This is a genomic window from Ruegeria sp. HKCCA5426 (genome assembly GCF_013034585.1).
Taxonomy (GTDB): Bacteria; Pseudomonadota; Alphaproteobacteria; order Rhodobacterales; family Rhodobacteraceae; genus Ruegeria.
Genome location: NZ_WQGH01000002.1, coordinates 340,213 through 397,166 on the forward strand (window position 1 = coordinate 340,213; position 56,954 = coordinate 397,166).

57 protein-coding genes (2 of these 57 only partly in view) are annotated in these 56,954 nt (G+C 57.7%); 23 read left to right on the plus strand and 34 right to left on the minus strand.

The window, feature by feature from the left end:
- The 6 genes in view from GOV87_RS04230 to GOV87_RS04255 are tightly spaced (at most 11 nt apart) and all read right to left on the minus strand, a layout consistent with a single transcriptional unit that may run on beyond the window.
- A protein-coding gene (locus tag GOV87_RS04230) for a Tm-1-like ATP-binding domain-containing protein (RefSeq protein ID WP_171210931.1) crosses the window boundary here: on the minus strand, window positions 1–860 show its 5' portion. It extends 349 nt beyond the left edge of the window; only the first 860 of its 1,209 coding nucleotides appear in the window; the start codon lies at window positions 858–860; its stop codon lies beyond the left edge, outside the window.
- 11 nt (window positions 861–871) lie between these two features.
- Complete coding sequence (locus tag GOV87_RS04235) at window positions 872–1,591, minus strand: ABC transporter ATP-binding protein (protein ID WP_171210932.1); 720 nt, start codon at window positions 1,589–1,591, stop codon at window positions 872–874.
- Window positions 1,581–2,354 (minus strand): ABC transporter ATP-binding protein, encoded by a 774-nt coding sequence (locus tag GOV87_RS04240; protein WP_171210933.1) that lies wholly within the window; start codon window positions 2,352–2,354, stop codon window positions 1,581–1,583. Before GOV87_RS04240 ends, GOV87_RS04235 begins: the two co-directional genes overlap by 11 nt.
- Window positions 2,345–3,583: an ABC transporter substrate-binding protein gene (locus tag GOV87_RS04245; protein WP_171210934.1), complete on the minus strand. Its 1,239-nt coding sequence runs from the start codon at window positions 3,581–3,583 to the stop codon at window positions 2,345–2,347. The genes GOV87_RS04240 and GOV87_RS04245 overlap by 10 nt, the downstream gene beginning before the upstream one ends.
- 3 nt (window positions 3,584–3,586) lie before the next feature.
- On the minus strand, window positions 3,587–4,579 hold the full coding sequence (locus tag GOV87_RS04250) for a branched-chain amino acid ABC transporter permease (protein WP_171210935.1): 993 nt from the start codon (window positions 4,577–4,579) through the stop codon (window positions 3,587–3,589).
- Window positions 4,576–5,442, minus strand: a complete 867-nt coding sequence (locus tag GOV87_RS04255; RefSeq protein ID WP_171210936.1) for a branched-chain amino acid ABC transporter permease — start codon at window positions 5,440–5,442, stop codon at window positions 4,576–4,578. The genes GOV87_RS04250 and GOV87_RS04255 overlap by 4 nt, the downstream gene beginning before the upstream one ends.
- Window positions 5,443–5,632: 190 nt before the next feature.
- Between GOV87_RS04255 and GOV87_RS04260 the strand changes: the two genes are divergently transcribed.
- Window positions 5,633–6,274, plus strand: a complete 642-nt coding sequence (locus GOV87_RS04260) for a phosphoenolpyruvate hydrolase family protein (RefSeq protein WP_171210937.1) — start codon at window positions 5,633–5,635, stop codon at window positions 6,272–6,274.
- The gene (locus tag GOV87_RS04265; protein WP_171210938.1) at window positions 6,271–7,995 is read left to right on the plus strand and encodes a phosphoenolpyruvate hydrolase family protein; all 1,725 of its coding nucleotides are present in this window, start codon (window positions 6,271–6,273) and stop codon (window positions 7,993–7,995) included. Before GOV87_RS04260 ends, GOV87_RS04265 begins: the two co-directional genes overlap by 4 nt.
- A gap of 13 nt (window positions 7,996–8,008) precedes the next feature.
- Here GOV87_RS04265 and GOV87_RS04270 read toward each other — a convergent pair whose 3' ends face one another.
- The gene (locus tag GOV87_RS04270; protein ID WP_171210939.1) at window positions 8,009–8,389 is read right to left on the minus strand and encodes a hypothetical protein; all 381 of its coding nucleotides are present in this window, start codon (window positions 8,387–8,389) and stop codon (window positions 8,009–8,011) included.
- A 57-nt stretch (window positions 8,390–8,446) separates the two neighbouring features.
- Window positions 8,447–9,385, minus strand: coding sequence for a haloalkane dehalogenase (locus GOV87_RS04275; protein WP_171210940.1), 939 nt, complete (start codon window positions 9,383–9,385; stop codon window positions 8,447–8,449).
- A gap of 102 nt (window positions 9,386–9,487) precedes the next feature.
- On the opposite strand from GOV87_RS04275, the gene GOV87_RS04280 reads away from it, so the two are divergent.
- Window positions 9,488–10,375: a LysR family transcriptional regulator gene (locus tag GOV87_RS04280; RefSeq protein ID WP_171210941.1), complete on the plus strand. Its 888-nt coding sequence runs from the start codon at window positions 9,488–9,490 to the stop codon at window positions 10,373–10,375.
- Window positions 10,376–10,892: 517 nt separating this feature from the next.
- Here the strand turns inward: GOV87_RS04280 and GOV87_RS04285 are convergent.
- The 9 genes from GOV87_RS04285 to coxB all read right to left on the minus strand — a co-directional run bounded on the left by GOV87_RS04285 (window position 10,893) and on the right by coxB (window position 18,467).
- Entirely contained in the window at window positions 10,893–11,477 is a 585-nt protein-coding gene (locus GOV87_RS04285) for a GNAT family N-acetyltransferase (protein WP_171121872.1), read from the minus strand.
- Entirely contained in the window at window positions 11,477–12,739 is a 1,263-nt protein-coding gene (locus GOV87_RS04290; RefSeq protein ID WP_171210942.1) for a pitrilysin family protein, read from the minus strand. The genes GOV87_RS04285 and GOV87_RS04290 overlap by 1 nt, the downstream gene beginning before the upstream one ends.
- On the minus strand, window positions 12,736–14,124 hold the full coding sequence (gene thrC / locus GOV87_RS04295; protein ID WP_171210943.1) for a threonine synthase: 1,389 nt from the start codon (window positions 14,122–14,124) through the stop codon (window positions 12,736–12,738). Before thrC ends, GOV87_RS04290 begins: the two co-directional genes overlap by 4 nt.
- Complete coding sequence (locus GOV87_RS04300; RefSeq protein ID WP_171210944.1) at window positions 14,121–14,798, minus strand: SURF1 family protein; 678 nt, start codon at window positions 14,796–14,798, stop codon at window positions 14,121–14,123. The genes thrC and GOV87_RS04300 overlap by 4 nt, the downstream gene beginning before the upstream one ends.
- A gap of 156 nt (window positions 14,799–14,954) precedes the next feature.
- Window positions 14,955–15,770, minus strand: coding sequence for a cytochrome c oxidase subunit 3 (locus tag GOV87_RS04305; RefSeq protein ID WP_171121868.1), 816 nt, complete (start codon window positions 15,768–15,770; stop codon window positions 14,955–14,957).
- A 22-nt stretch (window positions 15,771–15,792) separates the two neighbouring features.
- Entirely contained in the window at window positions 15,793–16,368 is a 576-nt protein-coding gene (locus tag GOV87_RS04310; RefSeq protein ID WP_171210945.1) for a cytochrome c oxidase assembly protein, read from the minus strand.
- A complete protein-coding gene (locus GOV87_RS04315) occupies window positions 16,368–16,529 on the minus strand; it encodes a hypothetical protein (RefSeq protein ID WP_162896804.1) in 162 nt (53 codons plus the stop codon). The genes GOV87_RS04310 and GOV87_RS04315 overlap by 1 nt, the downstream gene beginning before the upstream one ends.
- Entirely contained in the window at window positions 16,526–17,482 is a 957-nt protein-coding gene (cyoE, locus tag GOV87_RS04320) for a heme o synthase (RefSeq protein ID WP_171125683.1), read from the minus strand. Before cyoE ends, GOV87_RS04315 begins: the two co-directional genes overlap by 4 nt.
- A gap of 73 nt (window positions 17,483–17,555) precedes the next feature.
- Window positions 17,556–18,467 (minus strand): cytochrome c oxidase subunit II, encoded by a 912-nt coding sequence (gene coxB, locus GOV87_RS04325; protein ID WP_171121865.1) that lies wholly within the window; start codon window positions 18,465–18,467, stop codon window positions 17,556–17,558.
- Window positions 18,468–18,642: 175 nt separating this feature from the next.
- Here coxB and tldD point away from each other — a divergent pair, with 175 nt between their 5' ends.
- The 5 genes from tldD (at window position 18,643) to GOV87_RS04350 (ending at window position 25,627) form a co-directional block, all read left to right on the plus strand.
- Window positions 18,643–20,064, plus strand: a complete 1,422-nt coding sequence (gene tldD / locus GOV87_RS04330) for a metalloprotease TldD (protein ID WP_171210946.1) — start codon at window positions 18,643–18,645, stop codon at window positions 20,062–20,064.
- Window positions 20,065–20,302: 238 nt separating this feature from the next.
- Window positions 20,303–21,433, plus strand: coding sequence for a DNA-processing protein DprA (dprA, locus tag GOV87_RS04335; protein WP_171210947.1), 1,131 nt, complete (start codon window positions 20,303–20,305; stop codon window positions 21,431–21,433).
- A gap of 152 nt (window positions 21,434–21,585) precedes the next feature.
- The gene (gene topA, locus GOV87_RS04340) at window positions 21,586–24,204 is read left to right on the plus strand and encodes a type I DNA topoisomerase (RefSeq protein ID WP_171210948.1); all 2,619 of its coding nucleotides are present in this window, start codon (window positions 21,586–21,588) and stop codon (window positions 24,202–24,204) included.
- Between the two features lie 92 nt (window positions 24,205–24,296).
- Window positions 24,297–25,001 carry a CoA transferase subunit A gene (locus GOV87_RS04345; RefSeq protein ID WP_171121862.1) on the plus strand — a complete coding sequence of 235 codons (705 nt, stop codon included), beginning with the start codon at window positions 24,297–24,299 and terminating at the stop codon, window positions 24,999–25,001.
- A complete protein-coding gene (locus GOV87_RS04350) occupies window positions 25,001–25,627 on the plus strand; it encodes a CoA transferase subunit B (protein WP_171121861.1) in 627 nt (208 codons plus the stop codon). The genes GOV87_RS04345 and GOV87_RS04350 overlap by 1 nt, the downstream gene beginning before the upstream one ends.
- 41 nt (window positions 25,628–25,668) lie before the next feature.
- Here GOV87_RS04350 and GOV87_RS04355 read toward each other — a convergent pair whose 3' ends face one another.
- Complete coding sequence (locus GOV87_RS04355) at window positions 25,669–26,529, minus strand: lytic transglycosylase domain-containing protein (RefSeq protein WP_171121860.1); 861 nt, start codon at window positions 26,527–26,529, stop codon at window positions 25,669–25,671.
- A gap of 355 nt (window positions 26,530–26,884) precedes the next feature.
- Between GOV87_RS04355 and GOV87_RS04360 the strand changes: the two genes are divergently transcribed.
- The 15 genes from GOV87_RS04360 (at window position 26,885) to pdeM (ending at window position 42,123) form a co-directional block, all read left to right on the plus strand.
- A complete protein-coding gene (locus tag GOV87_RS04360; protein ID WP_171210949.1) occupies window positions 26,885–27,094 on the plus strand; it encodes a Flp family type IVb pilin in 210 nt (69 codons plus the stop codon).
- A 78-nt stretch (window positions 27,095–27,172) separates the two neighbouring features.
- Entirely contained in the window at window positions 27,173–27,379 is a 207-nt protein-coding gene (locus GOV87_RS04365; RefSeq protein ID WP_171125691.1) for a hypothetical protein, read from the plus strand.
- Window positions 27,380–27,526: 147 nt separating this feature from the next.
- Window positions 27,527–28,402 carry a Flp pilus assembly protein CpaB gene (gene cpaB, locus GOV87_RS04370; RefSeq protein ID WP_171121857.1) on the plus strand — a complete coding sequence of 292 codons (876 nt, stop codon included), beginning with the start codon at window positions 27,527–27,529 and terminating at the stop codon, window positions 28,400–28,402.
- A gap of 191 nt (window positions 28,403–28,593) precedes the next feature.
- Window positions 28,594–30,000, plus strand: a complete 1,407-nt coding sequence (locus GOV87_RS04375; RefSeq protein WP_171210950.1) for a type II and III secretion system protein family protein — start codon at window positions 28,594–28,596, stop codon at window positions 29,998–30,000.
- Between the two features lie 17 nt (window positions 30,001–30,017).
- Window positions 30,018–30,641, plus strand: coding sequence for an OmpA family protein (locus GOV87_RS04380; protein ID WP_171210951.1), 624 nt, complete (start codon window positions 30,018–30,020; stop codon window positions 30,639–30,641).
- A 195-nt stretch (window positions 30,642–30,836) separates the two neighbouring features.
- Window positions 30,837–32,072: an AAA family ATPase gene (locus GOV87_RS04385; RefSeq protein ID WP_171210952.1), complete on the plus strand. Its 1,236-nt coding sequence runs from the start codon at window positions 30,837–30,839 to the stop codon at window positions 32,070–32,072.
- Between the two features lie 24 nt (window positions 32,073–32,096).
- Entirely contained in the window at window positions 32,097–33,542 is a 1,446-nt protein-coding gene (locus GOV87_RS04390) for a CpaF family protein (RefSeq protein WP_171210953.1), read from the plus strand.
- A 12-nt stretch (window positions 33,543–33,554) separates the two neighbouring features.
- Window positions 33,555–34,523, plus strand: coding sequence for a type II secretion system F family protein (locus tag GOV87_RS04395; protein ID WP_171121852.1), 969 nt, complete (start codon window positions 33,555–33,557; stop codon window positions 34,521–34,523).
- Between the two features lie 10 nt (window positions 34,524–34,533).
- On the plus strand, window positions 34,534–35,514 hold the full coding sequence (locus GOV87_RS04400) for a type II secretion system F family protein (RefSeq protein WP_171121851.1): 981 nt from the start codon (window positions 34,534–34,536) through the stop codon (window positions 35,512–35,514).
- 73 nt (window positions 35,515–35,587) lie between these two features.
- Window positions 35,588–36,112: a tetratricopeptide repeat protein gene (locus tag GOV87_RS04405; RefSeq protein WP_171121850.1), complete on the plus strand. Its 525-nt coding sequence runs from the start codon at window positions 35,588–35,590 to the stop codon at window positions 36,110–36,112.
- Window positions 36,113–36,140: 28 nt separating this feature from the next.
- Complete coding sequence (locus GOV87_RS04410) at window positions 36,141–36,992, plus strand: lipopolysaccharide assembly protein LapB (RefSeq protein ID WP_171210954.1); 852 nt, start codon at window positions 36,141–36,143, stop codon at window positions 36,990–36,992.
- 3 nt (window positions 36,993–36,995) lie between these two features.
- A complete protein-coding gene (locus GOV87_RS04415; protein WP_171210955.1) occupies window positions 36,996–37,541 on the plus strand; it encodes a prepilin peptidase in 546 nt (181 codons plus the stop codon).
- Window positions 37,542–37,659: 118 nt separating this feature from the next.
- A complete protein-coding gene (locus GOV87_RS04420) occupies window positions 37,660–38,967 on the plus strand; it encodes an ATPase (protein WP_171125702.1) in 1,308 nt (435 codons plus the stop codon).
- Between the two features lie 40 nt (window positions 38,968–39,007).
- Window positions 39,008–41,419 (plus strand): ligase-associated DNA damage response DEXH box helicase, encoded by a 2,412-nt coding sequence (locus tag GOV87_RS04425; RefSeq protein ID WP_171210956.1) that lies wholly within the window; start codon window positions 39,008–39,010, stop codon window positions 41,417–41,419.
- Between the two features lie 41 nt (window positions 41,420–41,460).
- Entirely contained in the window at window positions 41,461–42,123 is a 663-nt protein-coding gene (pdeM, locus tag GOV87_RS04430) for a ligase-associated DNA damage response endonuclease PdeM (RefSeq protein WP_171210957.1), read from the plus strand.
- 4 nt (window positions 42,124–42,127) lie between these two features.
- Here pdeM and GOV87_RS04435 read toward each other — a convergent pair whose 3' ends face one another.
- From GOV87_RS04435 to ruvB, 16 genes are all read right to left on the minus strand, one after another.
- Window positions 42,128–42,877, minus strand: a complete 750-nt coding sequence (locus tag GOV87_RS04435; protein ID WP_171210958.1) for a LytTR family DNA-binding domain-containing protein — start codon at window positions 42,875–42,877, stop codon at window positions 42,128–42,130.
- Window positions 42,878–43,092: 215 nt separating this feature from the next.
- Window positions 43,093–43,983 carry a bifunctional methylenetetrahydrofolate dehydrogenase/methenyltetrahydrofolate cyclohydrolase FolD gene (gene folD, locus GOV87_RS04440; RefSeq protein ID WP_171125710.1) on the minus strand — a complete coding sequence of 297 codons (891 nt, stop codon included), beginning with the start codon at window positions 43,981–43,983 and terminating at the stop codon, window positions 43,093–43,095.
- A 47-nt stretch (window positions 43,984–44,030) separates the two neighbouring features.
- Window positions 44,031–44,336 carry a chorismate mutase gene (locus GOV87_RS04445; protein WP_171121842.1) on the minus strand — a complete coding sequence of 102 codons (306 nt, stop codon included), beginning with the start codon at window positions 44,334–44,336 and terminating at the stop codon, window positions 44,031–44,033.
- Window positions 44,337–44,394: 58 nt separating this feature from the next.
- Window positions 44,395–46,071, minus strand: a complete 1,677-nt coding sequence (locus tag GOV87_RS04450) for a formate--tetrahydrofolate ligase (RefSeq protein ID WP_171210959.1) — start codon at window positions 46,069–46,071, stop codon at window positions 44,395–44,397.
- A gap of 186 nt (window positions 46,072–46,257) precedes the next feature.
- The gene (locus GOV87_RS04455) at window positions 46,258–46,833 is read right to left on the minus strand and encodes an MOSC domain-containing protein (RefSeq protein WP_171210960.1); all 576 of its coding nucleotides are present in this window, start codon (window positions 46,831–46,833) and stop codon (window positions 46,258–46,260) included.
- Window positions 46,834–46,929: 96 nt separating this feature from the next.
- Entirely contained in the window at window positions 46,930–48,846 is a 1,917-nt protein-coding gene (gene ftsH / locus GOV87_RS04460; RefSeq protein WP_171121839.1) for an ATP-dependent zinc metalloprotease FtsH, read from the minus strand.
- 76 nt (window positions 48,847–48,922) lie between these two features.
- Window positions 48,923–50,176 carry a tRNA lysidine(34) synthetase TilS gene (gene tilS, locus GOV87_RS04465; protein ID WP_171210961.1) on the minus strand — a complete coding sequence of 418 codons (1,254 nt, stop codon included), beginning with the start codon at window positions 50,174–50,176 and terminating at the stop codon, window positions 48,923–48,925.
- Window positions 50,173–51,000, minus strand: coding sequence for a tol-pal system protein YbgF (gene ybgF, locus GOV87_RS04470; RefSeq protein WP_171121837.1), 828 nt, complete (start codon window positions 50,998–51,000; stop codon window positions 50,173–50,175). The genes tilS and ybgF overlap by 4 nt, the downstream gene beginning before the upstream one ends.
- Before the next feature lie 4 nt (window positions 51,001–51,004).
- Window positions 51,005–51,514 (minus strand): peptidoglycan-associated lipoprotein Pal, encoded by a 510-nt coding sequence (gene pal, locus GOV87_RS04475; RefSeq protein ID WP_171210962.1) that lies wholly within the window; start codon window positions 51,512–51,514, stop codon window positions 51,005–51,007.
- Between the two features lie 88 nt (window positions 51,515–51,602).
- Window positions 51,603–52,922, minus strand: coding sequence for a Tol-Pal system beta propeller repeat protein TolB (gene tolB / locus GOV87_RS04480; RefSeq protein ID WP_171121835.1), 1,320 nt, complete (start codon window positions 52,920–52,922; stop codon window positions 51,603–51,605).
- A complete protein-coding gene (locus GOV87_RS04485) occupies window positions 52,919–54,013 on the minus strand; it encodes an energy transducer TonB (RefSeq protein WP_171210963.1) in 1,095 nt (364 codons plus the stop codon). Before GOV87_RS04485 ends, tolB begins: the two co-directional genes overlap by 4 nt.
- 9 nt (window positions 54,014–54,022) lie before the next feature.
- On the minus strand, window positions 54,023–54,499 hold the full coding sequence (tolR, locus tag GOV87_RS04490; protein ID WP_152457226.1) for a protein TolR: 477 nt from the start codon (window positions 54,497–54,499) through the stop codon (window positions 54,023–54,025).
- Between the two features lies 1 nt (window position 54,500).
- Complete coding sequence (gene tolQ, locus GOV87_RS04495; RefSeq protein WP_171121833.1) at window positions 54,501–55,196, minus strand: protein TolQ; 696 nt, start codon at window positions 55,194–55,196, stop codon at window positions 54,501–54,503.
- A 110-nt stretch (window positions 55,197–55,306) separates the two neighbouring features.
- Window positions 55,307–55,690: a tol-pal system-associated acyl-CoA thioesterase gene (ybgC, locus tag GOV87_RS04500; RefSeq protein WP_171210965.1), complete on the minus strand. Its 384-nt coding sequence runs from the start codon at window positions 55,688–55,690 to the stop codon at window positions 55,307–55,309.
- The gene (locus GOV87_RS04505) at window positions 55,687–56,310 is read right to left on the minus strand and encodes a hypothetical protein (protein WP_171210966.1); all 624 of its coding nucleotides are present in this window, start codon (window positions 56,308–56,310) and stop codon (window positions 55,687–55,689) included. Before GOV87_RS04505 ends, ybgC begins: the two co-directional genes overlap by 4 nt.
- Window positions 56,311–56,371: 61 nt before the next feature.
- A protein-coding gene (gene ruvB, locus GOV87_RS04510) for a Holliday junction branch migration DNA helicase RuvB (protein WP_170386244.1) crosses the window boundary here: on the minus strand, window positions 56,372–56,954 show its 3' portion. It continues 437 nt past the right edge of the window; 583 of the gene's 1,020 nt are visible here — the last part of the coding sequence; the start codon falls outside the window, past its right edge — the gene reads right to left on this strand; its stop codon occupies window positions 56,372–56,374.

Consider the following 56,954-nt stretch of genomic DNA (forward strand, 5'->3'; position numbering starts at 1 on the left):
GCGGGCACCGAGTCGGGGGACCAGAAATTCGCCATGTCCAACGCCCCGCACGAGCCGACATAAGGCAGTTTGCTACGCGCAATGCTGTCGAGACGCTCCTCACCCGCGCTGAGGAAACCGCCTACGATCAAGTCGCAAATCTCGGTCGTCGTGATATCCAGCACGCCCTCCACGTCGCCCTGATCGACCAGTTGTTCCATCGACCGCCCACCGCTGCCGGTGGCGTGAAAAACAAGGCAATCGTAATCGTCGGACAACCCTTCAGTGATGGCCTGAACGGCTGGGGTCGTGACACCGAACATCGACAGAACCAGAGCGGGGCGGTCATCCGTGGCCTCTGGCACCTGATTGGCCATCATACCGGCTAGCGCGTGCGCCGCGTTGCCCAGCAGTTTGCGCGACACACGGTTCAGACCGGATACATCCGTTACCGGGTGGAACATGTTCACATCTGATGCGCCCACATAGGCTGAGACATCGCCCGACGCGAGCGTCGAGACCAGCACCTTGGGCACCCCGATCGGCAATGCCTGCATGGCAGGCGCGATGATGCCGGACCCGCCCGAGCCGCCTAGACCGATGATGCCGCCCAGATCTTCTCTGCCCAATACAAAGGCAGTAAGTGCCCGCGACATCTCGGTCACAGCCTGCCCGCGATCATTTACAAACACCGCCGCCGGACCGTCGGGATGGCAGGCCGCGACACTGGCAGCCGTGACATCCACACCAGCCTCGCCGCCTTTGGTGCCGACATTGACCAGCACAGTTTCGATGCCCGCCGCGTCGATCAGATCACGCACGTATGCCAGCTCTGGCCCTTTGGTATCGGCAGTGCCGATCACGTAAGCTCTTTTTGTCATCCTTCCCTCCCTTAGCCCGACTGGCCCGGTTCCAGCCCCAGATGGCGCTTTTGCATTGCTGGATCGTTTTCCAGCGCCTCTGCCGTCATCCGTTCGACCACCTCTCCTCCGACCATGAGGGCCACGTCCTGCACAGCGGCAAGCGCCGCGTGCATGTTCTGTTCAACCAGTAACACCGCGATGCCTTCGCTTGCGATCAACTCGATCAGATCAATCACGTCCGAGACAATTGCCGGGGCCAGCCCCTCGGTCGGTTCATCCAAAACCATCAGGCGCGGGTTCAGCAGCAGCGCGCGACCGATGGCCAGCATCTGCTGTTCGCCCCCGGACAACCTGTTGCCAAGGTTGCGGCGACGCTCCTTGAGGCGCGGAAAGGTCTCGTACACGCGGTCAATCGACCAGGTGCCGCCTTTACGTTCGACGATCTTGAGATGTTCCTCGACTGTCAGCGACCGGAACACCCGCCGTCCTTGCGGCACATAGCCGATGCCCATCTGCGCGCGCTTCTCAGGCGGCAGACCGGTCATATCCACACCGTCAAACCGAATTTCCCCCGCCGAATGCGGGTGCAGGCCCATGATCGCGTTGCACAGGCTGGTCTTGCCCATTCCGTTGCGCCCAAGAATGCCCAAAGGGCGGGTACCGAGGTTCAGATCAACCCCGTGCAGCACATGACTAGAGCCATAGCGCAGGTCTACCCCGCGAATTTCCAGCAAAGCGTCAGTGGCCATGAGCACCCCCGATATAGACGCGGTGCACATCTTCGTTGCGCATGATCTCATCCGGTGAGCCCTCGGCCAGCAACCGCCCGTTATAAAGGACCGAAACGCTTTCCGAGGTTTGCAATGCGATATCCATATCGTGTTCGATCAGCACTACGGTCACGTCCTCGGGCAAGGACATCAGAAGCGCGCTGAGTTTCGGACGTTCAGCAGGCGAAAGCCCCGCCGCCGGTTCATCCAACAGCAATATTTTCGGGTCTTCGGCCAATGCGATCCCGATCTCCAATTGCCGCCGTTGTCCGTGGCTGAGTTCCGAGGTCTCGCGGTCCAGCACATCAGCAACACCGGCAACCTCGGCCAGCCGTTCGGCCTCGGCCAGGCGGGCATCGCCGGCGCGCAAAGGCATTACCTGCCGCCAACTGCCCCGCAGCCCGGCGACAGCCAGAAACAGCGTGTCACGCACAGTCAGGCCGTTGAAAAGATGGGCGTGCTGGTAGGTCCGGCGCAGCCCGCGTTGAATTCTCTTGTTGATCGGCTCTCGCGTTACACTGTCACCAAACAGGGTGATCTGGCCGGTCGTGGCGCTGGTATCTCCGGTCAGAACGTTAAACAGGCTGGTCTTGCCCGCCCCGTTCGGCCCCAGGATCGCGCGACGCTCGCCGGGGCGGACGGTCAGGTCGATATCCTGAACCGCCCAGAACCCGCCGAAGCGTTTGCCAATGCCCCGGACCTCCAGGGCATTGGCCGTGCTATGTGAGTGGTTTACGGGCACGAGGGGTTGTCCCGGCTGACCGGACCCGAGGCCAGGAAGACCTCTTCGTCCTGTCCCAGAAGCTGATCCACATCGCGCACAACCTTGACCACACGGTTGCCCAGCGAGCCGTCTTCACGCTCGTAGACTTCGGTCACAAAGTTGTCGATCACACCATTGCGGTTCTTGTCCAGCCGCATCGTGCCGCCGGTGGGGGTGGTAAAGGTCAAATCGTTCAGCGCTGCACGGAAGGCAGCATGATCGTCCGACAGATCACCATCAACCTCGTCCAGAGCCAGCATCGCGGCCTTGGCGCTCATGTAGTAGTGATGCGCAAAAATCGAAGGGGCCGAGAAGCCGTCTGGGAAGGCTTCGGTATAGCTGGCGGTAAAGGCTTTCCATTCGTCACCGTCATAATCGCCGACGGTCGGGGTGCCCGCAGGTGCACCGACCAGCAGTTTCTTGAACGGGCCTTTGCTGTCCAAAATGGACTGGTCGATAGTGATCGAACCGCCGATGATTGGCTTGTCACCACCCGCCTGACTGTACTGGGTCAGGAAGTTGACCGCATCCGCGCCACCCAGCGCCACGAACAGCGCATCGACATCCTGTGGGATCGAGTAGACGACCGAGGAGTAATCTTTGTTGCCGATGGGCGTCCAGAATTTCTCAGGGACCTTACCGCCCGCCTCGCAGAACTCAGTCATGAAACCCAGAACCTGCGTGTATGGGAAGGAATAGTCCTCGGCGATCACAGCCACGGATTTGTAGCCCATATCGTTGAAGGCGTAATCGCCGACGCCGACCATCCACTGTGCGCCATCACCCCCAAAACGGTAGAAGTTGTCAGAGCTGTCGCGCAGCGTCGTATCTTGCGCGGCTGACGATCCGTTCAGGAAGGTAACGCCGGGATAAGATTTCGACAGATCCCGCAGCGCCAGACCTTCGGACCCGGATAGCGGGCCAACGATGATGTCAACACCGTCCTGTTCGATCAGCTTACGGGCCGCGTTCACGGCGCTGTCGGGGCTGGCGTCGGACGACATGGTGATGACTTCGATCTTGTTGCCATCGACCTCGCCACCGGTTTCCAGAACCGCCAGTTCAGCGCCCCGGATACCGTCCTGACCGAGCGCGGCAAACGCGCCTTCCAGGATCGAGATCACTCCAACTTTGACGTCTTCGGCAGAGGCCGGGACCGCCATTGCGCAGAGCGCCAGCGCGGATGCAGCCATTTTGAGCTTATTCATTTCTTAGGTTCCTCCCAATGAGTTTGCTCGGACAGTTGATTTTTCTTTGACTTCTGGACGGCGCAGCCGCGCCATCCAGTCACTTGCCAGTTGTTGCAGCCCGCCCGGGGCCACGATCACGATCAGCAGCAGCACGACGCCAATCAGCGTGTTGAACCGCTCGCGGTCGATAAGGTCGACGGCGAAGGTGTCCAGCAAGACAAAGACCACCGCGCCCACAAACGCTCCGCCCGGATGGCGCAGGCCCCCGATGACCGAGATGATGAGGATGTCGATGATGGGCCCAAGGCCGACCGAAAAGGACGAGATACGTTCCTGATACCAAACGTTCAGAATGCCCCCCGCCCCAGCCAGCAGGCCCGAGAACGCAAACGCGGCAACAATAGGGGTGGTGACGGAAATCCCCAGCGCCAGCACACGACCGGGGGCGTCACGCACGGCCTGAATGGTCAGGCCCAGCGGCGAGCGGACAAAGCCGCTGACCAGCGCCAACGCAAGCGCGGCCATGCCCAGAGACAACAGATACAAAGGCAGCGGATCGCGCAGGCTGAGGCCGTCAACTTCGGGCGCTCGAACGCCGGAAAAGCCAGTCCAGCCATTGAAGAACGTATAGTTCTGGCGCGTGAAGTAGAAGAACGCCACCCCAATCGCCAGCGTGATCATGATGGCATAAATCCCGCGCGACCGGCGTGCAATCAGGCCGACCAAGGCACCAGAAACGGTCGCGAGGATCAGCGCAAGCGGGATCGAGACCCAGAATGGCAGCGGAACCCCGATCCCCACCGTATTGGGACCAAAGAAGGCGATGGTGTAACCCGCAATCCCGGCCATGGTCGCCTGCGCGAACGAGACGACGCCCAGATAGGTCGCCAGAAAGCTGAGGCTCAGCGCCATGATGCCAAGTATCAGCGAACGTGTGGCGACCTGCGTCAGCCAGAAATCATTCAGAACGAAGGGCAGGATCAGCAGTGGGATAAGGATCAGCGCCTGTTTCATAGCTCGGCCTTTCCAAGCAGGCCCTGCGGGCGCACCGCCAGAACAAGCACCATGATCGCAAAAGTGAAGACCACGCCGTAGGTGGGCGCATAGGCCAGGCCGTATTGCTCGGCCAGACCAACCAGCAGCGCGCCCAAAGCAGCCCCGCCGATCGAGCCCATTCCGCCGACGATCACCACCACCAGCGAAGACAGCAGGAATTGCAGGTCCGTCCCCGGCGCAATCGACAACGCGCTCGCAGCGACGACCCCAGCCATTCCGGCCAACATGCCGCCCAAGGCAAACACAATGACAAAGATGCGGTTGATCGGGTATCCCAGCGCCCGCAGCATGTCCTGATCATCAACGCCCGCGCGGATCACGGCACCAAAGCGTGTCCGTTGGATCAGGAACCACAGGCCAATCCCAACCACCAGCGCGAAACCCATCAGCGCCAGACGGATATTGGCATATCCCACGCCCAGAACCGGCAGGCGCTGCCCTCCGGCCAAGGCATCGGGCAGTTCAACTTGATAGGTTAGCCCGCCCCAGTACCACAGCATCAGATCGGCCATGATGATTGAGATGGCAATCGAGGCGAGGGTTTGGCGCAGCTCATCCCCCTGCATCCAGCCCAAAACCCCCGCCTGCACGATAGCTCCGGCCAACGCGGCTGCCAGCCCACCACCGACAACGCCCAGCCCCCATGAACCAGTGACATCGACAATGCTGTATCCGACATATCCACCCAGCAGCAGCAACGCGCCATGGGCCATGTTCACCGTCCGCATTAGCCCGAAGATCAGGCTGAAGCCGCTGGCCGCCAAAAAATAGAGTGCTGCAAGCGTCAACCCATTCAGGGTGACGATCAAAAATAAGGTCATGGTTCCTCCCGCTTGGGGAAAGCATGACGCAGGAATTTGAGACATCACAGAGATAAGGGCATTTTCCGAGTGATAAATATAATGTTTAAAATCAAATAATTAAACTAAATCATCTTAACCAGTCTTGCCCAAAGTAAGAAAAAATGAGAAAAACCTTCCGAAGATGAGAAAATCTTTCCCAAGTTGAACCATGATCACTCTGACCCTGACCGGTGCGCAATCTGACGACTTTGCAGAAGCCAATCGAATCTACTGTCCAACGCTGAACGGTTTAACAGTGGCGCAAGCAGACCTGGCATTTGTCATGCCAAGGCTTGATCACAACAGAGCGGTCCGCGAAACGCCCCGGCAGGGCGATTGGGCCGCTCTGCTGGCGAGCGACCCGTTCGGCTCCGAAGTGGCCATGTTCTCGCAGCTTTACGCGCTTGGGTACCGTGGGATCACCAATTGGCCTTCGTCGATCCTGCTGGACGGCGCGTTGCGGCAATCCATGTCAACCATCCCAGCCTCGCCTGAATTTGAGTATGCGTTTCTGGCCCGCGCCCAACAGGCCGGATTTAGAACTCTGGCCTTTTTCATATCTTTGGCGCAGGGGCGTGGCGCTTTGAAGGCGGGGTTAAAGCATCTGGTGCTGCACCCTGGGTTGCTTGAGGTTGAAACCCGCGAAAGCAGCGCGCTGGTTCTGGGGTCTTTGCAACGTATCATCGACACGATCCGAACCGAGGCGCCCGATGTTACAATCTACGCCTACACGTCCGATTGGCATGAGCGATCCGTCCCGCTCAGTACGTTGGAAGTAGATGGACTGGTCAGATGTGAGGCCACTGCATGAGCGCGCGCAGAGACAGCTTCTTATTTGCCGCGGTCGTAGGCTCGGGACTGACTGCCAAGGCTGCTGACAAGGCGGGGGCCAATTATTTGCTTGCGCTCAATGCAGGCCGGTTTCGGGTTCAGGGCGCATCGTCACTGACCAGCTTTCTGCCGGTGCGCGCGGCCAATGACTGGGTCATGGAATTCGCCGAGCGTGAAATGCTGGGGCGATGTTCTGCCCCGATTTATGCTGGATTTTCGGTAAGCGATCCTCAACTTGATATTGCGGAATTGGTCCAAAAGGCCAAAGCATTAGGCTTTTCTGGCATCTGCAACTTCCCCTCGACCACATTGATCGACGGGCGTCTGGGCGCCTTGATCGAGCGCGAAGGGCTGGGTCTTGACCGGGAAATCGCGATGGTCAAGGAGGCCACAAATGTCGGGTTAGGTGTGTTTTCCTACGTCCAGACGAATGCGCAAGCTCGCAAAATGGTCGATGCCGGTGCAACGGCAATCTGCGTGAATATCGGCTTTACCAGCGGCGGAACAGGGGTAAACACACACCTGACCCTGGAGACCGCCGCAGCCCAAATTGACCGCGTTCTAGAGGGCGTTCCCACTTCGGTGGACAGACTTTGCCATGGGGGGCCGATCACCTCGCCCGAAGAAGCATTGGCCATCACTCGCCTGTGCGGTGTGCAAGGTTTTGTAGCCGGGTCAACCTTGGACCGACTGCCGGTAGAACAAACGTTGAATGAGGTGACCAAGGGGTTCACTGCCATTCCCAGCCTGTCACGGATCGAGACCGGTGCGCCAACGACTGAACATGAATTGGTCGGATCTTCTTTTTCCATGCAGTTGATCCGCGAAGAACTTGATGATCTTGCCCATGAGGATATCCCCGTCCTGTTCATCGGTGAAACAGGAACCGGCAAAAGTCGCGCAGCGCTCAAACTGCATCACGCAGGCCCGTCTGCACGACGGCAGCCAGTGGTTGTAGATTGCCCCGCCTTGGGCAGCGAGGACGGCGGCGCACACCTTCTGGGTAAGGTACACGGTGCTTCTGGTGCGACAGGGACACAGCGCGGCGCTTTGGAACAAGCCTCGGGCGGCACCGTCATTTTTGATGAAATCACCGCCTTGCTGCCGGAACATCAGGGCAAGCTTCTAAAGTTTACCGATGAAAAGACCGTGCAGCGTATCGGGGATCATACGCTCAGACGGGCGGACGCGCGGATCATTTCGACCACGACACAGGACATGATTGAAGCGGTTGAAGACAACAGGTTTCGCCAAGATCTATATTACCGGATTTCAGGGCACGAAATCCTGCTGCCACCGCTTCGCGAACGCGTGGACGATATCCCAGAGCTGGCACTGCACATCGGACGGCAGGTGATCAACGAGACTCCGAAATTCTCAAACGCAGCGCTTCGCCTGATGCTAGAGTACGACTGGCCCGGCAACGTGAGAGAACTTTATTTTGCGGTCCAGCGGGCGATACGCAAATCAGATGGGTCGACAATCAATCTGAAGGATGTCGAGTTCCTGCGCCGTAAGACCGCCTCGGTTTCAGCTACTCCTGCCCCAGAAACTTCGGCTGGAACGCTAGTTTCGGAACGCGACTGGATAGCCGAGGCTCTGGCCCGCAATGGCTTCCGCCGGGCGCAAACGGCACAGGAACTGGGAATAACCACCCGCACGCTTTACAACAAAATCAAGAAGCACGGCTTGCAGGGATAGCCCGCCAAACCGCTCACTTAGGACGCCAGGCAAAGTAGGCCTTCACAGGTTGGGTGAAGCTCAGGCCCAGTCCGATCAGCGCGACCGCAAACCCAACAAATGCCTTGGCGGGGAACGAGATCAAAAAGTCGGTGACAATGGCTGCGCGCAATCCGATGATCGAGCGCTTCACGATAGAAGCCACGATTGCCGCAAAGGTCACGATGTATCCGATCATCGTCCAAAAGATCAGTGTGACAGCACTTGGGCCGCCGACCGTTCCGACCTGAAGATCGTAATACTTGAAGCCGATCAGCAGGCCCAAAGCGAGGAAGATCTTAAGGGCGTTCAAAATAAAGATGACGCGGAGAAGCGGTGGCTTGGCAAAGCCGATATCTGTGTCGATGGTGGTCATTTTGGTTGATCCTTTGATGTGTTGGATTGGCCGCGCGCCATCGCCCGGCCACTGAAATCAAACGCGGGTCAGCCAGTCAGCCAGGCCTTTGCCGATCTCGTCCGGGTATTGCTCTTGGATAAAGTGCCCACCCTCGCCGAGATAGATTGCCTCGGTGTTGATGAGGTTTTCCTTGATCCATTCGGCGGCAAAGTCTGGGATTACCGCGCCCGGGCTGACATGGAACATCAATTTCGGGAACGTGCTTTCAGCGACAAAATCCGAGTTGGCCTGCACAACCGCATGCACGTCCGCGGGGCTGCCCTCCATCGGGATTTCACGGGGCCAATCCAGCAGGATCTGGCGTGAAGCAGCGGTAGGGTATGGGCGATTGTACTCGGCCATGACTTCATCACTCAGCCCGACCCCATCGTGGCGCATAAAGGCATCAATAAACAGATTCTGCTCCATGATCATCTGCTCACCAACGCCAGGCGTGCGAATACCGGTCATGAACTGCACCAACTCAGGCGGCAGGACACTCATGTCTTTCATCGGCATGAAGGGTGGTGCCATGGCTTCCATGAATGCCACAGCAGAGATCCGATCAGGACGCGTCCTCGCGTAGTGCCACCCCAGTGCAGACCCCCAGTCATGAATCACCAGCACTGCATCCTTTAAGTCCAGACTGTCGAGGAATGTGTGCAAGTAGTGCGCACTCTCATGATAGGTTTCAGTCATCTTAGGCTTGTCACTGTCGCCCATACCCATCAAATCAGGGGCGATGGCACGATGACCGTCGGTGACGTAAGGAATGATGTTCCGCCAAAGATAAGAAGAAGTCGGATTGCCGTGCAGAAAGACGACCGGCCTCCCCTCACCTTCATCAACATAGGCCATCTTGTGGCCCAGTATGTCAGCGTATTTCTTTTCGTACGGCGCGGCGTATGAGGGGGCTGGCAACGCTACTGCTGCGGCCATCGCGGCGGTGGCTCTGAGGAAGACTTTGCGGTCCATGGCGTTCTCCAATTGCTGTTGACGCAATCTGGTTACGGATAGACTTGCGGCCAATAAATGCGCAATATGAACCCTAGTGGTTAGAAAACTGACCAAAGGTGAATGATGGATTGGACGGGCCTCCCGTATTTTTTGGCCGCCGTACGCAGCGGTACGCTTCGAGGTGCTGCGGAAATTACCGGAGCAACACATGCGACCGTAAAGCGCCACATAGAGGTTCTGGAGACTAGCTATGGCGTCCAGCTTTTTAGGCGTACTCGTCGCGGGTTGGAGTTGACCTCGGCAGGGCGCGACCTTTTACCCTTGGCTGAGGAAGCAGAGTTGAAGGTCAACGAAGCCCGGAAACGCGTCCAAGGTCTCGATCGGGAAGAGACCGGCGTAGTTAGATTTTCAACGACTGGCACGCTCATATACGAGATCGTCGCGCCGCTTCTCGCCAAGTTTTCCAACGCCTATCCCGACATTGATTTGGAAATCCGGGTGTCCGACCAGTTTGAAGACATTAATCGCCTTCAGACCGATGTGTCCTTGCGATACGCGCATCAAGTCGAAGATGACGTGATCGCAAGAAAGTTCTATCAGATGGCGCTCGTCCCAATGGCCAGCCGAACCTACCTTGAAACCCACTTGCCGATTGCCGGGCCGAAAGGTGAAGGTCTGACTTGGATCGGATGGGACAAAGCAGAGAGGCACCCTGATTGGGTCGCGGAAACCGCTTTTTCGTTGGCCAAGGTGCGACACGCAACAATGGACCCGGTGTTGCAGTTGTCGCTGGCACGCCAGGGTGTCGGCATCATCAACTCTGCCGCGTATTTCACCACGGTCTATCCCGAACTCGTGCCCGTCCCGGGTGTGACACCAGTCTTGGATCGCAATTTATGGCTCCTGTTTCACTCGGAACTGCGCCGTACTGTTCGCGTGCGCCGTTTCATCGACTTCATGAGTAAAGAGCTGATAGCTTTGAAGCCGCTGTTACAGGCGGGGATGTAGCTTTCTAACCCGCGCCCATTTCGCAGACTTATTCGGCAAATACGAACTCATGACATTCCAAAAGGAACACATCAGGCAACCGGACCGTCATTTCAAACTGCACCATTTCACCTTCAGATGGGGATTGCGCCAGTAATCTCTGTGTCGCCGATGACGCTCTTTGAAATACCAATCACGGGAGTCAGTGAGGCGCAAATACTAAAGACGTTTGTCGAAGGTGATATGGTTTTTGAAGCCGAGTAACGTTTTTGAGTGGTGAATATCCAGCCTTCTTGCCGCGCGTGCCCGCCATTGGCACGCCTTGATGAATTGGTCGCTTCCGGCCCAAAACAGACCGTTGTCGCGGCAATAGCCTATGAGCTGTCCGCCGCTTCCATCTATCCTGAACGCCACTAGGTTCGTTGCGCACTCATCGCCTAGCCGGTGGAAAATGCCCGAGGGCGTAAGTGAATTGGGCTCACGCTGACAAATGCGGCGTAGCACCAGCCAAAAGTGCATTCGACGCCTTGGCTGTGCCCTACCCAGCGTCCGTCTTGCCGCGCCGATCCGAGCGCAGACAGGCGTACAACACATGCGTCCGCCACCGCCCGTTTATCTGTAAATAGGACTGCGCCACGCCCTCATATTTGAACGCCGACCGCTCCAACAACCCGCGCGAAGGTTTGTTTTCGGGCAAACACGCCGCCTCGATCCGGCTCAGGTCAAGTCGGGTAAACGCATGGTGCACGACCGCGCCAATCGCCTCGCGCATATAGCCATTGCGCGCATAAGCCTGCCCGGTCCAATAGCCCAGCGTCCCCGCCTGTGCCGGTCCGCGGCGGATGTTGTCCAGCGTGATCGCACCCACCAGCACATCATCCTCGCGCCGGAACAGAAACAACGGTATCGCCGTCCCACTCGCGACCGAGCGCTGCGCCCAATAGACCCGGTTGGTGAAGGACTTGCGGCTAAGGTGATCCTTGGCCCAGATCGGTTCCCACGGCGTCAGGAACTCTTTCGAGGCCCGCCGCAGCGCGGCCCAATCGTTGAAATCGGAATGAACCGGCGGGCGCAGACTAAGACGCGCTGTCTCAAGTTTCAGCTTACGTCGGCCCAACAGCATCACGCCGCACGCCTCTCCTGCAATTCTGCCAGCGTTGGCGCGCCGGATACCGGGCCGTACAAGGCCAGCGCGGCCGGAGCACTGATCGCCAGACGTTCAGCAAAATCGCGTACGTCAACGGTGCTTACAGCGTCAATTTTAGCGATTGTTTCTTCAAGCGGCGGCACGTCGCCCCAAATCTGAACCAGCCGTGCCAATCGCTCGGCCCGGTTCGATGGGCTTTCCAACCCCATCAGCATTCCGGCCTTCATCTGTGCGCGGGCACGGGCAACTTCTTCGGGGTTCATGTCATCGGCGGCGCGCTTCATCTCGTCGATGGTGATGGTCGCCAGTTCGCCAACCTGATCTGCCGAAGTTCCGGCATAAATCGTCGTGGTCCCGGTATCAGCATAGGCTCCGGTCTGCGCGAAAATCGTGTAGCACAGGCCCCGAGTCTCTCGGACTTCCTGAAACAGCCGCGAGGACATGCCACCCCCCAGCGCTGTCGAGTAAATCTGGGCCGTATAGATCGCATCATCACGGTAGCCCGGGCTTTCAAAAGCCAGCGCGAAATGGGCTTGTTCCAAATCCTTTTGCTGTCGGGCTTCCCCGCCTGTGAACCGGGCTGCTTCGGCAATCAAACCTTTGCGCGGATGCAGATGGCCGAACATCCTTTCGGCCATTTTCATCAACGCGTCGTGGTCCACCGCACCAGCCGCCGACAAGATCATCTGTTCCGGCCCATAGTGCTCGGACACAAAACCGGACAGATCCTCACGCGAAAACGCAGAGACCCGCTCGGTCGGCCCCAGAATGGTGCGGCCTAAAGGCTGGTCGTGATAGCTCTGCTCTTGCAGCCAGTCGAAAATCACATCGTCGGGCGTGTCATATGCCTGACCGATTTCCTGCAGGATCACGCCGCGCTCAACCTCGATCTCGCGCGGGTCGAAAACCGGGTTCAGAACGATGTCGCCGATCACGTCCATGGCCAGCGCCACGTCATCTTTCAGAACACGCGCGTAATAGGCCGTCACCTCGCGCGAGGTATAGGCGTTGATATATCCGCCCACATCCTCGATCGCTTCGGCGATTTGCAGCGCGGAACGCCGCTCGGTTCCCTTGAACGCCATATGTTCAAGGAAATGCGCGATGCCGTTCTGTTCGATCCGCTCATGCCGCCCACCGGCGGTCACCCAGATGCCGATGGCCGCAGATTGCAGCCCCGGCATATGTTCACTGACGATCCGAAATCCGTTCTTCAGCTGGTCTTGTCTGACAGTCACTCGGCGATATGCCCTTTGATATGATCCTCGAGGGCACCCAGATCATTGGCAATCCGCGTTACCCGTTCCGGACGTTCATACAGATCAGACATGCGGGATGGAAGAGGCGGATGCTCCCCGCTCGCCTTCTCGACCGCCGCCGGGAATTTCGCCGGATGTGCGGTGGCCAAAGTGATCATCGGAACCTCTGCCTTGCGATGCTCCTCACCGACCTTGATACCAATGGCCGAGTGCGGGCAGACCAGCTCAGCGCTATGGGTCAGCGTCTGCTTGATGGTCTCAAGCGTTTCATCCTCGGACACACGGCCAGAGTCAAAGCTTTCGCGCAGCGCCTCCATTGCGCCTTGGCTGACGTTAAAGCCGCCAGTCTTCAGTTCATCCATCAATTGTGCCACGGCGCTGCCGTCCTCGCCATAGGCATAATACAGCGCCCGTTCAAAGTTCGAGCTGACCTGAATATCCATCGACGGGCTGATCGAAGGGATGGTGTCGCCTTTGAAATACCCCTCACCCGAGAGACAGCGATGCAGGATGTCGTTCTGGTTCGTCGCCACCACCAGACGGTCGATGGGCAGGCCCATACGTTTGGCCAGATAGCCCGCAAAGATGTCGCCGAAATTGCCGGTGGGCACGGTAAAGCTGACCTTGCGATGCGGTGCGCCAAGGCTGACGGCGGCCGAGAAGTAATAGACGATCTGCGCCAACACCCGCGCGAAGTTGATCGAGTTCACCCCGGCCAGTTTCACCCCGTCGCGGAAGTCGAAATCGTTGAACATATCCTTCAGCGCCGCCTGACAATCGTCGAAGTCACCATCCACAGCCAGCGCATGAACATTGCTGTCGGCAGGCGTGGTCATTTGACGGCGCTGCACCTCGGACACACGGCCATGCGGAAACAGGATGAACACGTCCACAGCGTCCAACCCCCGGAACGCCTCAATCGCGGCTGAGCCGGTATCACCACTGGTCGCGCCCACGATGGTCACACGGTCATTGCGCCGTTTCAGGGCCACTTGGAACAACTGACCGATCAGTTGCATGGCGAAGTCCTTGAAGGCCAGTGTCGGCCCGTGGAACAATTCCAGCAGAAAGTGGTTTTCGTTCAACTGTTTCAACGGCGCGCGGGCGTCGTGACCGAAGCCTTCATAGGCTCGCGCGATGATGTCTTTGAACTCATCTTCCGAGAACGAGCCGCAGACATAGGGCCACATCACGCGAAACGCGATTTCTTCATAGGGCAGACCGGCCAATGCCGCGATCTCATCATGGCTCATCACCGGAATCTCGGCCGGCAGGTACAGGCCACCGTCGCGGGCCAATCCAGTCAGCATCGCCGCTTCAAAGGTCAGTTCCGGCGCTTGGCCACGGGTCGAGATGTATTTCATTGCGTTTCACTCTTTGCAGGGGCGCGGTTGCGCCACAGGAAATAACCGGTCATCGCGGCCCAGACCAGAGCCAGACCAAACCATGTGATTGCGTATTGCAGATGATCGTTTGGGATGCCCGCCGTATCCACTGGCAAGGGCGTTATGCCGGGATCGGTTTCCGATCGGGCGATCAACAGTATCGGCTCTGCCCCAAGCGCAGCGGCCAGATTGGGTACGTCGCGCGCGAACCAGATGTTGGCGTCGATATCGGCGTCGGGCGTATAACTGTCGATCTCATCCGGCCAGTGCAGGTTGCCGGTCACGGTCATTGGCCCATTCTGGCGTTCGGCCTGTTTCTCGGTGGTCGGCACAAAACCGCGATCCACCATAATAGTTCGGTCCTGCGTGCTGAACGACTGGATAATCCGATACCCCGCCCCGACCTGTTTGACCGAGACAAGAACGTGGATTTCCCCCGGCTCCATATCACCCGAAATCGTGACTGGCAGGTATTTGTCAGCATCTGCTGAAATGATCTGCGGAAGGCTCACGGGTTCTGCCGCGATGCGTGCGTCGATTTCGGCCAGAACACCCTCTTTCCAGGCAAGCCGCTGCATCTGCCAGATGCCTAGCGAGATCAGCACGCCCAGACCGGCGACACCAAAGATCAGGAGGAACAAAATGCGGCGCATGGCGGGGTCGTGACCTTATTGCAGAAACCGGCGTCTTGTTAAGGGCGGAGCGGTCCCGATTGCAACCACGCAATTGTATGGGGCGCAATCTTGCGTCCAAGTAAGGAAAAAGCCGCCCCAACGGGCGGCTTTTGCATTTGGTTCACCTGATCAGCGTCACATCAACGGGGCTTGTCCCCAGATGTAGACAGCGAAGAACAGGAACAGCCAGACAACGTCAACGAAGTGCCAGTACCATGCGGCAGCCTCGAAACCCACGTGCTTTTCGGGCGTAAAGTCTCCTCGAAGGGCGCGGATCAGACAGACCGTCAGGAAGATCGTCCCGATGATGACATGCGCGCCATGGAAACCAGTCGCCATGAAGAAGTTCGAGTAGAATTGATCGCCACCGAATTCCCAGCCTTCATGGGCCAGCAGTTCATAGTATTCAAACGCTTGCAGGAAGGTAAATGCGATACCCAGTACAATGCCGATCGCCAGGCCATTGATCAAAGCCTTGCGATCATTGTCATGTACCAACGCGTGGTGCGCCCAAGTAATCGCGCAACCCGACAGCAGCAGGACCAGAGTGTTGATCAGCGGCAGGTGGAACGGATCAACCGCGTGGATATCCGGCTGAATGTATTCGGTGCCGGCATAGTCGTACATCGGATACATGCGATGCTTGAAGAACGACCAGAACCAGGCAAAGAAGAACATCACCTCGGACATTACGAACAGGATGAAGCCATAGCGCAAGCCGATACGCACAACCGGCGTGTGATCGCCCGCACGGCTTTCGGCCACCACTTCGGACCACCAGGCGAACATGGTGTAAAGAACGGCCACCAGACCCATCCAGAACATGAACGACGTAACGCCGTGCATCCACAGGACGGCTCCGAAAAGCATCACAAAACCGCCGATCGCGCCGATCAGCGGCCAGATCGACGGGGCCAGAATGTGATAATCATGGTTTTTAGCGTGTGCCATCAGCGTCCCTCACCTAAAGGCATTAGTTCGTTGTTGTATCAGCCTGCGCATCTAGGGCGGCATAGCCCTCGGGCAGGTCAATTTCGTAGAATGTATACGACAGAGTGATCGTATGCACATATTTCGCTTCCAGATCCTCGACCATTTCAGGGTCGACGAAAAAGCTTACCGGCATCTGAACCCGCTCGCCGGGTTCAAGCACCTGTTCCTCAAAGCAGAAACAAGCGATTTTCTGGAAATAGCCACCCGCAGAATACGGCGCGACATTGTAAGACGCCTGCCCCGCAATCGGGCGATCGGTCGGATTATATGCCTCAAAAAAGGCCAACCCGGTCTCGCCGATGCGCACTTCCATCTCGCGCTCGACCGGTTTGAATTCCCACGCCATATCTTTGGCTTTGGACGCATCAAAGCGGACGGTAACAGTACGGTCGAGAATGTCCTCGGGCGCGGCCTCGGCCACACCAGTCGTGCCGCCAAACCCGGTGACGCGGCAGAACCAGTCATAAAACGGCACCGCAGCCCATGCGAGGCTTCCCATCAGGATCACCACGCCAACGGTCTGCGCAACAGTCTTCTGAGGACCTGACAGCGCCATCAGTTCTGCACCTCTTGCGTGGCCATATTGAAGTCGGTGCCCGAGACTTTGACGATCGTCAGACCGAAGATGATCACGATAAAAGCGGCCAACGTCAGGCCAACACCCAAATTGCGGCTGAACCGGCGCTGATGCAGTTCATGGCTTTTTCGCAAGCTCATGACCAGCCTCCCAGACCATAGGGTCTCAGCAATGCCTCAACCAGAATCGCACCGAAATGCAGGAAAAGGTACAGCAGCGATAACTTGAAGAAGCTCCGCTCAACCTTGAAGTTATCAGCTTCCGAGTCGTCTTCGGTCCGACGCGCGATTGCCCATGCGCCCCGCAGGAACAAGGCATTCATCACAACGGCTACGGTCAGATAGATCGGGCCACCAATGCCCGAAAACGCCGTTCCAACGGCCAGCGTCGCCAGAAGCGCGGTATAGATCAGAATGTGCCAACGGGTTGCACGGCGACCATGCGTTACGGTCAGCATCGGCACACCGGCATCGTCATAGTCCGAGCGCATGAACAAGGCCAGGGCCCAGAAATGCGGCGGCGTCCACATGAAGGTCAGAGCGAACATAAGCCACGGTTCGATCGACATCGAGCCCGTGGCAGCAACCCAGCCGATTACCGGCGGGAACGCCCCTGCTGCGCCACCGATTACGATGTTCTGGGGCGTCAAGCGCTTCAGCCACATCGTATAGACGACAACATAAAAGAAGATCGTGAACGCAAGGAATGCCCCTGCGAACCAATTGGTTGCCAGCCCCAGCATAATGACGGACAGGCCCGACAGCGCCAGCCCCAGCGACAGCGCCTCGCGTTCCTGCACTTTTCCAGCCGGAATCGGGCGGCCCTTGGTGCGTTTCATCACCCGGTCGATATCCGCATCCCACCACATGTTCAGCGCGCCAGACGCGCCGCCACCGATAGCGATGAACAGGATTGCACAGAAACCGACGAACGGATGCACCGATACCGGCGCCGCCACCAGCCCCACCAAAGCCGTGAACACCACCAAAGACATCACACGTGGCTTCAGCAAAGCGAAATAGTCGCCAAAGCTGGCCTCATCCGCGTGCGCCGTGGCGGTCACTTGGCTGGCATTGATGCTTGCGTCGCTCATGTCCGGTCCTTTTGGGGCAAAAGCTGCGCGATCCCCGCGCAGCCTGCTTGTTTCAATCTAGGCCGTTTGCGGCTTAGTTCGAGGCAACCTGATACGAGGCTGGCTGACCCGCGTACTCTTCCAGAGCACCCTGCAGCCATTCCTCATAGGCCTCTTCGCTAACCACTTTGACGGTGATCGGCATATAGGCGTGATCCTTGCCGCACAGTTCCGAACACTGGCCGAAATAAACGCCTTCTTTGTCGGCCTGGAACCAAAGCTCGGCCAGACGACCGGGAACACCGTCTTGCTTTACTCCGAAGGACGGGATGGTCCACGAATGGATCACGTCCGACGCGGTCACCTGCATCACAACGATCTTGCCAACCGGAACAACGACGGCAGTGTCCGTGGCCAGCAGCCACTCGTCTTCACCATAGCCGGAATCTGCAAGCTTGGCCCGCATCGCATCATCCAGAACGAAAGGCGTGACATCTGCGTCAGCCGGGCGCGCACCCTCGTCCAAGGTGGCCGGGTGGCCCAGCAGATAGCTGTCGAAGGCAAAGTCATGGTCAACGTATTCGTAGGTCCAGTACCACTGGTTGCCGACGACCTTGATAACCACGTCACCTTCAGGAATTTCCTGCTGCTTGAACAGAACCGGAAGTGAGAAGGCGCCGATGAAGACCAGAATCAGGATCGGGCCCAAGGTCCAAGCGATCTCAACTGGTGTGTAGTGAGAGAATCGCGCCGGCGTCGGGTTTACGCGGCTATTGTAGCGCACGATGCAGTAGACCAGCAGTCCGGCAACCAACAGGCAGATGGCGGTGATGATCACCAAAATCATTCCGTCCAGCCGGTGAATCCCCTCGGCCAGGCTGGTGGCTGCGGGTTGAAAACCCAAACCGCCATCAACCGGCTTGCCAATAATTTCAAGCTCCTGAGCCATGGCAGGCAGGCTGGAGAGGGCTGTCATGAGCCCCGAAAGCATCAAAGCATTCTTCATTTTCTGTCCTGATCGTTTGATCTTTGCGTCCCTGGCGAAAAGGTGTGAATCGGTCGCACCTCTCCCGTTGTCTTTGGCAGCGTTAAAAACCATATTCCGGGTGGTAGATAAAGCAAAATGCTTGCGTCAAACAGACGCTATTTTTGATCTGGATCAAACTCGAAAGGTCCCACCCATGACGAATGACCCGTTTCGCCCCTTTGAAAGCGCCCTTCCCCACGACGAAGCGCTTGCGGTTTTGCAACCTGCCACCGCCGGGGCCGAGGACGGAGAGTTGTTTGTGGAACGCCGAAAATCAGAAGCTCTGGTCTTTGACGACGGGCGTTTGCGCACTGCGTCTTACGATGCCTCCGAAGGGTTCGGCCTGCGCGCGGTTCAGGGCGAGGTGGCGGGTTATGCACATTCCACCGACGTCTCGATCCCGGCGCTGAAACGTGCTGCAGAGACAACGCGCCTGGCCGTCGGCGATGGTGGCGGCACCTTGGCCAGAGCGCCACGCGCCACCAATACACGCCTTTATACAGACGAGGACCCGATCGAATCCGCCAGTTTCCCGGTCAAGATCGAGACCCTGCGCGAGATTGATGCCTTCGCCCGTGATCTTGATTCCCGTGTCGTTCAGGTCAGCGCCACGATTGCGGCTGCGGTGCAAGAGGTCGAGATTCTACGCCCAGACGGCGTGATCGTCCGTGATGTACGCCCGATGACCCGCCTGAACATATCGGTGATCGTCGAGCAGAATGGCCGGCGCGAAAGCGGCTCGGCAGGCGGGGGCGGTCGTGTGGGTCTGGACGGGCTGATCGACCCTTCCGACTGGCAGGACAAGGCACAAGAGGCGCTGCGGATCGCACTGGTCAATCTGGACGCCATCCCAGCGCCCGCGGGTGTGATGGAGGTCGCGCTTGGCCCCGGCTGGCCCGGTATTCTGCTGCACGAAGCCATCGGACACGGGTTAGAGGGAGATTTCAACCGCAAGGGCAGCTCGGCCTTTGCAGGGTTGATGGGTCAGCAGATCGCCTCCAAAGGCGTGACCGTGGTGGATGACGGCACTATCCCGGACCGTCGCGGCTCGATCTCGGTCGATGACGAGGGTACGCCAAGCTCGCGCACCGTTCTGATCGAGGACGGTATCCTGACTGGTTACATGCAGGACCGCCAGAATGCGCGCTTGATGGGGGTTGCGCCCACCGGAAATGGCCGCCGACAAAGCTATGCCCATAAACCGATGCCGCGTATGACCAACACCGTCATGCTGGGCGGCGACGCGGACCCCGCATCGCTGGTGGCCGATATCAAGGACGGTATCTGGGCTGTCGGCTTTGGTGGCGGGCAGGTGGATATCACCAACGGCAAATTCGTCTTTTCCTGCACCGAGGCCTACCGGGTCGAAAATGGTAAGATCGGTGCGCCGGTCAAAGGCGCGACCTTGATTGGGGACGGCCCGTCTGCCCTGAAGCGTATCCGCGGGCTGGGCAACGACATGGCGCTAGATCCTGGCATGGGCACATGTGGCAAGGACGGCCAATGGGTGCCAGTCGGCGTCGGGCAGCCGACTGTTCTGATGGACGGCCTGACTGTCGGCGGATCGGCGGCATAAACTAGAATCGCGGCGAATTTTGTGGGGCGCAGGGTTAATACTGCGCCTCGATTCCTGCTTGCGCTGTCCAGTGGCGCTCAGGCCACGCTTGCGACGCGTTTATATTTTCCATTGATTTTCAGATTGTTACGCGAAAACAGTAGTTCAACCTACAAAAATATCAGAAAAATTTGAACGGATTCAGAAGCTGTTAACCACTCCAGCCGTAAACCAGTTCTGCAATCAGGCGGAGCAACGGATGACCGAGGAGCAGCTTTCTTCCAATCACCCCACACTCCCACCCACCACGGAAGAGGGTCGGTTTTCCTGGCTTCGTCTGTTGCGCTCGCGCAAGGTCGGTCCAGCGACGTTTCGTCGACTGCTGCGGGAACATGGCTCGGCGCAGAATGCGCTGGCCGCGCTGCCTGAAATGGCGCGCGCTGCCGGAATAAAAGGGTATGAAATCTGCCCGCCCGGTGTGATTGAGGCGGAACTCAAGGCCGCAAAAGCCGCCAACGCGCGGCTTTTGTGCCTTGGGGCCGCTGACTTCCCGACCGCTTTGAATGACCTAAACGACGCACCGCCGATGTTGTGGGCAGTCGGTGATGTATCACTGCTGCAAAACCCATCGGTTGCAATGGTCGGTGCACGTAATTGTTCATCACTGGGCGCGCGCATGGCGCGCGGGTTGGCTACCGATCTGGGCAAGCATGGATATGTGATTGTCTCCGGTCTTGCCCGCGGGATCGACACGGCGGCCCATATCGCGGCGCTGGACGCTGGCACTGTGGCTGTCATGGCCGGAGGGGTCGACGTGATCTATCCGTCAGAAAACACCGATCTGGCCCATAAAATCGCCGAAAACGGATTGCGGGTGTCGGAACAACCCATGGGCGTGACGCCTCAGGCCCGTCATTTCCCGCGCCGCAACCGGATCATCTCGGGCCTTTCACAGGCGGTTGTGGTGGTCGAGGCAGCGGCCAAGTCCGGCAGCCTGATCACTTCGCGCGACGCATTGGATCAGGGGCGCGAAGTTCTGGCCGTGCCCGGCCACCCCTTTGACGCCCGTGCCGCGGGGTGCAACCTGCTGATCCGCGACGGCGCGACTCTGGTACGCTCGGCGGAAGACGTTATCGAAGCGCTGCCCAAACGTGAAATACCTTCACCCGTTCAAGCCGAACAGCCCCCCCGAACAGACAATTCTGAAGCTAACGTAGAATCGCTGCACGCGGCGATCCTGACGCGCCTCGGGCCGTCCCCGATTGCCGAAGATCAACTGATCCGCGATATTGCAGCCACTGCCGGGGAAATCGGCCCGGTGCTGGTAGATCTGGAATTGGACGGGCGCATCCAAAGACAACCCGGCGGACTTCTATCGTTATCGGCCTGATCGAACGAATACGCCATTGTTCTACCCGTATCACTTTGAAATCACCGCCAAATCGCTTTGGCAAAAGGAACGCATTGACAATTCGCTCTTGCCCTCCACATTTTGCACCATCATAGAAGGCGCCAAATTCGTCGAGCGAGGTTTTCCCTTAAATGCCTGTAGTTGTTGTAGAATCCCCTGCCAAGGCCAAAACGATCAACAAATATCTTGGCGATGACTACACGGTTCTGGCGTCTTATGGTCACGTGCGTGACCTGCCGCCCAAGGACGGATCGGTCGATCCTGACCACGAATTCGACATGAAATGGGAGGTTGGCAATGACAGCCGCAAGCATGTCAAAGCGATCGCCGACGCGCTGAAAGAGGACAACGCCCTGATCCTCGCCACTGACCCTGATCGTGAAGGCGAGGCGATCAGTTGGCACCTGCAAGAGGCGCTGACCAAGCGCCGCTCGATCAAAAAGGACACGCCGGTCAGCCGCGTGACCTTCAACGCGATCACCAAGGACGCCGTGACCGAAGCGATGCAGAACCCCCGTCAGGTCGATATGCCTTTGGTCGAGGCTTATCTGGCCCGTCGCGCACTGGATTACTTGGTGGGCTTCAACCTGTCCCCCGTCCTGTGGCGTAAGCTGCCCGGTGCGAAATCGGCGGGGCGTGTGCAATCCGTCTGTTTGCGTCTGATCGTCGAGCGCGAGATGGAGATCGAGGCGTTCAAACCGGTTGAATACTGGTCGGTCAAAGCGCTGTTCGAAACGCCGCGTGGTCAGACCTATGAGGCGCGTCTGGTCACTCTGGCCGGGAATAAACTGGATAAGCACGACCTGAAGAACGCCACGCAGGCCGAACTGGCCGTTCAGGCAATCACCAGCCGCGCTCTTACCGTGACCTCGGTCGAGGCGAAGCCTGCGGCGCGCAACCCCAGCGCTCCGTTCATGACCTCGACCCTGCAGCAGGAAGCCAGTCGCAAATTCGGCATGGGCGCGCGCCACGCAATGCAGGTGGCACAGCGGCTGTATGAAGCCGGCTACATTACCTATATGCGGACCGATGGCATCGACATGGCCCCCGAGGCTGTGGCCGCCACCCGCGATACCATCACCGACCGCTATGGCGCGGAATATGTGCCTGACAGCCCCCGCATTTACAAGAATAAGGCCAAGAACGCGCAGGAAGCGCACGAATGTATCCGCCCTACCGACATGTCGCGCGACGCCAACGATTTGAAGGTGACGGATGAGGATCAGCGAAAGCTGTATGATCTGATCTGGAAGCGCACCATCGCCTGCCAGATGGCCGCTGCCCGGCTGGAGCGGACCACCGTTGAGATCGGCAGCAACGATGGTCAGGTCGGCCTGCGCGCTACCGGTCAGGTTGTCATGTTCGACGGATTCATGCGCGTCTATGAGGAAGGCCGCGACGACGTAGCGGATGACGACGACAAGCGCTTGCCCCAGATCACGCAGGGCGATCCGGCGCGGTTTGCAAAGGCCTCGCTCAAGGATCAGTTCGCCAAGGCCGAAGACAAAGCAGCGGTTCTGTCTGAAAACGAGGCGGTTCTGGCCCTGCAACATCACACGCAGCCCCCCCCGCGCTATACTGAGGCCACCCTGGTCAAACGAATGGAAGAACTGGGGATCGGGCGCCCCTCCACCTATGCCAGCATCGTGACCACGATTCAGGACCGTGAATATGTGCGCAAGGACAAGAACCGGCTGATCCCCGAGGAAAAAGGCCGGATCGTTACGATCTTTTTGCTTAATTTCTTCCGACAGTACGTGGGATACGAATTCACCGCCAATCTGGAAGGTGAGCTGGACGATGTCAGCGCGGGTGAGCGGGATTACAAAGACCTGCTGGGTAAGTTCTGGCGCGATTTCTCAGCCGCGATTGGAGAGACATCGGAACTGCGCATTTCCGAAGTGCTGGACAAGCTGGACGAGGCGCTGGCCCCGCAGCTTTATCCACCTCGTGAAGACGGCTCTGATCCCCGTGTCTGCCCGAAATGCGGTGTAGGTCAGCTGCACCTGAAAACCTCGCGCACAGGCGGGTTTGTGGGCTGCGGCAACTATCCGGAATGCACCTATACCCGCCCCATCGCGGGCGAAGGGGCCGAGGGCGATGAGCGCCTGCTGGGTGAAGATGCAGGCGATGAGATCTGGCTGAAATCCGGTCGGTTTGGTCCTTATGTTCAGCGCGGCGAACCCACGCCCGAGAACAAAAAGCCCCCCCGTGCGTCCCTCCCCCGTGGGTGGAGCAAGGATGACATGGATCTGGACAAGGCACTGACACTGTTGTCTTTGCCTCGCCAGATCGGCGAACACCCCGACGGCGGCATGATCAGCACGAATTTCGGACGGTTTGGGCCATATATCATGCACCAACTGCCGGACGAGGCGAAACCAGTCTATGCCAATCTCAAGGACCCGAACGATGTGTTCGAGATCGGGATGAACCGTGCCGTCGAACTGTTGGCCGAGAAACGCGCAAACCCGGGGCGCGGACGGCGCGCGGCGGCAAAACCGCTCAAGGAACTGGGCGATCACCCCGATGGTGGGGCAATGCAAGTGCTGGACGGGCGCTATGGGCCATATGTGAAATGGGAAAAGGTTAATGCAACCATTCCCAAGGACATCAAGCCCGAGGACGTGACGCAGGAAATGGCCATCGAACTGGTCAACGAGCGCGCCGCCAAGAAAGGCACTAAAAAGAAAGCCGCGCCGAAGAAGAAGGCAACGGCCAAGAAGACGACCAAAAAGGCGGCCTCATAGGTAGAAATACCACCACCCCCTTGGATTCGTTGACTTCCCCGTGACGTGGCGGCACAACCTGCCCATCACCATGTCATTGGGGGAGTTTCTTCATGAAAAAAGTCTATGCCAATGCCACCGATGCGCTTGATGGCGTGTTGTCGGATGGCATGCTGATTGCGGCGGGCGGGTTTGGCCTGTGCGGCATTCCCGAGCTTCTGTTGGAAGCAATTAAAGAGTCCGGCGCTCAGGACCTGACATTTGCGTCAAACAACGCGGGTGTTGATGATTTCGGCATCGGTATCCTGCTGCAAACCAAGCAGGTCAAGAAAATGATCAGCTCTTACGTTGGCGAAAACGCGGAGTTCATGCGTCAGTACCTGGCCGGAGAGCTTGAGCTAGAGTTCAACCCGCAGGGCACTCTGGCTGAGCGTATGCGCGCCGGCGGCGCTGGTATCCCCGGTTTCTACACCAAGACCGGCGTAGGCACCGTGATCGCCGAAGGTAAAGAGCACAAAGACTTCAACGGCGAGACTTATATTATGGAGGAAGGCATCTTTGCCGACCTCGCGATCGTCAAGGCGTGGAAGGCCGACGACACCGGCAACCTGATCTTCCGCAAGACTGCGCGTAACTTTAACGTCCCCGCCGCGACTTGCGGCAAGATCTGCGTGGCCGAAGTTGAAGAGATTGTCCCACGTGGTTCCTTGGACCCCGACGCCATCCACCTGCCCGGCATCTATGTGCACCGCATCATTCAGGGTAGCCACGAAAAGCGCATCGAACAGCGCACCACCCGCAAGAAGGAGGACGCATAATGCCTTGGGACCGAAATCAGATGGCCGCCCGCGCAGCGCAAGAGCTGGAAGACGGCATGTATGTAAACCTCGGGATCGGAATTCCGACGCTGGTGGCGAACTATGTGGGTGACAAGGACATCACTCTGCAATCGGAAAATGGCATGCTGGGCATGGGCCCTTTCCCGTTCGAGGGCGAAGAAGACCCCGACCTGATCAACGCAGGCAAGCAGACGATCACCGAACTGTCCCGCACATCTTATTTCGACAGCGCCACATCCTTTGGCATGATCCGGGGTGGCAAAATCGCCGCTGCCGTGCTGGGCGCGATGGAGGTTGACGAAGAGGGCGATCTGGCCAACTGGATGATCCCCGGCGTACTGGTCAAAGGCATGGGCGGCGCGATGGACCTTGTGGCCGGCGTTGGCCGGGTGATCGTGGTGATGGATCACACCAACAAGCACGGCAAGTCCAAACTGCTGAAGAAATGCACCCTGCCCCTGACCGGCAAAAAGGTGGTGAACCGAATTATCACCAATCTGGGCGTTCTGGATGTCGTGGACGGTGGGCTAAAGATCGTCGAGACCGCCGAGGGCGTTACCGAAGACGAAATTCGAAGCGCCACCGAAGCAACCATCGTCAACTGACAAGCATCACGGAAAAGGCCCACCAGAACGGCGGGCCTTTTTTAGTTCTGCGTCTGGAACACGCACCCGTCCGAGATCAGCTCAGGCGGCGTGGAACACAAAGCCCGTGCTATCTGAAACGCGGCCAGCACTTTGGGAACGTAATTGCGCGTCTCGGAATAAGGCGGGACCCCACCGTGTTTGCGTACCGCGCCTTCACCGGCGTTGTATCCGGCAAGAACGAGGATGGGATCGTTCCCGAACTCTTCCATCAACCAGTTCAGGTATTTCACACCGCCAGAGATATTCTGGCCCGGGTGGAAGCTGTCTTTCACGCCAAACCGTCTGGCCGTCGCAGGCATCAATTGCATCAGGCCCTGCGCCCCGGCGGAACTGACCGCATCCGAACGGCCCGCGGATTCCACGGAAATCACAGCCAGCACCAAGGCGGGTGAGACATTCGTGCCGACGGTGGAGCGAAGAATCTCAATCCCCTGCTGCTGCGCAATGTTCTGAAGCGTCTGCAATCGGGGCGAGGCGACATTGATCGCAGCCAGCGCGTTTATCGCCTCATCCAGGCGTCCCGCGCCAGATCGCGCCAAGTCGGGCGAAATCTTTTCCCAGAACTCCTTGTAGGAACCGGTGGGCTTTTCGGCCCCTCCCGGCAGGCTAGGGGGCGCAACGCGAGTCCGCGCAATAATCTCGGGAACAGCGATCTCGGTTCCGGTACTTGGGGCGAAAGGCGCTGTGGCATGTTCCTCGGGCGAGATTTGAACCGTGATCTTAGGGCGCGTACCCGGCTTTGGCGCTTTGACTCGTTTATATACGCCTCTTGGTTCTACGGATTGCGCAACAACAGGTGCAGGGCTGAAAAACAACGCAGCCACAACACCGACGCAGAATATTGCGTCCCTGAGGTTCATTTTGCCCGCCTCATGCATTTATCTTTTGATTGATTTGAACCCCAGAACCGGCCCCAAAACCAGAAAAACCACCGGAATTGGGGCATTTTCGCCTCATTTGGCGCAATTTTGCATCGGGCGAATGGGTCGCCTGAACTAATTTCGCATTTTTTATCTTTATATTTCAGTAGCTTGACAAAAAAATTACCGGAAAGTTAACATTCGGCGAAAAAAAAATGGTTTTGGCCCAATTCCTGCCACGCACGCCAGTCAAACATAATGCCATACCGAGACGGTCAAGAGCGGACTGAGAGACGAAGCTCTGTAAGACGCCGAGGTTTAACAGACTATTTTGATCCTTTAGGAGGGACGTAACATGATCAAGTTCATCAAGAACTTCCGCAAAGACGAAGACGGCGCCGTAACAGTTGACTGGGTCGTTCTGACCGCAGCTATCGTTGGCCTGGCAGCCGTTGCTTACACCCAGGTTGGCGCAGGTACTTCGGACCTGGCCGGCGAAATCGACACGGCTCTGTCGGGTGTATCCGTAAGCGTTCCGGCAATTGGCGGCGCAGCAAGCCAGTAATAGCCCGAACAGCATTTTAAGAGGGGTCGCGTTCGTCAGATTGCGACCCTTTTTTATGTCAAAAAGCTGGATTGAAAAATGAACAGAATCGCAAAATATCTATTTGGTGAAGATGGGGCCATCACCGCCGACTGGGTTCTTTTGACGGCGGGTCTGGTCGGCTTTGGCGCAATTATCTTCGTAAACCTTTCTCCATCCATTCAACACGTGGACAATCAAACCGGCAATGCGCTCAGAGGTGCCGAGGTGCGAGACCCCAGTTTTCAGATACCCGCATCCGAGTAACGTTTGACTGGATCGACCGAAAATCCACGGACGCAAAAAAAATCAAGGATTGTCCCCCTTTTCGACACAATTCACGATTAGCGAGGGATGAGCTGACGCGCATTCGTTGCGACGTCATGAGTAAACAGAATAAGCGAGGGGACGCGAATGCGTGCAGTATTTGGACTAGTCCTGATTATCGGGGTGGCTCTGGCCGGTGGCGCAGTCTATTTGGCACAAGACTACATCTCCAAAACTCAGGCTGAACTTGAAAAAGAGAAGCGCGCCGCGCAGGACGCGCTTGCGAATGTAAAGACAATCACAACAATTGACGTCTTGGTCTCGAACCGCGCGCTGAAATACGGCGAGCGCCTGACCGAGGAAGACATCCGCGTTGTGCAATGGCCTGAAGATGCGATTCCCGAAGGCACCTTTTTGGGATTGGCGGAATTGTTTCCCGAAGACAAAAAAGGCGACCGCTTTGTCCTGAGAGCAATGGAAAAGGACGAAGCCCTGATGGAAGTCAAGGTGACCAAGCCCGGAGAATCGGCTGGCCTGACTTCGCGTATTGAAAAAGGGAAACGCGCTTTTGCAATCAGTGTTGATGTTGCATCGGGTGTATCGGGTTTCCTGCGTCCGGGTGACAATGTCGACGTTTACTGGACGGGATCGGTGAGTGGTGCAATCGCTGGCAACAGCGGTGAAATCACGCGGCTGATTCAAACCAACATTGAACTTATCGCGGTTGACCAAAAGGCGGGCTCCGACCTGACAGGTGCAACCATCGCGCGCACCGTCACGGTCGCGGCGACGCCTGAACAAATTGCTGCCCTGGCACAGGCGCAGAACACAGGTCGACTGTCTCTGGCACTGGTAGGAGTTCAGGACGAAACCGTCGCAAGCGCGGTTGAAGTGGACCAGAGAAAGCTGTTGGGAATCAAAGAAGCCGCCCCTGCTCCGGTGCAAGTCCAGGAAGAAGTTTGCACGGTAAATACCCGGCGTGGAGGAGAGATCGTGAAAACAGTGATTCCCTGCACAAACTGACGCCAAATCAGCGATTTAGACGTACAAGCCGCGCATCTTGCGCGGCTTGTGTTATTTTGGATGTTGCGCATTATCCACATAAGGAAAATTCCAGAAACCATTGATTATTGCAATAAATTCACAAGTCGCGCAGTGTTAACTGGCATAAGGCACTAGACCTACAACGAGGCGTGATCGGAGAGGCAGGTCACATGAAAATACAATCTTGGATTAGCGCGACCCTTTTGGGGTTGGCGCTTGTAATGAGTTCCGTCGGCGATGCCGCCTGGGCTCAAAGTTTGCGCGTGGTTAAGAAGGGTACGGCGGAAACGCTCGATGTCCCGATGAACCGCGCCATTGTCGTAGAGAGTGAGGAACCGTTTGCCGAACTCAGCATCGCCAACGCCGGCATTGCTGATATTTCGTCGCTTTCGGACCGCACGATTTATGTTTTGGGTAAAGCCCCCGGCTTGACCACCCTGACGCTGTTTGACGGGGCGGGCAACTTGCTTGCCAACGTTCGCGTCCGCGTATCTCCGGACGTTTCGGAGTTTAAAGAGCGTCTGCGGCAGATCCTGCCAAGCGAACCGATCGAGGTCCGCACGGCAAATGACGGGATCGTGCTGTCCGGCACTGTTTCCAGCTCGGCCAAACTGGCCCGGGCACTGGAACTGGCAGAGCGCTACGCACCCGAGCGTGTTTCGAACCTGATGTCGGTTGGCGGCGTTCAGCAGGTCATGCTGAAGGTACGCTTCGCCGAAATGAGCCGTTCGGTCGCAAAAAGCCTTACAGCATCGCTGGGCTTTGGCGGTAGCGACGTAACGGGTGGTTTCAACACCTTGAACAACGCTTTGTCGCTACAAAACGCGATCAACAACAACATTCCGGTATCTCAGACCAACACAGGCGCGATCCTGTTCGGTTTTGGTGCCGGTTCGACGCAAGTTCGCCTGTTGTTGGAAGCACTTGAGGCAAAGGGCCTGGCGCGCAGCTTGGCGGAACCCAACCTGTCTGCCCTGTCCGGGCAGGAAGCTGAGTTCCTCGCGGGTGGCGAAGTACCAATTCCGGTCCCTGCCGATGACGGCAACATCGCGATCGAGTATCGGGCCTTCGGTGTTCAGATTATCTTTACTCCGCGCGTTGTGGACGGTGATCTGATCAACCTTGAGATGGGCACATCTGTTTCAAGTATCGACAATAACTCGGACTTTACGATTGCAGGTAACAATGTTCCTTCGTTCGTTGCACGTCGGACCAAAACAACGGTCGAACTGCGCGACGGTGAAAGCTTTGCAATCGCGGGCCTGATCCAAGACGACTTTGCGGACCTGAACAACCAGGTGCCATGGCTGGGCGACGTCCCCGTTCTTGGGGCCCTGTTCCGCAGCGCCGAGTATCAGCGTCAGCAAACCGAACTGGTCGTCATCGTAACCGCACACCTGGTGTCGCCGACTCGCGGTGAAGCTCTTGCTCTGCCGACGGATCGGGTCAAACCGCCAAGCGAGTTCGATCTGTTCATCAACGGCCGGACCGCAAGAACCGAACGTCTGGGTTCCGGTGGTGCGTCTGAAGTCGCCAAGCAAGACTTCGGTAGCTCATACGGCTACGTGCTGGAATGATAAGGAGGATAGGACCAATGCAGAAGTGGATCATCACACTGGGTCTTTCGGTCGCTGTCGCCGCATGTACGCGTGAGGCCGGATATGAAGTTGACCAAGGTGCGTTCGGAAATGCGACTCTGAACAATTCGCAAGTCATGACTGGCGAATTGACATATGCCCAAATCCTGGGCCGTAGGTTCGCAGCCGAAGTTCCGACGCAGATCAACTTTGCCTTTGACAGCGCGCAGTTGGATGCCAGCGCACAGCGCATCCTGCTGCGGCAGGCAGACTGGATCAAACAGTTCCCCGAAGCGCGCTTCCGCGTTTACGGTCATACGGATGCTGTTGGATCCCAGTCCTACAACCAAAGCCTCGGCCAGCGTCGTGCAGACGCAGCGGTTGCCTTCCTGACACGTCAGGGCATCTCGCGGTCGCGACTGGAAGCCGTTGTTTCCTTTGGCAAAACTCGACCCTTGATCGACACGCCGAACAGAGACCGCCGCAACCGGCGTACGGTTACAGAGGTTTCAGGCTTTGTTGATCGCGCACCTCAGCTGTTGGATGGCAAGTACGCAGAAGTCATCTATCGCGAGTATGTCCAGAGCGCGACCAACCTGAGCTACATCACTGATGTAGACGCGACAGACATCTCTGAATAATCTTTTGAATTGGGCGACATCGTCGCCCAATTCCCAACAATTGGTTCTTTTGCGCCTAATTCTTGCCTAAGTTCCAAGCCACATTTTCAACAATTGGGTGAACTGCGACCGGATAAGGCCGCAACAGGGCAACAGAAGCCTGACCGGACCATTTGGTTCGCGAAGGTTGCTGCCCTCTCGACGAGGACTGTGTTAATGACCAGCGCAACGACGCAAGATGATAAAACCGCTATTCTGGCCTGCACAATAAGCCGGGATGTCCAGAATTTTGATCTTCTGATCGAAGACATGGAAGCCGCTTTGGGTGACCGTTGGGGCGACTTGGGGTTTGCCGAGGCTTTGGCCTTTTTTGGACAGCCTGAAGCCGATCACCTTGAGTTCGTTGCCCTAGCTATTGACGGCGAAGACGAAGACAACCTTACCCTGATGGGTGAGATCATCACGCAGGCCAAGGAAAAGAAGATCAAAGTTGTCCTGATTGCCGAGGACGTGACGCCAGCTTCATTGCACCAGTTGCTGCGCAAGGGCGCGGATGAATTTGTCCCCTACCCTTTGCCAGAAGGCGAGTTGCAGGAAGCAATCGAGCGTATGAACAAGCCCGACCCGGTCGTTTTGGCGCAGGAAGCGGCCGTTTCGCTAGCGCAGGGCGAATCAAAAGAAGGCGCTTTGTTCGTGACCCACGGTCTGGCCGGTGGCGTCGGTTCGACGACTCTGGCGGTAAACCTGGCTTGGGAGCTGGCTTCGATTTCGGAAAAAGAGGCCCCGTCTGTCTGCCTGATCGACCTGGACCTGCAATACGGCACTGTTTCGACCTATCTGGATCTGCCGCGCCGGGAAACTGTTTTTGAGATGCTCTCGGACACGGCGTCAATGGACGATGACGTGTTCTCGCAAGCCCTCCAAACTTATGAAGAAAAAATGCAGGTCCTGACGGCACCGTCTGATATGGTCCCGCTGGATCTGATCACATCAGAGGATATTCAGCGCGTCATTGATACGGCACGCCGGCACTTTGACTATGTGGTTGTGGACATGCCCACAACACTGGTTCAGTGGTCCGAAACCGTTCTGCAAGCTGCACATGTGTATTTCGCATTAATTGAACTGGATATGCGGTCCGCGCAGAACGCTTTGCGCCTGAAACGGGCACTTCAAGCCGAAGAGCTTCCATTCAACAAGCTGCGTTTTGCGATGAACCGTGCGCCTAAATTCACGGATCTGAACGGAAAAAGCAGGATCAAACGCATGGGCGAGAGCCTTGGCATTTCGATCGACCTGCAATTGCCCGATGGCGGAAAGCCGGTGATGCAAAGTGGCGACCATGGTCTGCCGCTGGCCAGTTCTGCCGCCAAGAACCCGCTACGTCGTGAAATTGCGAAGCTTGCGAAATCTCTTCACAGCCTGGGCAGCAGCAGCGCCGAGGCCGCATAACACAATCCCAAAGGGAGAGCCGCCGTGTTTTCAAGATACAAGAAACAGCCCGAAGCGCAGCCGGTTCAACCGGCGGAACAAGCGCAAGCCGCAGCGCCCAAACCCGCTGCTGAACAGGTCCCTTCCGCGAATGCCGTCGCGCGTCGCCCTGTGAAAAAGAAGGCAGCAGAGCCTGCAGCCTCTGATCGCGAGCGCAAACGCAAAGAGCGCCTTGGCGAGATCAAGATCGAGTTGCACCGCGAACTTCTTGAAAACCTCAACCTCGCGGCGCTTGAAAACGCAGGCGAATCCGAACTGCGCGCTGAAATTAGCGCAATTGCCAGCGAAGTTCTGGAACTCAAGAACATCGTTCTAAACCGCGAGGACAGATCGCAGCTTAACAAGGAACTGTACGACGAAGTTACAGGACTTGGTCCTTTGGAGGCGTTGCTGCAAGACGATACGGTCAACGATATCCTGGTAAACGGACCTCAGCAGATTTTTGTTGAGCGTGCGGGCAAGCTGGAAATCAGCGACATCACGTTCAAAGATGAAAAGCACCTGATGCGGATTATCGACAAGATCGTGTCCGCTGTGGGTCGTCGCGTAGATGAATCCAACCCATATGTTGACGCCCGTCTTGCCGATGGTTCGCGTTTCAACGCAATGGTTCCTCCGATTGCCGTTGATGGTTCTTTGGTTTCCATTCGTAAGTTCAAAAAGGACAAACTGGGGATTGACGATCTGGTCAATTTCGGAGCGTTCACCGAAGAAATGGCCGCCTATCTGCAGGCAGCGGTTTCAACCCGCCTGAATGTCATCGTTTCTGGCGGTACGGGTTCCGGTAAAACGACAACGCTGAACGCCCTGTCCAGCTTTATCGACGATGCCGAACGTATCCTGACCATCGAGGATACCGCGGAACTTCAGTTGCAACAGACCCACGTGGGCCGGATGGAAAGCCGCCCACCGAACGTGGAAGGCAAAGGCGAAGTCAGCCCGCGCGACTGTCTGAAAAACGCCCTGCGTATGCGCCCCGACCGCATCATCGTGGGCGAGACGCGTGGCGCCGAGGTCATCGACATGCTGCAGGCCATGAACACCGGTCACGACGGCTCGATGACTACGATCCACGCCAACTCGGCCCGCGACGGTATTTCACGTTTGGAAAACATGATCGCAATGGCCGGTATCGAAATGCCCATCAAGGCGGTCCGCAGCCAGATTTCATCTGCTGTGAACCTGATCGTACAGGCCAGCCGCCTACAGGACGGCTCGCGCCGGATGACCTCGATCACCGAGATCACCGGCATGGAAGGCGATGTGATCTCTATGCAGGAAATCTTTAAATTTCAACGCGTTGGATTGACTCCAGACAACAAGATCATTGGTCATTTCACAGCAACCGGCGTTCGCAGCCACTTTTCAGAACGCTTCCGTTTGTGGGGCTTTGACCTGCCCCCGTCCATTTACGAACCAACGACGATGTAAGGAGAGCCAGATATGCAACTGCCGTTAGAGGCCCTTATCTATGTTGTTATCTTCGTCGCTGTTCTGGCGTTGGTCGAAGGTATCTATCTTGTCGCATTCGGCAAATCCATCAGTCTGAACAGCCGGGTCAACCGGCGCCTGGACATGCTGGATAAAGGTGTCGGGCGCGAACAGGTTCTTGAGCAGCTGCGGAAAGAAATGCAGCAGCACATGAAAACCCAGAGCATCCCGCTCTATTCTCTACTGGCTGACAAGGCGCAGAAAGCTGCGATTGCATTTTCGCCCCATCAGTTGATTGTCATAATGGCATTGTTGTCGGGGTTTGCGTTTGTTGGGCTGAGTATCGGCACAGCAACAGACACTTACCTTCGCATTGCAATCTCGATCGCAATCGGTGTCGGTGGCGTCTATGCTTGGGTAAACCACAAGGCGTCGAAACGGATGGCCCTGCTGGAAGAGCAGTTGCCTGACGCCGTGGAATTGATGGTACGTTCGCTGCGCGTTGGTAACCCTTTTGTGTCTACGATCCAGATCGTTGCAAACGAAGTTCAGGATCCTTTGGCCACCGAATTCGGCGTGATTGCAGACGAGTGTGCCTATGGTCGAGACGTCGGCGAAGCCCTGAAGGACCTGGCCGAGCGTCTGGATATGCAGGACTTGCGCTTCTTGTCTGTGGCCGTGGGAATTCAGCAGCAATCAGGTGGTAACCTTGCCGAAATTCTGGCTGGTCTGGCCCAGGTGATCCGGGCGCGCTTTCGGCTGTTCCGCCGCGTTAAGGCAATCACTGCCGAGGCAAAATGGTCCGGCAAGTTCCTATCCGGTTTCCCGGTCTTTTGTCTGATTTTCATTCTGGTGAAAGACCCGGGTTACTATGACGATGTTCTGGACCACGCATGGTTCATTCCCGGCTGTTTCTTCGTTGGGATCATGCTGACGCTGAACCTGATCGTCATGCGCATTCTCACAAACATTAAGGTCTGAGGTAAGTATCATGGAGTTCTTGGCTCAAATTAACGACCTGCTGAAAGATAACCTGGGTGAATTCGGGCCCTTGATCGTCGTCGGCGTGCTGGGGGTCTTTATGATCCTGGTTGCGGTTCCGCTGATGATCAATCAGCCCGAAGATCCTCTTAAAAAGCTTCAGCGATCTAACGCGGCTCCGAAGAAGGGCAAAAAGGAAAAGCGGGACAAGTTGCGTAATGCAAGTCGCAACGAACAGCTTGAAAAGTTTGCGACATTTCTTGAACCGCAAAACGAAGAAGAACTGTCGGCCATGCAGCTTAAGCTGCGTCAGGCCGGATATCACTCAAAGGATGCCGTCCGATTCTTTCACTTTGCCCAATTCGCGCTGGGGATCGTCGGTATCCTGATCGGTGTGATGTTGGTGACAGTGCTGGCCGGGGACGAGGAATTCACACCCTCGCAAATGGCAATTCGTGTGATCATTCCGGCAACCGCAGCCTATTTCCTGCCGCGCTACTGGATCACACGCCGCGTAGCCGAGCGGGAAGAGGCGATCGTTGCCGGTTTCCCCGATACGCTGGACCTCATGCTGGTTTGCGTTGAGGCCGGGCAGTCTCTGGACCAGGCCATCGTCCGAGTGGCAACTGAAATGAAAGCTTCCTACCCTGATATTGCGCAGGAATTCGAAGTCGTTGCCTACGAGCTTAAGGCAGGTAAGGATAAAGACACCGTCCTGCGCGACTTTGGCACGCGCTGCGGGGTGCAGGATGTCAGCTCTTTCGTTACGGTGATGATCCAATCGGCAACCTTTGGTACGTCAATTGCCGAGGCTTTGCGGGTTTACGCCAGCGAAATGCGTGACAAACGCGTGATGCGCGCGGAAGAGGCCGCTAACAAGTTGCCAACCAAAATGACACTTGCCACAATGATGCTGACGGTGCCGCCGTTGCTGGTCATTCTTGTTGGACCTTCGGCAAAGGGCATCGCAGACTTCGCAGGTGGCAACTAGGGGAGCCTTCAGCCCTATGATTTCAACAAGCAGGTGCGTCCAACTCGGGATTCGCCGCGCACTAGGGGCCGCTATGGTGATGACCATGGTGGCCTCTTGCACGGAAACCAGCGTTTCGGACCAGTTGGATCCACCGGGTATTGATCCGAAGGGGCAAGTTGAAGACCCGTTGGTTGTGGGCAATCGCCTTTTGGTGGCCGGAGAATATGACCTGGCGCTAGATTCATTTGCCCGCGCGGCCCTGGATCAAGGTATGACACCGGAAATCATGGCGGCGATGGGCACCGCAAACCTTGGCCTCAGGCAGCTCAAGCCGGCTGAAACCCTGCTGCGTCGTGCCGTCGCTGACGAACCAGACTGGCCGGTGGCGTGGAATAATCTGGGCGTTATTCTGGTGGAAAAAGGCGAATACCCCGAAGCAGCGCAGGTCTTTCGGCGCGCCTTTGCATTGGACAATGGCGAAAGTGACGCAATTCGCGACAATCTTCGCTTAGCACTCGCAAAAATGGAAAATCCTGTTAATACTACACCCGAAGAACAAGAATACACACTGGAGCAGCAAGGCGACGGGCAATTCAAGCTGCGCAAGCTCCCGTAACTTAGGCAAGAGCAGTAAGGGACGCAAAATGCGCCAACAATTCTTGATTCCGGCAATGGTTCTGTGCGGGCTGACCCTGTCCGCCTGTGAAAAAGAAACCGAAGAGGAAAAGGTCGCGAAGACGTTTCAGGAAGTGAACGTCATCGACGAGACAAACCTGAACGAAGTTCTGCTGACGGCGGCCGACCCGAATGAGGCTGTGACCTATTTCCAAGGTGCGGCTGCCAAAAATCCCGGCCGTATCGACCTGCAGCGCGGTTTGGCAATTTCGCTGGCACGCGCCAAACGCACGACCGAAGCAGCCGCCGCATGGAAAAAAGTGACAACCATGAAAGGTGCGGCCAACGTCGACAAGATCGAATATGCCGACGCGCTTGTGCGTTCGGGCAACTGGACACAGGCAAAAACGGTTCTGGATTCCATCCCGCCAACGTACGAAAGCTTCAAGCGCTACCGCCTCGAGGCTGTCGTTGCGGATTCCAAACAAGATTGGAAGCGCGCGGATCATTTCTATGAAACTGCTGTCGGGCTGACCACGCGCCCCGGAAGCGTCATGAACAACTGGGGATACTCCAAGCTGTCTCGTGGCGAATTCGAAGAGGCCGAGCGTCTGTTCACAGAAGCCATTCGTCAGGACAACACTTTGTTTACCGCCAAGAACAACCTTGTTCTGGCGCGTGCGGCACAGGGAAATTACAGCATGCCTGTTGTCCCCCTGACGCAGGCGGAACGTGCTATGTTGCTGAATACGATGGGGATTTCTGCGGTCAAGCAGGGTGACGTCACGACGGCCAAGAACCTATTCCGTGAAGCGATCGCGACGCATCCGCAGCATTTCGAAGAAGCTGTCCGCTCGCTCCGGGCGCTCGAGGAAGCCTGATTGATGAGCATTCCCGCACTTGCCGCGGGCTGGTTCTTACCGTTTGTTCTGCCGATCTGCTTTTACGTGGCCTTCACAGATTTGCGTGACATGCTGATCAAGAACCACGCGGTGATCACGCTGGCCTTGGTTTTTGTTGTCGTAGGGCTGTTTGTTCTGCCGCCTTGGTCAATCGAATGGACCACTGGTTGGGTCGGCCCGTTTACCATCACGTTGCCCCCGTATGTTTGGCAATTGCTGCATATCGTGATTGTCCTGATCCTTGGAATCTTCTTCAACGCGGCGGGCCTTATGGGGGCTGGCGACGCCAAATTTCTGGCGGCGGCTTCTGCATTTATCTGGCCGGGGGATTACATGACAGCGACCATGATCCTGGTATCCACGACACTGGCCGCGTTTGTAACCCACCGGCTTGCCAGAAACACCGCCCTTAGAACCATTGCTCCTGATTGGGAGAGTTGGAACCGCGCCAAGCAGTTCCCAATGGGCTTTTCGCTGGGCGGCGGATTGGCCATCTATTTGATGTTGGGGACTGTTTACGGGTCGTAAACTATCATCAGACCGCCTTTTCCCTGCCTTGGTGATGACACAAAGCAGGACCAGATTTTCCGCAAGTGGCCCGGCATCGGGCAATTGGCGTGAATACTGGATAAGACGGGCGACGCTCATGAATATGCAGACGACTACGGTAATGGCCCCTCCTGCCCCCAAAGGGTTGGGTGAAATGCAGCTTCCCATCGTCATGATGCGGGACATCCTGCTGAAGACAATTTTCCGCAAAAACGTGGATACTGTGTCCGAGGTTGCCGCGGCCGTGTGTTTACCCGGTTCGGTAACGCAGGAATTGATCGACATCGCGCGCGAACAAAAGCTTCTTGAGGCAACCGGTACGCTGAACGCGAACAGTGGCAACGAAATGGGATACCAACTGACGGATGCGGGCAAGGCACGTGCCTTGGACGCGCTAAGCCAGTCGGAATATTTTGGCGCAATGCCGGTCCCGCTGGATGTGTACCGCGAACAGGTCAAGCGCCAGTCGATCCGGAACATTCAGGTCACGCGTGATCAACTGACCGGAGCCATGGGGCATCTGGTTCTTCCCGACAGCCTTCTGGATCATCTGGGCCCCGCGGTCAGCGCGGGTCGGTCGATCCTCATGTATGGCCCTCCCGGTAACGGTAAGTCGTCAATCTCGAACGGTATTCGTGATGCTTTGGGGGACAGCGTGTATGTCCCGCGCGCCATTGAATATGCCGGTCAGGTGATCACCGTCTACGACCCGATCGTGCACACCGCGATCGAACAAGAGGCCGACGATCCAAATAGCCTGCGCCGCCGCAAAAGGTTCGACACGCGCTATGTTCAATGCGAACGCCCGACTGTTGTCACTGGCGGTGAACTCTCGCTCAGCATGCTGGACCTGGTCTACAACCCCACCGCGCGGACCTATCAGGCCCCGCTGCAGCTTAAATCTACTGGTGGTATCTTTATCGTGGACGATCTTGGGCGTCAGGCTGAACCGCCACAGGCGCTGATCAACCGCTGGATTGTTCCATTGGAAGAAAACAAGGACATCCTCGGCCTGCAATCGGGTGAGAAATTCGAAGTCCCCTTTGACACGCTGGTTATCTTCTCGACCAACTTCCACCCGAATGAAATCTTCGACCAAGCGGCCCTGCGCCGGATTTTCTTCAAGATCAAGATCGACGGTCCAAACCAGGAGAACTTCTTGAAAATATTTGCCATGGTTGCCCGTAAACGCGGTATGCCGTTGGATGAGGCCGCCCTGGTGCACCTGCTAAAAGTCAGATACCCGACCATCAACAATATCTACGCGAACTATCAGCCCATCTTCTTGATCGATCAGATGATCTCAATCTGTGAATTCGAGGGCATCCCCTATCAGATGAGCCCCGACCTGATCGACCGCGCCTGGGCCAACATGTTCGTCAAGGACGAGAAAATCGTCAAATAACGCCGTGCCATTTCGGGGCCGGGCCGAGTAATCTGCGCCTATGACGCAGATTCCCGCCCGGATCACCGACTGGTTCACCGCCAAAGGCTGGTCCATCCATCCGCATCAGCAAGAAATGTTCGACCGGGCCGCTGATCCGGCAACCCTGCTAATTGCGCCCACGGGTGGTGGCAAGACCATGGCTGGCTTCCTGCCGACCCTGTCCGATTTGGCGGCGCGGGATCATGCCGGACTTCACACGATTTATGTCTCGCCCCTCAAGGCGCTGGCCGCTGATATCCGGCGCAACCTGCGCGGCCCGGCGGATGACATCGGGTTGAAAATTCGCATCGAAGACCGGACGGGAGACACGTCGGCCACACAGAAAAAGCGCCAGCGTGTCGACCCGCCGCATATTCTGCTGACCACCCCGGAAAGTCTGGCGCTGCTGACGTCCTATGAAGATGCGCCAAGGATGTTCCAAGGCGTGCAGCGCGTAATCGTTGACGAAATCCACGCGTTGGCCGAAAGCAAGCGCGGGGATCATTTGATGTTGGCGCTGGCGCGACTGCAAAGCTTCTGCCCAGAATTGCGCCGCGTGGGACTGTCCGCCACCGTTGAAGACCCGGACGCCATCGCGCGATTTCTGGCCCGTCACCCTGACCCCTGCCCTGTTGTTCAGGCTGACCCCGGCCCGGATCCTGACATCCGAATGCTTAAAACGCAGGAAATGCCGCCGTGGTCAGGCGGTGGTGCAGCCTATTCCATCCCGGCTGTGCTTGAGCAAATCAAACAGCACAAGACGACGCTGATCTTTCACAACACCCGCGCGCAGGCCGAAATTTTCTTCCACAACCTGTGGCTCGCCAACGAAGACGCCTTGCCAATTGGCATTCACCACGGCAGCCTTGACCGGCAACAGCGTGAACGGGTCGAGGCTGCGATGGTACGCGGCGATCTGCGTGCAATTGTCTGCACGGGCAGCCTTGATCTGGGGATCGACTGGGGGGATGTCGATTTGGTGATCCAGATCGGTGCACCCAAGAACGTCAAACGGCTGGTGCAGCGGATCGGGCGGGCCAATCACCGGTATAACGCACCGTCCAAGGCCCTGCTTGTACCCGCCAACCGCTTTGAAGTGGTCGAATGCATCGCTGCGCTGGAAGCCGCCAAAGCGCACGATCTGGATGGAGAGCCGCGGGGGGCAGGGCCGCGGGACGTGTTGTGCCAGCATATCCTGATCGCTGCGGCTGCTGCCCCATTTGAGGCGGACGCGTTGTTTCAGGAACTGACGACGGCTGGCCCCTACGCTCGACTTGCAAGGACTGAGTTCGATGCCTGTTTGGATTTCTGCGTGACCGGAGGCTATGCCCTGCGCGCGTACGATCGCTGGCAACGCCTGCAACAAAGACCTGATGGCAAATGGCAACTGCGCGACCCGCGTGCCGCGCAGCGTATTCGCATGAATCTCGGGACGATTCAGGACACCGACACGCTGAAAGTACGGCTCAGGCGCAATCGCGGCGGAAAACCACTGGGTGAGGTTGAAGAGGCTTTTGCCGCCTCATTGACCCCCGGTGATACGTTCCTGATCGGTGGACAGATCGTGCGATACGAAGGGTTACGCGACATGACGGTCGAGGTCAGCCGCCAAGCAAACCGCAAGCCAAAGATCGCAACATTTTCCGGAACCAAATTTGCCACCTCCACGCAGTTGAGCGACCGCATTCTGCGCATGTTCGCCCAAGCGGACTGGCCGCAATTGCCTGCGCATACCGCCGACTGGTTGGCCCTGCAGCGCGACATATCCCGATTGCCGCAACGCGACAGGCTGTTGATCGAAAGCTTTCCCAGTGACGGGCGCGAACATCTTTGTGTCTACGGGTTTGCGGGCCGAAACGCACAACAGACGCTTGGGCTGCTGCTGACAAAAAGGATGGAGGAAACGGGCCTTGCCCCTCTGGGTTTTGTCGCCTCCGACTACGCGACATTGATTTGGGGGCTGGACGCGGTGACCGATCCCAGCCCCTTGTTCCAAATTGAGGCCTTGCGAGAAGGGCTAGACGTCTGGTTGGCCGGAAACGCCGTGATGAAACGAACCTTTCGAGCGTCAGCAACAATTGCCGGGCTGATCGAACGCAACACAGGCGGCCAGCGCAAAAGCGGGCGGCAGGCGACGTTTTCCTCGGATATCCTCTATGACACGCTTCTGAAATACGATCCTGAGCACCTGTTAATGCAAATCACTCGGGAAGAGGCCATGCGTGGTTTGGTGGATTTTGGACGGATCGAAGCGATGATCGAGCGCATCGGCAACCGGATCGACCTTTTGCGTCTGGATCGTGTTTCGCCTCTGGCCGCGCCTTTGTTTCTGGAGGTTGGAAAAGTACCCGTCAAAGGAGCCGCCGAAGAACGATTGTTGGAGGAAGAAAGCCTGCGCCTGTTACAAGAGGCAGGGTTGGACCCTGCATAAACCCTCTTGCACAACAGGTTTAAACTCGCAAAGAACACAGCATGAACAACCTGACATTTTCCTTCGCCGGTCAAAGCCTTTGTGCGATGGGATCCGGGGCATTGTGGTGGCCGGATCAAGGCCTGTTATGTGTCTCTGACCTGCATCTTGGTAAATCAGAGCGTTTAGCGCGTCTGGGCGGGCCATCTCTGCCGCCTTATGACAGCCGGGACACACTGTCACGTTTGGCCGCAGATATCGCGCGGACCAATGCCCAAACTGTCATCTGCCTAGGCGACAGCTTTGACGATCTGGAGTCTCTAATTGGTTTGGACCCAGAGGAAAAGATCCGGATTACAACGTTGCAGGCGGGGCGGCGCTGGATTTGGATCGAAGGAAATCACGACCCCGGCCCCGTCGATCTGGGCGGTAGCCATCTGGCCGAGTTTGAGGTTGGGCCTTTGATCTTTCGCCACATCGCGCAGCCCAACGCCAAGACCGAAGTTTCCGGCCACTACCACCCCAAAGCGCGTCTACGGGCGCGCGGCAGTTCCATCACCAAACCAGCCTTTCTAGCCGACAGTGAGCGGCTGATTTTACCTGCTTACGGAACGTATACGGGTGGGCTTTACAGTACTGCCGAGGTTCTATGCGACCTGATGCAAGATGATGCGATAGCAATTTTGACAGGCACCCAACCGCGGATGATCCCGATGCCACGGTGACGTCCTATTGGATGATACCGTCACATTCCAACTCAGGCTTGTATTTCCTGCTTACTGGAACAAGCTCGTCGTTCTTGAGTCGCAGGAAAATCTTGCCGCCGTGCCGTTCAACACCGGACACGGCCGCGTCGACCACCCAATGCGAGCGATGCGTGCAATGGCCATTTACGGGCTCCATCTCGGCAATTGCGTCAGTAAACCGGGACCGAATAGTAAATGTGCCCTCGGACGTTACGACGTCAACCGAGTGATCCCTGACCGCCAGCCGAAACACCTGACCTTGGAAAGAATGTGGCAACCTGTTCAGCAGCCGTGGTTTCTGAGGTTCTGGGGCCTGATCCGGGCTGGTTTCCAAAGGTTTGCTTCGCACCAAAACAAGGCCGGTTGCGAACAAACCGCCATAAGACGCAACTGAAAGAATTCCCGGCGCCTGTTCCCCTTGGGCAGCAAGCAGAAGCCAGGCGAACAACCAGACTGACGGCACGAACAGGGCGAAGACCAAGGCGACTTGGGCAACATCGCGCCCTCGGAACTCGACAAATGAAAGGTATTCGAAAAACAGCTTTCTAACGAACCACGTCAACGCCAACGCAAGGGCCATAGCACCACACCAAAACAGGAGGCGCGGCAAGAAAGACAGGGATATGCCCGGAAACGGTTGAAACGCGATCGCCAACAAGGGCAGGAACACCAAACCTGCCACGCCCCGTTGCAAGGTAAATTCGGCCAGAATTGAGCGAAGCGTCGTCTTCATGCTTGTTCGAACAAAACCTATAGTCACATTTCACAACACACCAAGCCACAACAAGATCAGATCGTAACTGGCTGGGAAAAATGAAATATCACCGATCGAAGAACATTCAAACCCCGAGGGAACAAACTTAATTTATCCTAATGAAACATTTAAGCCGATGAGCGTCATGCTCACCGGCCTAAATGTTTAGCTTATAAACTACCGAGGCCCGACCGTCAGGCTGTCAGGCCTTCGGGTTCCGACAAACCATTGGCACGGCAGCAGGCCGTCACCGTGTTGGCCAGCAGGCAGGCAATCGTCATTGGGCCGACACCGCCTGGAACCGGAGTGATCGCACCCGCGCGTTCCGCGGCGCTGGCATAATCCACGTCACCCACCAGCTTGTTCTTGCCGTCACGTTCGATCCGGTTGATGCCCACGTCGATGACGGTTGCGCCTTCCTTGATCCAATCGCCCGGCACCATCTCGGGGCGTCCCACGGCGGCCACAACGATATCGGCGCGGCGGACAACGTCCGGAAGGTCCTTGGTGCGCGAATGCGCAATGGTCACGGTGCAGCTATCTCCCAGCAACAGTTGCGCCATCGGTTTGCCCACGATGTTCGAACGGCCAATCACCACAGCGTCCATTCCGGACAATGAACCATGATGGTCGCGCAGCATCATCAGGCATCCCAGCGGGGTACAAGGCACCATCGACTTCTGGCCTGTGCCCAACAGACCCACATTCGAAATGTGAAACCCATCGACGTCCTTGGCCGGGTCGATCGAGTTGATCACCAAGTCTTCGTTCAGATGTTTGGGAAGCGGCAACTGCACCAGAATGCCATGCACCGCCGGGTCGGTGTTCAGCTTGTCGATCAGCGCCAGCAGGTCGTCTTCCGAGGTTTCGGCGTCCAGCTTATGCTCGTACGAGTTCATGCCGACCTCGACCGTCTGCTTGCCTTTCGAACGGACATAAACCTGGCTAGCGGGGTCTTCACCCACAAGAACCACCGCCAGACCGGGCGTGATTCCGTTTTCCTCTTTCAACTTAGTGACCTGATCAGCCACCTGCGCGCGAACCTTTGCTGCGAACGCCTTACCGTCAATAACCTGGGCTACCATCCTGTCATCCCTTCCTTGAAAACGGAGCGGGCGCTTGAAACGCCCGGTCAGTCAGAGCCGAGAACACGTTCCTCGCGTGCAATCGACCACTCTATCAGTATGCGCCACATCTGCTCGGCCAGGTCCGGGTCCATGCCCAGATCGTCCGAACTTGCGCGCACGCGCTGCACCACTTCTTCGACACGGTCCGGAATGCGGGCGGGCAGCCCCTCGGCCGGTTTCAACTGCGAGGCACGGTCGATATATCCCGCGCGCGCCACCAACTTCTCGATCAGTTGACGGTCCAGCTTGTCGATCTGAGCCCGCAATTCCTGCATTGAATTGCAGTCCTGCGGTGGTGTCAGAGTGGGCATGTTCGTCTCCTCATGGCCCGGGGATGTCCCCGGACCACGAGATGTCTCATTTGGGGGCTTAGAACAAGCCCTCGATCTCACCTGCGTCGTTTAGGCAGATGGTTTCCGCAGCCGGTTTGCGGGGCAGACCGGGCATGGTCATGATCTCGCCGCAGACCACCACGATGAAGCCGGCACCTGCGGACAGGCGAACCTCACGCACCGGGACCGAGTGACCGTTGGGCGCGCCGCGCAGGGTCGGATCGGTCGAGAAGGAATATTGCGTTTTCGCCATGCAGACCGGCAGATTGCCATAACCCGCCTCTTCCCAATCGCGAAGCTGGTTGCGGATCTTGTTGTCGGCCAGAACCTCGTCCGCGCGGTAAATGCGCTTGGCGATGGTTTCGATCTTTTCGAACAAAGGCATTTCATCGGGATAGATCGGCGCGAAGTTCGCGGAACCGCCTTCGACGATCTCGACAACTTTTTCAGCCAGCGGTGCAGAGCCTTCTGAACCCAGTTCCCAGTGACGTGACAGGATCGCTTCGACACCGTGTTCACCGCAATAGTCTTTGACGGCCTGCACTTCGGCATCGGTGTCGGTGACAAAGTGGTTGATGGCAACCACAACAGGCACACCGAACGACTTCACATTCTCGATGTGACGACCCAGGTTGGCACAGCCCGCCTGAACCGCGTCGACGTTTTCGGCACCCAGATCGGCCTTGGCCACGCCGCCGTTCATCTTCATCGCACGCACGGTGGCGACCAGCACCACAGCCGACGGAGCAATGCCCGCCTTACGGCACTTGATGTTCATGAACTTTTCGGCACCCAGATCGGCCCCAAAGCCCGCTTCGGTCACGACATAGTCGGCCACTTTCAGCGCGGTCTTGGTTGCGATGACCGAGTTACAGCCGTGTGCAATGTTCGCAAACGGACCACCGTGTACAAAGGCCGGGTTGTTTTCCAGCGTTTGCACCAGATTCGGCTGCATCGCGTCCTTCAGCAGAACGGTCATTGCGCCCTCGGCCTTGATATCGCGGCAATAGACCGGAGTCCTGTCGCGGCGATAGGCCACGATGATATCACCCAGTCGCTCTTCCAGATCTTTCAGGTCGTTGGCCAGGCACAGGATCGCCATGACTTCGGACGCAACAGTGATGTCAAAGCCTGCCTCACGAGGAAAGCCGTTCGACACACCGCCCAGCGAAGCAGTGATCTGACGCAGCGCACGGTCGTTCATGTCGACCACACGACGCCATGCAACGCGACGGATGTCGATGTCGCACTCGTTGCCCCAATAGATGTGGTTATCAATCATCGCCGACAGTAGAGAGTGGGCCGAGGTGATGGCGTGGAAATCGCCTGTGAAGTGCAGGTTCATTTCCTCCATCGGAACAACCTGCGCGTAACCGCCACCTGCAGCGCCGCCCTTCATGCCAAAGTTGGGGCCAAGCGAAGCTTCGCGGATACAGATCATCGCGTTCTTGCCAATGCGGTTCAGGCCGTCGCCCAGACCAACGGTTGTGGTGGTCTTGCCTTCACCCGCAGGGGTCGGGTTGATCGCGGTAACAAGGATCAGCTTGCCGTCTTCCCGGTCCTGAACCGAGTTGATGAAGTCTTGGCTGACTTTCGCCTTGTCGTGGCCATAGGGCAGCAGATCGGCGGACTCGATGCCGATCTTGGCGCCGATTTCCTGAATCGGCTTCTTGTTCGCTTCGCGGGCGATTTCGATGTCGGATTTGTAGCTCATTGGGCAGGGTCCCTGATTGAATGCCGTGCAAAACCAACGCAGGGCGTCGGCGCTGATCAACCCATACAGTTGTGAACCCCGGCAATGAATGTGGATTCCGACATAATCAAGCCCCGAAACGGCGTAGCGTCACTTACAGGATGGCGTCACGTAACTTTGATCGTTTCCCATCGGAAAACCTGTGACTTAAGGTGCCCAGGCGCGCTGATCGGGAACGAACAGCTTCATACGATCGCCCAGCTTCAACACACCGGGCCGCTCGACCCATGCGGTCACACCCCGCCTCCCCTTCGCTGCGGGCTTGAACGCCGCACCGTGACCGGGCAGATCGGACTCGACCTCGCGACCAGGAATCACGCAGGGGCGGTTTTCCATATCTACCGTGATCGTGACGCCATCGGGCCCCTGAAGCCGCGAGGATGGCGGTACATGCGTAAAGTCCGGTATTCCACGCAACAGGATGCTGACCCCCAGATAAGAGGGGTCCAGCGCGTCCAGCCCCATCTCAGCCGCCGTCGCCTGCATCTCATCTTCGGACAACACGGACAATTGCCGCACATTGCGGATCTCAGTGCCCTGTGGGTAGAGATTCTTCATCCGCACGCAAGAGGAACGGTTCACCCCCTCATGCCGCTCGCCCGCTGCACCTGCAAAACCCAAAGACATCTCAGGGACGGCAGATGCTCGGATCGACTGCCCCGCCTGAACGTGACCCAGCCAAACGATTTCACCCGTGAATTCTGTTTCTCGCAGGACCGGCATGTTCTGCCCCCTATAACAGCCACAATCTTCGGGCAACTAGACGGCAGGTTTGCCGGAAAGAAAAGAAAAACCCGAGCCTTGGCTCGGGTTCTAGCGTTAAGTGGTCGGTTCCGGCTCCATGCCACCATCGGGAGGAGATTTCTTGACCTTGGTTTTCGGGATCGCCGTGACGCTTGGCGCACCGCCCTCATCCGGGCTGCCGCCTTCGTCGTCACCTTCGCTGGGCGATTCACCGTTCATAACGCGCTTGATCTCGTCGCCGGTCAGTGTCTCATATTCCAGCAGACCTTGCGCCAGACGTTCCCACGCCTCGTTCTTATCGGTGAGGATCTTGTGCGCACGCTCATATCCTTGCTGGATCAAGCGTTTCACCTCTTCTTCGATCAGCTCTTTTGTATGGGCCGAGACCGAGAAACCAGCGGTGTTGCCCTGATAGCCCTCATGCGCTTCAGCATAGTCGATATTGCCAACCTTGTCCGACATGCCCCAGCGCATAACCATGGCGCGCGCAAGCTGGCTGGCTTGCATGATGTCACCGGCGGGGCCGTTCGACACATGGTCTTCACCGTATTTGATGACTTCGGCAGCCTTACCCGCCATGGTCATGGCCAGCTTTTGCTCACATTCGTCCCGGTGATAGTTCAGGCGGTCCATTTCAGGCAAAGACACAACCATACCCAGCGCACCGCCGCGCGGAATAATCGTTGCCTTATAGACCGGGTCGCACAGCGGCAGCTCCAGACCAACCACTGCATGGCCGGCCTCGTGATAGGCTGTCTTTTCCTTCTGATCCTGAGTCAGCACCATGCTACGGCGCTCGGCCCCCATCATCACCTTGTCCTTGGCGTTCTCAAAGTCTTCCATGGTGACAAAGCGACGGCCTACACGCGCCGCCATCAGCGCGGCCTCGTTCACGAGGTTCGCCAAGTCCGCACCCGAGAAGCCCGGAGTACCGCGCGCGATGATGCGCAGGTCAACGTCAGGGCCCAGAGGCGTCTTGCGCGCATGCACACCCAAGATCTTCTCACGGCCTTTGATGTCGGGGTTGCCGACCGTCACGTTACGGTCAAACCGGCCCGGACGCAGCAACGCAGGGTCCAGAACGTCCTTACGGTTGGTCGCGGCCAGAATGATCACGCCTTCGTTGGCTTCGAACCCGTCCATTTCGACCAGCAACTGGTTGAGCGTTTGTTCGCGTTCGTCGTTGCCGCCGCCATAGCCGGCACCACGATGGCGACCCACGGCGTCGATCTCGTCAATGAACACGATACACGGCGCGTTTTTCTTGGCCTGTTCGAACATGTCGCGTACACGAGACGCACCCACACCCACAAACATCTCGACGAAGTCTGAGCCTGAGATGGTGAAAAAGGGCACGCCCGCCTCACCCGCAATAGCGCGGGCCAACAGCGTCTTACCAGTGCCCGGAGGACCAACCAGAAGCGCGCCTTTGGGGATTTTACCGCCCAGACGGCTGAATTTCTGCGGGTTGCGCAGGAATTCGACGATCTCTTCCAGCTCTTCCTTGGCCTCGTCAATGCCGGCCACGTCGTCAAAGGTCACACGCCCATGCTTTTCGGTCAGCATCTTGGCCTTGGACTTGCCAAAGCCCATCGCACCGCCTTTGCCGCCGCCTTGCATCCGGTTCATGAAATAGACCCAGACACCGATCAGAAGCAGGAATGGAAGAAGCGTGATCAGGAAGGACTGGAACCCGGACTGCTGCTGCTTTTCAGCGCGCACCGGAATATTTTCGTCGATCAACAGCTTAGTGACTTCGGCGTCACCCGGTTTGATCGTGACATAATTTGCGCCGCTTTGCGTGGTATAGCGAATCTGTTCACCATCCAGCGTCACATTCTTGACCTCGCCGCCTTCAACAGCGGTCACGAAATCGGAATAAGTTCTTTCATTGCTCTGAAGCGTTCCGCCTGGTCCGCTGAACAAATTGAACAGTGCAAGGATCAGCAGAAACAGAACGACCCAGAAGGCGATGTTACGAGCGTTGCCCAAGGAAAATCTCCCAAAAGATTTCGGCAGGTGGGGGTCTGCCGGGTTGCTCTATAAAATAGAGATGATTCAAGCAGGTTCAATGCGATAAAAACGAAGAATGAAAGTCGGACCTTTCCGCCGTCAATTCTGCCTGCCAACCGTTCGTAAAACCTGCCAAAGGCGCGGACAAAAGGGTTTCGCCGTCCCATGCTGCGGGTGATGATACCAGCACCTCGCGGGGTTTTCCAAGAGCTCTCCACTCTGACACTGAACGTAGGCCTGCGTCGCCCAATGGCGCAATCGTTGCATTGGGCGCAGAAGGGCCGGTCAAAACCCAACGGTCATCCCAGTCTTGTCCAATTTCGCAGCGCATTTCCTTCACGGCGTTTAGCTCTCTGCAAATCCACGTTTTATTGCCCTTTGGGATCAGAATGCAGCCCCCAATCGTGCCCGGTTTTGCAAGCTCAATCGCCTCGATTGCTTGTTCGGTGGCTGTGTGTCGTGGGGGATAGCCGGGTCCGGCAATCCACGCCAAACTGCCCAGCACCAACCGGCGCTGAACCTCAGCAGGCAAAGCCGCGAATCCGGCTTGGTCGCAGCACACGGCCCCCGTATCCGCAACAAGAACCTGCCGTGCCGAGTCTTGCGTATATAGCGCCAAAGCTTCATCCGCCCGCGCCAGATTTTGCGCAACACGTGTCAGAGACTGGGCCGAAATTCCCAAGCCCCCAAGCGATTTCAGCGCGTCCCGCGCCTTGATCCGGTCGAATCTCATGTCGTGATTCGATGGGTCTTCTATCCAGTCCACACCGATTTCCGTCAGATAGTCGCGCAACTGAAGGCGCGTAACGCCAAGCATCGGACGCAGGAAAGTCGCGCCGTTCCGCTTGATTGAATCAGCCATTCCAGACAAGCCCGTCACACCCGCGGCCCGCCCCAGACGCATCAGAATGGTTTCGGCTTGATCATCTGCAGTATGGCCCAGCGCAATCGCGCCCAAGTCGTTTCTGCGGGCCCAGTCCGCCAGCAACCCGTAACGCTCCTGTCGCGCGCGGTCCTGAAGGTTTCCCCGGCCATCCCAGTTGTTCCAGATCAGAGTTTCGTGCGGCACGCCAAGCGATTTTGCCTGCTGTGCCACCCAGTCCGCCTCTGTTGCCGACCCGGGGCGAAGTCCATGGTCAACCGTCGCAACAAACAACGCCACCTGCTTTTGCCCGGCGATATCCTTCAATAGATGCAGCAACGCGACCGAGTCGCCACCGCCCGACACCGCAATGCCCAAACGGGCTGGAAAATCTGCTCCCAGCCGCGCCCTGATCTCAGATAGCAAAATGTCTGAAATTTCGGTCAAGAACAGCCCAGCGAAGCCATTTCCTGCGTCGCAGCCGAGGCCGCAGCCGAACCCGGAAAACGCACGCCAACCTCGCTAAGAGTTATGCAGGCCTGATCAATCTGCTCCAACCGCCCCAGGGCCGCCCCCAGTTCGAACAGGGCTTCGGGCGCAAACGTGCCTTCGGAATCGCCCGTAAAGCTGGCCAGAAACGCGCGCGCAGCCTCGCGGGTGTCACCCAGCCCCTGCAACGCATGTCCACGCTTCAGGTGGGCCTCTGGTGCGAGGGGGCTTCCGGGGTAGGACGTTTCAAACAGCGCAAACTGATCGGCCGCCGCCTGAAAATTACCGTCGGCCAGAGATTGTGCAGCGGCGTCAAAATCAGCGCGTTCACCAATGGCAAGTTCGCCTTGTTCGGCGATCAGCGGTGTCTCTGTTGTCACGGTCGGAGCCGCTGCGGTGATCTCGGTGTCCCCGCCAAGGGTCGATGTTTCGCCCAGCGTACTCAGATCGCCGCCTTCAAGTTCAACCAGACGAAACTCAAGATCACCAATCCGGTTGGTACCGTCGGTGACAACATTCTGGACCCGTTGATTCAATTGCTCGGTCTGCCGCGTCAGGCGTTGCAATTCAGCCTCGATCGCGTCGACGCGTTCCAGAATTGAACTGCCAGACAGGTTTGGCGCGGGGGAGCCCGTTGTGGAAAACTCGCGCTTGAGGCGCTGAATTTCCACGTGCAGCACCGTTAGCTCTTGCCGGATATCGGCCAAAGTCTGCTGATCCTGCGCTTGTGCCACTCCGGCGGTCGCTACCACCGCGGCCAGAACCCATCCTGCAATTCTCATCGTCTTACCCCAAGGTTGAACCGGTCAGCACCGTCACCGCGCGGCGGTTCTTGGAATAGCAATCCTCGGTGCTGCAAATCTCGATCGGGCGTTCCTTGCCGAAGCTCACCGTCGTTAGGCGATTACCCGCAACACCCCGCGAAATCAGATACTCGCGGGCCGCGTTTGCGCGGCGCGCTCCAAGGGCAAGGTTGTATTCACGCGTGCCCTGTTCGTCCGCATGTCCTTCGATGGTTGCGACAAAATCGGGATTTGCCAAAAGCCAGTCCGCCTGCCCTTGCAGGACTGTTTGTGCCTGCGGTGTCAGCGTAGACTGGTCAACCGAGAACAGCACGCGGTCGCCCACGGTTTGCTGGAAATACGCCGGGGATCGCGGATCGCTTGGCGAGCCGGACGCGATGGCCCCGTTCGCGCCGCTGCCAAATCCACCGCCCAGTGCGGAAGGATCGTTGCTGGTACAGGCGGCCATCACACTCAGCGCGCCCAAAGCCAAAACTTTGCTCAATACGTTCATTTCAGGTGCCTCGTCATATTATCTGTTTATTGCCGTCTCTGTATCACAGTGCAGGTTTTTTGTGAACTTTTCCAACCCCCTGCCCTGATCAATTCTGCAATGGCCCCCATGACGGGTCACTTCCGCCATCTGGGGTCCGTACCGGGCGCAGATTCCGTCCCGAAATATCCACCGAGTACAGCGTCGCGCGACCACTTGCACCCTGTGTTTCGCGGGTAAACATGATGACCCGACCGTTGGGCGACCATGTCGGCCCCTCGTCAAGGAAGGACGAGGTCAGCAGGCGTTCTTCGCTGCCGTCAGTGCGCATAACACCGATATGAAAACGGCCCTTGTTCTGCTTAGTGAAGGCAACCAGATCCCCACGCGGCGACCAGACAGGTGTGCCATAGCGCCCCTGACCAAAGCTGATCCGCGTCGCTTCGCCACCATTGGCGGGCATGATATAAAGCTGCGGCGTACCCGAGCGGTCGCTTTCGAACACGATCTGTGACCCATCGGGCGAATAGCTGGGAGCGGTTTCGATGGCAGGTGTGTTCGTCAGTCGGACACTTTGCCCTGACGCCAGATCCATCTTCCACAGGTCCGTGTTGCCACCCTGAATCAGCGAATACACGATCGAGCGTCCATCGGGCGAGAAACGGGGCGAAAAGCTCATGGTGCCGCCCGGTGTATTCAGCTCGGTCCTGCGAACGCGGTCCACGTCCAGCACATAGATGCGTGGCTGGCCAGTTTCATAGCTGGTATAAAGCAGCCGGTCGCCCGTGGGCGAAAAGCGCGGGGCCAGAACGATGGCGGCGCTGTCGGTCAAGTACTGCACATTCGCGCCATCATAGTCCATGATCGCCAGCCGTTTCAGTCGCTGGTCCTTGGGTCCGCTCTCGGACACAAAGGCGACACGGCTATCAAAATAGGCGCCCTCACCAGTCACCCTGCTGTAAACCTGATCCGCCACCTTGTGCGCCATTCGCCGCCAGCCGTCGGTGGTGCCTGCAAACTGTAGGCCATTACCCAGTTCCTGACCCGAAAATACATCCCACACCCGAAACCGAACTGTCAGGCGATTGCCCGACACATTCACAGCGCCGGTTACCAGCGCCTCGGCGTTGATGGCCTTCCAGTCGGCAAACTGAACCGGGGCATCAAAACTGCTGACCCGGCTGATGAACGCATCCGATGAAATCTCACGGAACAGACCGGTTCCCGTCAAATCAGCAGCAACCACCCGCGAGATGTCCTGCGCGAATTGGGCCGCAGCCGCGTTGTCGGGGACAAAACTGGGCACGGCAAAGGGCAAGGGCTCGATGATCCCCTGATCCAGTTCCAGACGCAGCGGTCCGTTCTGGGCATATGCAGGCGCCGTCAGTATCGTCAGGCCCAGCAACAAGCTGGTCAGAAATCTCATCATTTGATCCGCATCCTCTCGGGATTGAATGTAATCTCAATATCCTGCCATTGCGCGTATTTGTCAGCAGGCAGGTCGTATCCTTTTGCCCCACAGCGCAGAATTGCGCGTCTGGCGGCCTCATATGCCTGGCTCGCAGACCCGGCAGACCCGCCGGAACTGTCGATCAGGCGTAAACTGCCGCCCACCACCTTACCATCCGGCGTCAGTGAAAACGCCACGACAACAACAGTCTGCAGCGCATCCGTTGACAAAGAGCCAACATTCCAGCACCGCGAAACGGCCAATCGCATCGCGTCCTTCTCGCCACTGGTCAATGGGGGGCCAGAGGGTTCGTTGCCTTGACCCAATGCCTCGGCCAGAGCGTCCTGAATGGCGCTTTCGTCGGCTGCCGGTGGCTCTGGCTCTTCGGTTTCAGCGACTTCGGTCTGTGCTGGCGGTGTTGGCCTTCTTGGACGGACCTGAGGGCGCGGGGACGACCGGGGCGCGTATTCCTTGGCCTCTTCAGCCTCGGTCACGATCTCATCCGTGGCTTCCTCCGGGGCGGTTTGATCTTGCTGCTCTTGCTGGATTTCTGCGCCTTCGTCCAGTGACACAGCCGGTGTTTCGATATCATCCGGAGCTGCTTCGGGCGGCGGTGGGGCAACCGGCTCGGGCGCGACCTTGTCCGCGGAGCGCGGCTGCGCCTCGGGGCCGGGCGGGACCGGCAATGCCGCAATTTCAGTGTCAGGCGGAGGGTCCAGCGCAGGGGGCTGTTCCACTTCAACAGGCTCAGGCAACGGCTCGACCGCCTCTGGCGCGGCGTCGGGTTCAGGTTCAACCGCCTCCGAAACTTCCGAAGTTGGCTGTTCCTCTTCCACAGGTTCCGGGGGGGCCGTGTTATCTTGCGGTTCTTCAGGCTGCTGTAAGGACGAGGGTGTCGGCACCTCGGGCGCTTCGCGTTGGGCGGTCATCGCCGCGAACTGCTCAGCCGAGATCACGGAAACATCCTGAACGGCCATAGGCAAAGGCTCGGACCGAAAGGTGCCGCCGAACAAGGCCCATCCGATCAGAGATACGTGGGCGATCGCCGAGATCTTGGTGCCGGTATCCACCGCGCGGCCTCACTCTCCACCTTCGTCCAGTGTCGGGCCGCCGGTATCCGTCACCAGCCCGACATTGGAAAAACCGCCCGCATTCAGCGCGCCCATGACCTGCATCACTTGCGCGTAAGGGATTGCACCATCTGCGCGCAAGAACACGCGGTCACTGCTCCGTTCTGCCGCGATCGCGCGCAGTTTACCAATCAACTCTTCGCGCAAGACATCCGTGGTCTGGATTTGTACCCGCCCGTCAGCCGTCAGCGTCACTGTTAGCGGTTCTTCGTTGTCACCGGGCAAAGCGCTGGCCGCAGTTTTGGGCAGATCAACCGGAACGCCAACAGTCAACAAAGGGGCAGCCACCATGAAGATGATCAGCAATACCAGCATGACGTCGACAAAGGGCGTCACGTTGATCTCGGCCATCGGCTGGGCGCGGCCCCGACGCCGCCCGCGCCGACGCCCGTTCCCCCCCGAGGATTGCTGAACCGCAGCCCCCATGTCAGCTATCCAATTGGCGCGACAGGATGGTCGCGAATTCGTCAGCGAACGCCTCGTACCCGCCGACGATCCGGTCACTATCGGCGCTGAGTTTGTTATAGAAAATAACCGCCGGGATCGCGGCCAACAGACCCAGACCCGTGGCCAGCAACGCCTCGGCAATACCGGGGGCAACAACGGCAAGGTTGGTGTTCTGCTGCTCGGCAATCTCGATAAAGGCGTTCATGATGCCCCAGACGGTGCCGAACAAACCGATAAACGGCGCTGTCGAGCCAACCGTCGCAAGGATCGGTAGCCCCTTTTGCAGCGTTTCAGCTTCTTTCGCGATCGCCACATCCATCGACCGGTCGATACGCGCAGTTGCCCCGGCAATCAGCCCTCCATCGGTGCGATGGGACCTGCGCCATTCGATCATGCCAGCCGCGAAAATCTTTTCCGAGCTTCCGTCCGGCTGCGTGCCAATCTGTTCGAACAGCTCATCCAGCGGATTGCCTGACCAGAAGGATTCATCAAAAACCTGCGCCTCGCGCCGAGCCGCCCGATAGTTGATGATTTTCTGGATAATGATGCCCCATGACCAGATAGATGCCCCGATCAACATCAGCATCACCAGTTTTACGACAAAGGTCGCGCGGGCATACAGCCCCCACATGGAGAAGTCGATCTCCTGCGCCAGCGCCAGCGTTTCAGCTTCCATGAACCTGCTCTTTGTTTTTGCCTGACGGCCGTTCTTTTGGCCTTGTTTTGCCAAACGCTAACGCAGTTGGTTATGAAAAGCCAACAGAACCACCCCTACCCCGCAAATTGTTACAACAATGCGCGAATCTCTGCCGGAAGCCGCACCGGCTTGCCCTGCGCATTCATGCAAACGGCGGTCACCGTGGCGCGAAAAACCTCGGTCTCATCCCGTTTTACGATCTGATCCATGGTCAGGCGCACGCCCGACACAGAAGCAACCGTGGTTTCGACGATCAGGTCGTCTTCAAACTTGGCTGGCGCCAGATAGTCCGCCTCGATCCTGCGGACGACCCAGACAATACCGTCATCGCGCATGGCGTTCTGGTCGTTGCCGAGTTTACGCACATAATCGGATCGCGCACGCTCGATGAACTTCAGGTAGTTTGCGTGATAAACGACACCGCCCATATCGGTGTCTTCGTAGAAAACCTGAACAGGATACACGTGTTTCATTGCGGCTGCTCCATCCTCGCAAACAATCGCAGAGCGTGAGATGGATCCTGTGCGACGCCCGGCAGGACCGGATCGTAGGCCGCACGGATCAGCCCGGCAATATCCGGCCGCAGGATCGTCGCGCCACCCGCAATCGCCAGCGGCGACGCACTGCGAAAAGCGGCGTCAGACCACAGCAAGATCGTCTGCACCACCTGACTTAGCGCCAAAGTTTCTGCCGGAACCTTGGACAGTTCCTTGTCCATCCGGAGAAACACAAACGCCGCCCTGATCGACCCGTCCTCTTCAAACCTGAAGATACGGTACTGATTGGCATCTGCCGCAACCAGCCGCTCGACCAACGGGGCCAGATCGGGCACCAAACGGTCCAGATCCGGAACCTCGAGCAATTCCTTCCAATCACGGAAGAAGAAGACCATGCAGTTTGCACCCATCTCCGGGTCGGTTTCGGCCATGTTGTGACCGGCAAGCGTGACGACCGCTTCAAACGCGCCTTTGACGGTCGCCAGCGTTTCGTCTTCCACGCCGAAAACAATGGGTACGATAGGGCGACCCCAGCGTGCAAACAGGAACTCGCCGCTTTCGCGGGTGAACAACGCTTGGATATCTTCGGGTGTCACGCGCAATCCTCGGTGGTCACAAAAGGGTCGTTCGAACCCTTAAAAGCTATGACGCCCAGCTTCAACCAAACAGATCGCTTTGCCCCTTGGGCGCCGCCATCCCAAGATGAGTCCACGCCTTCTGCGCCAGCATTCGACCACGAGGTGTGCGTTGGATCAAACCCTGTTGCAGCAGATAGGGTTCGATGACTTCCTCAAGCGAGTCGCGGCTTTCCGACAGCGCCGCGGACAGGGTTTCGATGCCAACGGGTCCACCTGCGTAATTCTCGGCAATCAGCGTCAGGTATCGCCGGTCCGCACCATCCAATCCAAGATTATCGACCCCCAGCCGGGTCAAGGCACCGTCGGCCAGATCACGCGTAATGTGACCGTCACCTTCGACAATGGCAAAGTCCACAACGCGCCGCAGCAACCGACCTGCAATACGCGGTGTTCCTCGTGACCTTCGGGCGATTTCCCGCGCGCCGTCGTCATCAGCAGGGGCGCCCAGTTTGCGAGCATTTCGGGTGACGATCTCGTGCAATTCATCCACTGTGTAGAACTGCAACCGCGTCGGAATACCAAACCTGTCACGCAGCGGTGTGGTCAGCAGGCCCATCCGTGTTGTCGCACCGACCAGGGTAAAGGGTTGAAGCTCGATCCGA

Excerpts from the sequence above, each read along its gene's own strand:
- GOV87_RS04235 (WP_171210932.1), bottom strand. The coding sequence starts at position 1,591 with ATGGCCACTGACGCTTTGCTGGAAATTCGCGGGGTAGACCTGCGCTAT.
- GOV87_RS04245 (WP_171210934.1), bottom strand. The coding sequence starts at position 3,583 with ATGAATAAGCTCAAAATGGCTGCATCCGCGCTGGCGCTCTGCGCAATG.
- GOV87_RS04250 (WP_171210935.1), bottom strand. The coding sequence starts at position 4,579 with ATGAAACAGGCGCTGATCCTTATCCCACTGCTGATCCTGCCCTTCGTT.
- GOV87_RS04255 (WP_171210936.1), bottom strand. The coding sequence starts at position 5,442 with ATGACCTTATTTTTGATCGTCACCCTGAATGGGTTGACGCTTGCAGCA.
- GOV87_RS04260 (WP_171210937.1), top strand. The coding sequence starts at position 5,633 with ATGATCACTCTGACCCTGACCGGTGCGCAATCTGACGACTTTGCAGAA.
- GOV87_RS04265 (WP_171210938.1), top strand. The coding sequence starts at position 6,271 with ATGAGCGCGCGCAGAGACAGCTTCTTATTTGCCGCGGTCGTAGGCTCG.
- GOV87_RS04270 (WP_171210939.1), bottom strand. The coding sequence starts at position 8,389 with ATGACCACCATCGACACAGATATCGGCTTTGCCAAGCCACCGCTTCTC.
- GOV87_RS04275 (WP_171210940.1), bottom strand. The coding sequence starts at position 9,385 with ATGGACCGCAAAGTCTTCCTCAGAGCCACCGCCGCGATGGCCGCAGCA.
- GOV87_RS04280 (WP_171210941.1), top strand. The coding sequence starts at position 9,488 with ATGATGGATTGGACGGGCCTCCCGTATTTTTTGGCCGCCGTACGCAGC.
- GOV87_RS04285 (WP_171121872.1), bottom strand. The coding sequence starts at position 11,477 with ATGCTGTTGGGCCGACGTAAGCTGAAACTTGAGACAGCGCGTCTTAGT.
- thrC (WP_171210943.1), bottom strand. The coding sequence starts at position 14,124 with ATGAAATACATCTCGACCCGTGGCCAAGCGCCGGAACTGACCTTTGAA.
- GOV87_RS04300 (WP_171210944.1), bottom strand. The coding sequence starts at position 14,798 with ATGCGCCGCATTTTGTTCCTCCTGATCTTTGGTGTCGCCGGTCTGGGC.
- GOV87_RS04305 (WP_171121868.1), bottom strand. The coding sequence starts at position 15,770 with ATGGCACACGCTAAAAACCATGATTATCACATTCTGGCCCCGTCGATC.
- GOV87_RS04310 (WP_171210945.1), bottom strand. The coding sequence starts at position 16,368 with ATGGCGCTGTCAGGTCCTCAGAAGACTGTTGCGCAGACCGTTGGCGTG.
- GOV87_RS04315 (WP_162896804.1), bottom strand. The coding sequence starts at position 16,529 with ATGAGCTTGCGAAAAAGCCATGAACTGCATCAGCGCCGGTTCAGCCGC.
- cyoE (WP_171125683.1), bottom strand. The coding sequence starts at position 17,482 with ATGAGCGACGCAAGCATCAATGCCAGCCAAGTGACCGCCACGGCGCAC.
- coxB (WP_171121865.1), bottom strand. The coding sequence starts at position 18,467 with ATGAAGAATGCTTTGATGCTTTCGGGGCTCATGACAGCCCTCTCCAGC.
- tldD (WP_171210946.1), top strand. The coding sequence starts at position 18,643 with ATGACGAATGACCCGTTTCGCCCCTTTGAAAGCGCCCTTCCCCACGAC.
- dprA (WP_171210947.1), top strand. The coding sequence starts at position 20,303 with ATGACCGAGGAGCAGCTTTCTTCCAATCACCCCACACTCCCACCCACC.
- topA (WP_171210948.1), top strand. The coding sequence starts at position 21,586 with ATGCCTGTAGTTGTTGTAGAATCCCCTGCCAAGGCCAAAACGATCAAC.
- GOV87_RS04345 (WP_171121862.1), top strand. The coding sequence starts at position 24,297 with ATGAAAAAAGTCTATGCCAATGCCACCGATGCGCTTGATGGCGTGTTG.
- GOV87_RS04350 (WP_171121861.1), top strand. The coding sequence starts at position 25,001 with ATGCCTTGGGACCGAAATCAGATGGCCGCCCGCGCAGCGCAAGAGCTG.
- GOV87_RS04355 (WP_171121860.1), bottom strand. The coding sequence starts at position 26,529 with ATGAACCTCAGGGACGCAATATTCTGCGTCGGTGTTGTGGCTGCGTTG.
- GOV87_RS04360 (WP_171210949.1), top strand. The coding sequence starts at position 26,885 with ATGATCAAGTTCATCAAGAACTTCCGCAAAGACGAAGACGGCGCCGTA.
- GOV87_RS04365 (WP_171125691.1), top strand. The coding sequence starts at position 27,173 with ATGAACAGAATCGCAAAATATCTATTTGGTGAAGATGGGGCCATCACC.
- cpaB (WP_171121857.1), top strand. The coding sequence starts at position 27,527 with ATGCGTGCAGTATTTGGACTAGTCCTGATTATCGGGGTGGCTCTGGCC.
- GOV87_RS04375 (WP_171210950.1), top strand. The coding sequence starts at position 28,594 with ATGAAAATACAATCTTGGATTAGCGCGACCCTTTTGGGGTTGGCGCTT.
- GOV87_RS04380 (WP_171210951.1), top strand. The coding sequence starts at position 30,018 with ATGCAGAAGTGGATCATCACACTGGGTCTTTCGGTCGCTGTCGCCGCA.
- GOV87_RS04385 (WP_171210952.1), top strand. The coding sequence starts at position 30,837 with ATGACCAGCGCAACGACGCAAGATGATAAAACCGCTATTCTGGCCTGC.
- GOV87_RS04395 (WP_171121852.1), top strand. The coding sequence starts at position 33,555 with ATGCAACTGCCGTTAGAGGCCCTTATCTATGTTGTTATCTTCGTCGCT.
- GOV87_RS04400 (WP_171121851.1), top strand. The coding sequence starts at position 34,534 with ATGGAGTTCTTGGCTCAAATTAACGACCTGCTGAAAGATAACCTGGGT.
- GOV87_RS04405 (WP_171121850.1), top strand. The coding sequence starts at position 35,588 with ATGGTGATGACCATGGTGGCCTCTTGCACGGAAACCAGCGTTTCGGAC.
- GOV87_RS04410 (WP_171210954.1), top strand. The coding sequence starts at position 36,141 with ATGCGCCAACAATTCTTGATTCCGGCAATGGTTCTGTGCGGGCTGACC.
- GOV87_RS04415 (WP_171210955.1), top strand. The coding sequence starts at position 36,996 with ATGAGCATTCCCGCACTTGCCGCGGGCTGGTTCTTACCGTTTGTTCTG.
- GOV87_RS04420 (WP_171125702.1), top strand. The coding sequence starts at position 37,660 with ATGAATATGCAGACGACTACGGTAATGGCCCCTCCTGCCCCCAAAGGG.
- GOV87_RS04425 (WP_171210956.1), top strand. The coding sequence starts at position 39,008 with ATGACGCAGATTCCCGCCCGGATCACCGACTGGTTCACCGCCAAAGGC.
- pdeM (WP_171210957.1), top strand. The coding sequence starts at position 41,461 with ATGAACAACCTGACATTTTCCTTCGCCGGTCAAAGCCTTTGTGCGATG.
- GOV87_RS04435 (WP_171210958.1), bottom strand. The coding sequence starts at position 42,877 with ATGAAGACGACGCTTCGCTCAATTCTGGCCGAATTTACCTTGCAACGG.
- folD (WP_171125710.1), bottom strand. The coding sequence starts at position 43,983 with ATGGTAGCCCAGGTTATTGACGGTAAGGCGTTCGCAGCAAAGGTTCGC.
- GOV87_RS04445 (WP_171121842.1), bottom strand. The coding sequence starts at position 44,336 with ATGCCCACTCTGACACCACCGCAGGACTGCAATTCAATGCAGGAATTG.
- GOV87_RS04450 (WP_171210959.1), bottom strand. The coding sequence starts at position 46,071 with ATGAGCTACAAATCCGACATCGAAATCGCCCGCGAAGCGAACAAGAAG.
- GOV87_RS04455 (WP_171210960.1), bottom strand. The coding sequence starts at position 46,833 with ATGCCGGTCCTGCGAGAAACAGAATTCACGGGTGAAATCGTTTGGCTG.
- ybgF (WP_171121837.1), bottom strand. The coding sequence starts at position 51,000 with ATGAGAATTGCAGGATGGGTTCTGGCCGCGGTGGTAGCGACCGCCGGA.
- pal (WP_171210962.1), bottom strand. The coding sequence starts at position 51,514 with ATGAACGTATTGAGCAAAGTTTTGGCTTTGGGCGCGCTGAGTGTGATG.
- tolB (WP_171121835.1), bottom strand. The coding sequence starts at position 52,922 with ATGATGAGATTTCTGACCAGCTTGTTGCTGGGCCTGACGATACTGACG.
- tolR (WP_152457226.1), bottom strand. The coding sequence starts at position 54,499 with ATGGGGGCTGCGGTTCAGCAATCCTCGGGGGGGAACGGGCGTCGGCGC.
- tolQ (WP_171121833.1), bottom strand. The coding sequence starts at position 55,196 with ATGGAAGCTGAAACGCTGGCGCTGGCGCAGGAGATCGACTTCTCCATG.
- ybgC (WP_171210965.1), bottom strand. The coding sequence starts at position 55,690 with ATGAAACACGTGTATCCTGTTCAGGTTTTCTACGAAGACACCGATATG.